The following is a 55326-nucleotide window of genomic DNA, read 5'->3' on the forward strand; positions in this document are numbered from 1 at the left end:
GAGCATCGGACCATCTCGCGTCGAACCCTTGCTCCGTTCCGTGCCGACCTGGGTGCGAGGAACGTCGGCCAAGGCCGTCAAAGACCGCGCCCACGCGCACATGCAGGTCAGGGTCGAGCAGCAGCGGGCGGTAGGGCCACTGCGGGCTAGTTCTATTACTTGCCGACCGCGTCGGTCCCGCACGCGCACGCCCGGCTGATCGTCGAGTGTTGAGGCCTCCGGAGCGAGTACAGGTCAGTTCCTCTGAGTGCTTCCGATTCCGGAAGTTGCGCAAAGCGGAACCATCTTCCCACTTTTTCGACATCGCGGGGAGCGGCAGAGTGATCACGGAACATCAATTGTACCCGGACGCGCTGAAACGGCCGCCTGTCGCATCAGAAGCAAGGAAGAGGTTCGATTCTCTTGATCACCTGGCCGCGCACGTACTACACGAGCCATAAACACTTCGACAGGGAGCGGGAAAAGATATTCGAGAATTCCTGGATGTGTGTGGCTCGCTCATCCGAATTACCGAAACCGGGTTCTTTCCTTCGGGTCCAGGTCGGTGGGGAAAGTGTACTCCTCGTTCGAAACCGTGACGGCGAGCTGCGCGCTCATATTAACCTCTGCCGTCATCGCGGTGTCGTCCTCTGCTCCGAGGACAGTGGGCAGTTCAACACGTCGATTCGTTGCCCCTATCATGGCTGGACCTTCGACCTGAACGGCCAGCTCGTTGCGGCACCGTTCATGAACGAGCTTCCGCCCGAAACCAAGGAACGTCACCTGTATTCCGCCTTGGTGAGCGAATGGCTGGGCTACGTATGGGTGAACCTTGACTCTAACGCTGCTCCGCTCCATGAGCAGCTCGCACCCATGTTGCACAACCGCTTCGGCGACGTCGATGTCCCGGCCCGCTATGGCTGCGATGAGCTCGAAGTGGCGAAGAGGGAAACATACGAGGTCGAAGCCAACTGGAAAATCCTCTACGAAAATTTCTGCGAGTGCTATCACTGTCCGACAATGCATCCTGAGGTGTGCAACATACTTCCCGAGTGGCGAACGGGATATGGAACGGTGAGCGGCCCCACTGGCCCAAAAATAGAGGGATCCAAAATCAACGAAAAGGCACAGGGCTTCTCGCTGTCCGGACGGGCAACTTCGACGCCTCTGCCTGGTGTGCCCGAATACGACCATCGCACGTTCCATGGCCTCTTGCTGTGGCCGAATGTGCACCTCATGTTCATTCCAGACCATGTTATGTGCATGCGCTTCGAACCCGTCGGGCCGACGAAGACTCGCGTCATTGTGGACTGGCTTTTCCACCCTACGGCGATCTCCGAGCCGGGTTTCGACCCGTCGGACGCTGCGGCCTTGGTGGATGTCACCGCGCGTCAGGATTTCGAGGCGTGCGAAGGAGTGCAGGCAGGTGCGGAGTCCGCCTATTTCGAGGAGTTCCACACCCCGCACGAGAGCATGATCACTGACTTTCGTCGATGGGTTTGTGCGCAGCTTGGAGATGGCATAGAGACCTCGCATGTCGCGACGCCAGCCGAGGCAGATGCGCTGCCAGCCTGATGCATCAGCCGCTGTGCTCGGCGGCCCACCTGGAGGCCGTCGAGCGCAGTGCAGCAAGTCCGCGGCCAATTGAGCCTTGGTCGTTGCTGCCCCGGCGTACGCAGGCCACGATCTGACGGGTGGGTCGCGTTTCACCTCGCAGGGCTACTCGGGTCACCGCGAGTCCCTCCGAGATCGGCGCCAGTCTTGGGATGAGACAGATACCCAGACCGCTTGCAACGAGGGCCGAAACGGCAGACCAATCCACGGCATTGTGGGTCACACGGGGCACAAAGCCGGCCGCGGCGCACGCCGTCAGGAGCAGTTGGTGCTGATCGCGTGGGTCCCCTGCACGCAGCCAGCGAGCTTCCGCGAGTTCGGTCAGCTCAGCGAATCCTTTCCTCGCGATGGGATGCCCCTGCGGCACGAGGAGGTCCTGCGGTTCTTCAAGGAGAGCGTGCTGTTCGAAGCGTTCGTCATCGGGTGATGGTGTTCCGGTTGCCGGAATGGTGACAGCTACATCGATCTCTCTGGCCAACAGGAGCTGGAACCGATCCTCCTCAGGATCCTCTCCGACGTGGAGAGTCATGTGCGGGTACTGCTGCGCGAGTTCGGTGACTGCCGGAGCCACCAGGGCGGCCAGCGCGCTGGCTACTGCCGAGATTCGTAGGTGGCCAGCGAGCCCTTCACGGTGCGCAGCCAGGTCAGACATCGCGCGTTCCCACTGGGTGAAGAGGCGGTCGCCGTGGTCGAGCAGCGTGTACGCGGCGGGCGTCAGTTTCACCTTGCGGCCCACTGGCTCCAGGAGCGTGATGTCAAGGTCGGCTGACAACTGGCGGAGTTGCTGAGAAACGGTGGACGGAGTCAGGTGAAGGGACTCAGCTGCGGCGGTGATCGTGCCTGTCTCTCTCAATGCGCGGAGCGTCCGCAGACGACCGTCAATCATGCGCACCATCCGAACGATACTGTTCAATATTCTTCGATGGACCCACATGAACGTAGCACGGAGACTGATCACATGATGATCACTCGACTTCACCCTGCCACTTCCCACCACACGGATATCGGCTGGGAGCCTGCCAAGACCAACCGTCAGAACTCGCGCCGGACCTCCGCAGCGGCATGATCGACTCGATTCTCTCCGGCCTGTGGGCGGGCTATGGCCTCGCCGTACCTGTCGGCGCAGTCGCCGTCCTGATGATCAACATGACCGCCCGGACATCTTTCAGGAACGGAGCTGCTGCGGCGATTGGTGCGACTACTGCGGACGCTCTGTATGCGGTTGCAGCAGTAGTCGGCGGTAGTGCTGTGGCATCCGCTCTCGCTCCTGTTTCCACCCCCTTGCGGTGGGCTGCCTCGGTGATCCTCGTCGGCATGGCTATTCGGATAGCGGTACAGGCCATGAGGCAGCAGAGGACGGGTGTAAGCGAGGAAACTCAAAGCAACGAATCCGATCTCCGTCCGTTCCGTGCATATCTCACGTTTCTCGGGCTCACGGCACTCAACCCTTGGCCAGCCATCTACTTCGTTGCGCTGGTCTTGGGGCGGCAGGCCCAAGGCGACCAGACACCTTGGCAGGCGTGTGTCTACGTAACCGCCATTGTGGTGGCATCCGCAAGCTGGCAGTTACTGCTGGCCGGCGGGGGTGCTGTGCTCGGCCGTTTCCTAACCAGCCAGCGTGGTCGCTTCATCACAGCCGTATTTTCTAGCCTGCTTATCGCGGGCCTTGCGATAAGTGTCGTCGTAACCGACTGAACGAATGAGGCTCCTACTTTGCTTCCCTTCCCAGGATGTATCCGAGCTGAAATCGATTCTCTGCACCAAAATCCTTCTTCATCTGCGATATGTGAGATTGAAGTGCCCGCTGACTGATTGCCAAACGGCGAGAAATCTCTTTGTCCGTTCTTCCATCGACCAAGAGGCTCTTTATGGTCTCCCGAATCGATGGAATCACCTCCGAGGCGGCTTGGGCGGCAAATGACGGGCTAAAAGGGTAGGGTTTAGCTAAACTCCAGGCTCGCTCAAACACATCGACCAAGAAACTAACGACGGCCGGCTCTTCTACCTTTACTGCAGCAGTCCGCTCAGCATTGGCGGGAATAAATGCCGTTGCCCTGTCGACGATTATGATCCGCTCGAAGAATTCAGGAAGGGTGCGTACCTGCGCACCGTAGCCGATGACTATGCGCACGTAATCCTTGGTCGCCGCGTCGAACCTGGCGCTATGGTGGTAAAGGGTTCGCATGGATACGCCTCGCTCAAGGTGCTCACGCATCACGTCCATTGATTCGTTCAGAACGTCCCTTGGGCGAGGCCCGTCCGGCTGGGCAGTTAAAACCTCGCCGCTTACCGAGCGAACAGAAGCTTGGATGGATCGACTTATCTCGCGCACGTCTTCGACATATATCAGGCGTTCGCTATGGGCGTTACTTCTGGTGGAGCTCTCTGCGGGAAGTGTGGCTGCAATCTTCTGCACACGCTCCGCCTCTTCTTTGAGGCGAGTGGAAATGTCGATGAGTTCCCTTGCGGTGCAGGGGGAAGGGGGCTCCCCCTCTACCTCGCAAATGCTGTCGTCCATGCATGCCCCCGCATTAGGAGATATTTCGACTAGGCGACCGTACTCGGCGTTTGCGCCCACTTGGCAACCTAATTTCTTATAGAAGCATATGTGGCAGTTGGTGAAATTGGCCCACAAGTGACATTTCTAACTTTGGTTCATTTTTATAGCTTTCCGTGCTTCTGTCGCATACTCGAAATGGGGGAATATGTCTACCGTCTGCCGCCCAAGCCTCAGCCTGCCAGACCATGTAGTGAGCCTCGACGATGTGGTCTTCCACATGGAGCAACAGCACTCTGAGCATGATCGTCTGGGTACGGCACTAAACCTTATGCGCAGTACTTCGGTGGAGACACGCCATCTCGTCGATCCGCTGGAAATCGTGACGAGTCCTCGCACCTTCGGCCAGCGCATGCGCCGGTATGCCGAAGAGGGAACCCGTCTGGGTGTCATGGCTGCGAAACAGGCTCTCGATGAAGCCGATACCGAGTGCGCCGAGATAGACAATCTAATAGTGGTGTCATGTACGGGGTATCTACTTCCTGGGCTCGATGCATACATCGCAAATCAACTGGGTCTAGAGTCCCAGGTGCGCCGTCTATCCTTTGCGCAAGTCGGGTGCGCCGGCGGTGCCTATGCCCTGGCGAGGGCACGAGAGCTGCATAGGGCTAGCCCGGGTGCAGTCACGCTGATCGTCGCAGTCGAATTATGCTCTCTCTCCTACCAGGCAGGCGACTCCAGTATTGCATCGTTCGTCTCAACAGCCCTTTTCGGAGATGCGGCCGCGGCAGCGGTGGTTCGCGACAATCGACCGGGATTTCTTCTCGAAGATACCTACGAGGAGCTGGCCCCTGATTCGATTGGGCACATCTCCTACGTGGTGGATGAATTGGGTTTCCACTTCGATACTAATCCGCGCATCTCAAGGGTTGTGGCGAACGCCATGCCGCAACTCAGGAATTGGCTTCGCGAAGTTGGTGAAATCACTGAGCCGGAGTTCCTTGTGAGTCACACCGGCGGGCCTCGCATTATGTACGAGGTTAGCAAAGGGCTGCGGATTCCGGCGGAAATGTTTGACCTGAGCGAGAAATCCCTTAAGGGGCGCGGCAATACGGCCAGTGTCGTGGTTTTTGATGTCCTGCGGCAAACCTTCGAGAACCCTCCCAATTCGAGGGACTCGGGCCTCATTATTGCTTTCGGCCCAGGCGTAACAACCGTCGCCGTTACCGGGACCTGGGTCAGCTAACGCGTCGCATGAACTGAAAATGGGTCTCGAAGTCGCCGCTGAGTAGCACCACCCTGCAAGGAACAGCGGCCCCGCTCGGGAGACCCGGGCGGGGCCGCTTTCGTTTGTTCGCAGGTCAGGAGTCCGTTGCGAGAGGGAGTGGTGGAACTGTTTCGGACCGGTGAAGCGGCGATGCAGCGGGCGGTAGGACTGGTGCACTGTTCGGCCTCAGCCACAGAAAGCCAGCCACGATGCGCCCACGCTGTGGTGATTATCCGTCACGTGTGCCACCCGGACCCATCCAGCCTGTGCCACGCTGCCAAGCTTTTGGATTGGGTCATGGGATGCGGGGTACCACCGCGGATTCAGCCTGGCCTGCCTCCTGAGTGCGTGCGCCTGGCCGCGGTGCCTGCGAGCCGCTGTCGTGGTGCCGGCCTGGTAGCGCTGCTTCGAGGTAGACGGGTTGCTTCCTGGGCTCCGTCGGAGCGCTTGCTCTCGTTGCGGGCTGAGCTACTGGGGGCTGCCGAGAGCGGGGCGGCAGACAGGAGCGTCGGCGGCCGTCGGCCGCCAGCGCGCGCGGCCCGCGTAGCGGGCCGCCTTGAGTAAGTGAAGACAGTTTTCGACAGTTGGCCGGCGCGGCGCCTCAGGCGGCGTGGAGTGTGCGGGGGCTGTCGGCGGTGATGCGGTAGGTGAGTTGGGTGCGGTCGGCGCCGGCGCGGAGTTCTTCGAGGAGTAGCAGGCGTTGGTCGGTGCCGCGGGTGATGCGGGTGGCGTGGACGATCGGGGTCGCGTCGGGGATTCGGAGCGTGGCGCGTTCGTCGGGCAGGGGCATGCGGGCGCTGACGGTTTCGTCCCAGGTGAGTTTGTGACCGGCTGCGGTGAGGACGGCGTAGAACTGCCCCGGAGCTGTGTCCAGGCCTTTGACCGAACTCTTCAGCCGCGTTCGCCGCATGCGGCGAACCGGACGAGCACGCGGTGCAGCGTGCGGGTCTCAGTGTGGGGGTCTGCCAGCAGCCAGTCGACGGCGAACAGGACTTCGCTCTCGGGGGGCCGGGGATCCGAATAGCGGGTCGGCGGCCCGCGCGAAGCGTCTGTGCCGCCGGCAGCCCCTCACTCGCCCCCAATATCCTCCCGCCACAGCTCCGGTCGCGCCTCGATGAAGTCGCGCATCAGCGCTGCGCACTCCGGGTCGTCCAGGAGGACGATGCGGATGCCGTTCTGGGCCAGCCAGTCGTGGCCGCCGTGGAAGGTGCGGGCCTCGCCGATGACGACGCGGGAGATGCCGAACTGGCGGACCAGGCCGCTGCAGTACCAGCAGGGGGAGAGGGTCGTGACCATCGTCGTGCCGTGGTAGCCGGGGCGGCGGCCGGCGGCGCGGAAGGCGGCGGTCTCGGCGTGCAGGGTCGGGTCGTCGTCCTGGACGCGGCGGTTGTGGCCGCGGCCGAGCAGGGAGCCGTCCGGGCCGTAGAGCGCCGCGCCGATCGGGATGCCGCCCTCGGCGAGGCCGGTACGGGCCTCGGCGAGCGCCGTGGCGAGCATGGCGCGGGCCTGTTCCTGGACGTGGGCGGGGTGGCCGCTCGGGTCGCCGGCGCCGTCGACGTGACCGTGCAGCCGGAACGCGTCGCGGCCCTGGTCCCAGTCCTGCGTACGACGGTCCATGCGCTCACCGTACGCCGGGGGGACGGCCCGGGGCCCGCCCGGCGCGGACGGGCGGGTGACGGACAAGCGGCAGACGGCAGACGGCAGGCGGCAGGCGGGTGGCGGCAGACGGGTGGCGGGCCCAGGCCCCGCGAACCCGCCAGGATCCGGACGGTGTGCCCTACCCCCGCGCAGGCGGCGGGGTGCCCTCGGGTCCGCCGTCCTCGCCCCCGCGGCCCTTCCGCCGCAGTTCCTCCTCGCGGCGGCGGAGGTCGGCCTCCCAGTCCTTGAGCAGCGCCTCGTCCTTGGCGTTCTCCTTCTTGAGGGACGCGAGGAACTCGGGGTTGTCGTCGGGCGCGACGAACGTGGTGCGGTGGTTGCGGTGCCACGCGGAGGGGGTGGAGCCGCCGCCGGCCGCCGGCTGCCGCTGCTTGCCGGCCACCAGCCAGGCGACCGGCCCGACCAGCACCTCGCCGAACAGCAGGATGATGATCACCCAGATCACCTTGGGCAGCCCGCGCACCTGCGATTCGGGGGTGTTGAGGCAGTCGATGAACGCGTAGATCCACAGCGCCAGCACCAGGAGGAACGGCAGATACCTGAGCATTGCGGAACGAGCCCCCAGCACACGACGGCGGGCCCTCGCCGGGGCCCGGTGACCCGTCCAGGGTAGTGCGTACCCGATACTGGAAGGCATGGCTTACGACGATCTTCGCTCGTTCCTGCGTGCACTGGAGCGGGAAGGCGACCTCAAGCGCATCAAGGCCGAGGTCGACCCGTATCTGGAAGTCGGCGAGATCGTGGACCGGGTGCAGAAGTCCGGTGGCCCGGCGCTGCTCTTCGAGAACGTCAAGGGCTCGGCGATGCCGCTCGCCATGAACGTCTACGGCACCGACCGCCGCCTGCTGAAGGCGCTGGACCTCAAGGCGTACGAGGACATCAGCGCCAAGATCGGCGGGCTGCTCAAGCCGGAACTGCCGCAGGGCTTCGTCGGCGTGCGCGAGGCGTTCGGGAAGCTCGCGGGGATGACGCACGTACCGCCCAAGAAGATCAAGGACGCGCCCGTCCAGGAGGTCGTGCTCCGGGGCGACGACGTCGATCTCGACCAGCTCCCGGCGCTGTTCACCTGGCCCGAGGACGGCGGCTCCTTCTTCAACCTGGGCCTCACGCACACCAAGCACCCCGAGACCGGCGTCCGCAACCTGGGCCTCTACCGCCTCCAGCGCCACGACAAGCGCACCATCGGGATGCACTGGCAGATCCACAAGGACAGCCGCAACCACTACCAGGTCGCCGCCAAGCGCGGGGAGAAGCTGCCCGTCGCCATCGCCTTCGGCTGCCCGCCGGCCGTCACGTACGCCTCCACCGCGCCGCTGCCCGGCGACATCGACGAGTACCTCTTCGCGGGCTTCCTCCAGGGCAAGCGGATCGAGATGGTCGACTGCAAGACCGTCCCGCTGCAGGTCCCGGCGCACGCCGAGGTCGTCATCGAGGGCTGGCTGGAGCCCGGCGAGATGCTGCCCGAGGGGCCGTTCGGCGACCACACCGGCTTCTACACACCGCAGGAGCCGTTCCCGGCGCTGACCATCGACTGTGTGACGATGCGTAAGCGGCCGCTGCTCCAGTCGATCGTGGTGGGCCGCCCGCCGACGGAGGACGGGCCGCTGGGCCGCGCGACGGAGCGGTTCTTCCTGCCGCTGCTGAAGATCATCGTCCCGGACATCGTGGACTACCACCTGCCGGAGTCCGGCGGCTTCCACAACTGCGCGATCGTCTCGATCGACAAGAAGTACCCCAAGCACGCGCAGAAGGTCATGCACGCCATCTGGGGCGCGCACATGATGTCGCTGACCAAACTGATCGTGGTCGTGGACGCGGACTGCGATGTGCACAACCTCCACGAGGTCTCCTGGCGGGCGCTGGGCAACACCGACTACGCCCGCGACCTCACCGTCGTCGAAGGCCCCGTCGACCACCTCGACCACGCCTCCTACCAGCAGTTCTGGGGCGGCAAGGCGGGGATCGACGCGACCGAGAAGTGGCCCGAGGAGGGCTACACCCGCGACGGCGGCTGGCCCCACATGGTCGAGTCCGACCCGCGGACGGCGGCGATGGTCGACCGCCGCTGGAAGGAGTACGGCCTCTCATGACCAGCGCATCCGCGGCGGTCCCGCAGCCGGGCCGCACCAAGGCGTTCCTGCGCCTGGTGATGATCGAGCACTCGGTCTTCGCGCTGCCCTTCGCCTACATCGCGTCGCTGACCGCGATGTACGAGTGGGACCGGCACGTCCACTGGGCGCGGCTCCTCCTCGTCACCGTCGCCATGGTCGGCCTGCGCACGTTCGCGATGGCCGCGAACCGGATCATCGACCGCGAGATCGACGCCCGTAACCCGCGCACCGCGCACCGCGAACTGGTCACCGGCGCGGTGTCGGTGAAGTCGGCCTGGACGGGCGCGGTGATCGCGCTCGTCGTTTTCCTGGGCGCGGCGGCGCTGCTGAACTTCCTGTGCCTGGCGCTGGCACCGCTCGCGGTGGTGCCGATGGTGGTCTATCCGTACGGCAAGCGGTTCACCAACTTCCCGCAGGCGATCCTCGGCCTCGCCCAGGCGATGGGCCCGATCGGCGCCTGGCTCGCGATCACCGGTTCCTGGTCCTGGGAGGCGGTGATCCTCGGTCTCGCGGTGGGGATCTGGATCGGCGGCTTCGACCTGATCTACGCCTGCCAGGACGTGGAGACGGACCGTGAGGTCGGCGTGAAGTCGGTGCCGGCCCGCTTCGGCATCCCGGCCGCGATCTGGGGCGCGCGCGGCTGCCACCTCGTCACCACGGCGCTCTTCGCCTGGTACGCGGTGGCGACCGGCGCCGGTGTGTTCTTCTGGCTGGGCCTGGTGATAGTCGCGGCGGCCTTCCTGTACGAGCACACGATCGTGAAGCCGCACGACCTCACCCGGCTGAACCGGGCCTTCTTCCAGGTCAACGGCTTCATCGGCATCGCGCTCTTCGTCTGCGCGCTGCTGGATCTGCTGATGCGCGGGCTGACGGTCTGAGGACCTGACGGTCAGAGGGGCCGGGGGGCCTGGGCCCGGTTCAGCCGACCGGGCCGACCCCCGCCCCCGACAGCCGGTCGCGGTACGGGCGCTCGCGGAAGGCGAAGGCCGCCACGACGCCGCCTATCAGGCCGAAGAGGTGGCCCTGCCAGCTGATGCCGTTGTCGGCGGGGAGGGCGCCCCAGAGGATGGAGCCGTAGAGGGCGCCGATGACCAGGCCGATGCCGATGTCGAGGGGGCTGCGCTCGGTGAAGCCGCGCACCAGGAGGTAGCCGAAGAGGCCGAAGACGACGCCGGAGGCGCCCGCGGTGTTGCTGTCCGGCGCGGCGGTGAACCACACGCCCAGCCCACTGGCGAGGATGATCAGCAGGACGACCGCGAGCAGGCGGCCGATCCCGGCGCGCAGGGCGGCGACGAAGCCGAGCACCAGCAGCGGGAGGGTGTTCGCGGCGAGGTGGGCGAAGCCGAAGTGCAGGAAGGCGGCGGGCACCACGTCGAGGAGTTCGGCGGGTTCGCGCGGCTGGATGCCGAAGGTGTCCAGTGCCCCGCCGGTGACGGTGTCGACGCCCTCCAGCAGCCAGAGCAGTGCGACCCAGCCCAGCATCAGGCAGAGCGCGGGCATCGCGCGTGATCTCATCTCCGGCCGTCCCTTCTCGTCCCCCGGCGGGGCGGCCCCCGGCGGGCTCGCGCGTGGGGCGCACAGGTAAGAACGGCCATGGTGGGGTCCGTGGTTCCGCCGGATAGGCTCGATGCGTGGAGCCGCCGCACATCGACACCAGCAAGCAGGGCCCCGGCCGACGCCGTCCGTGGGTCGTGGGGATCTCCGGCGCGTCCGGGACGCCGTATGCCGCGTCCGTGGTGCGCGGGCTGCTCGCCGCCGGGGAGGCGGTGGATCTGATCGTCAGCCGGGCGTCGCGGCTGACCCTGCTGGACGAGACCGGCATCGCGTTCCGGGACGCTCATTGGCGCGCCGACCTGCGGGAATGGCTGGCGCGCGGGGCCGATGGGAAGCCGTCGACGTTCCCGGTGACCGAGGCGGACCTGGCGGATGTGCGGTACTGGCCGGCCGGGGATCTGGCGGCCGGGCCGTCGTCGGGTTCGTATCCGGTGAAGGGGATGCTGATCGTTCCGGCGAGCACGGCGTGTGTGGCCGGGGTGGCGCTCGGACTCTCGAAGGATCTGCTGCAGCGGGTGGCGAGCGTGACGCTCAAGGAGCGGCGGCGGCTGGTGGTCACGGTGCGCGAGACCCCGCTGAACGGGCCGACGCTGAAGCATCTGGTGACGCTGGACGAGGCGGGCGCCGTGGTGCTGCCCGCCTCGCCGGCGTTCTACGCGGGGGCGACGCACATCCAGGATCTGGTGGACTTCGTCGCCGGCCGGGTGCTCGATGCGGCCGAGGTGCCGCACGGTCTGTACCGGCGTTGGGAGGGGGAGTTGCGGGGCGGCTCCAAGGAAGCGGAGGAGGCCCCGGACGCTCGCTAGCGCTTCTTGGCCGCGGCGGCGCGGCCGAAGAGGCGGCGGGTCCGCGGTGCGGCGGCCCGGTGGGCACGTGAACGATTGGCCTGGTCCTGCAGCTCGCGCATGCGGGCGTAGGCCATCTCGATCGAGTACACGGTGACAGCTCCTGTGGGATCGTCTGTGATCGTCTGAAAGATTCACAGGGTGAAGGCCCTGTATGCCTTAAATTCTACATGCAGAACTCGAAAATGCTTAAAGATTGGAAGGCTTGAGGGCATGGACGCGGTGGATAGGCAGCTCATCCAGGCACTTCGCGAGAACGGGCGCGCCTCGTACGCGGAGCTCGGCCGGCTCGTCGGCCTCTCCGGGCCCAGCGTCACGGACCGGATCAACCGCCTCGAAGCGGCCGGCGTGATCACCGGCTACCGCGCGACGGTCGACGCCGCCTCGCTCGGCCTCGGCGTCACGGCGCTGGTGGGCATCTCGCTGTCGGACGCCACCGACCACGAGGACGTCGCGCAGCGGCTGCGCGACCTGGAGGAGATCGAGGACTGCTGGTTCATCGCCGGCGACGACTCGTACATGCTCAAGGTGCGGGTGGGCGACGTCGACGGGCTGGAGCGCACCATCCGGCGGCTGTCCGGCACCAAGGGCGTCTCCCGTACGCGCACCACCATCGTGCTCTCCACCAAGTGGGAGAACCGCGTCGGCGAGCTGCCCGAAGAGGCCGAATAGGCCACCGGGCGCCGGCGGGACGCACCGGGGCGGACGGGCGCGCCAGGGGGCTCCGTCCGCCTCCGATACGGGGGAGTACGCTCGGTGAAGCCCGTTTCCGGCTCCGATGGAACGGCACCGAGTAGGCAGAGACTGGGAGGCGACCGGATGGCTGCGTCGATGGATGTGGGCCTCAAGCGCGAGCTGGAGGCGAAGGTCCACGCCGGGGAGCGGCTGACCCGCGAGGACGGCATCGCCCTCTACGAGTCCGACGACCTGGCCTGGCTGGGCGGGCTCGCCCACGAGGTGCGTACGCGCAAGAACGGCGACGTCGTCCACTTCAACGTCAACCGCCACCTCAACATGACGAACGTGTGCACCGCGTCGTGCGCCTACTGCTCCTTCCAGCGCAAGCCGGGCGAGAAGGACGCGTACACGATGCGCATCGAGGAGGCCGTCCGCCTCGCCAAGGCGATGGAGAACGACAACCTCACCGAGCTGCACATCGTCAACGGCCTGCACCCCAACCTGCCGTGGCGCTACTACCCGCGCTCGCTCAGCGAGCTGAAGAAGGCCCTGCCGAACGTCTCCCTCAAGGCGTTCACCGCCACCGAGATCCACCACTTCGAGACCATCTCGGGGCTGTCCGCCTCCGAGATCCTCGACGAGCTGATCGACGCCGGTCTGGAGTCGCTGACCGGCGGCGGCGCGGAGATCTTCGACTGGGAGGTCCGGCAGCACATCGTCGACCACCGCACCCACTGGGAGGACTGGTCGCGCATCCACCGCCTCGCGCACGAGAAGGGGCTCAAGACCCCCTCGACGATGCTCTACGGGCACATCGAGGAGCCCCGCCACCGCGTGGACCACGTGCTGCGGCTGCGGGAGCTCCAGGACGAGACCGGCGGCTTCCAGGTCTTCATCCCGCTGCGCTACCAGCACGACTTCGTCGACATGCAGGACGGCAAGGTCCGCAACAAGCTCCAGGCGCGCACGACGATGGCGACCGGCGCCGAGGCCCTGAAGACCTTCGCGGTCTCCCGCCTCCTCTTCGACAACGTCCCGCACATCAAGTGCTTCTGGGTGATGCACGGCCTGCAGACCACCCAGCTCGCCCTGCAGCACGGCGCGGACGACATGGACGGCTCGGTCGTCGAGTACAAGATCACGCACGACGCGGACAACTACGGCACGCCCAACAAGCTGACCCGTGAGGACCTGCTCGACCTGATCCGCGACGCCGGCTTCCGCCCCGTCGAGCGCAACACCCGCTACGAGGCCATCCGCGAGTACCCGGGCCCCGACCCGGACCGCCGCGAGGCGCCGCAGCCGATGCGGGTCTGACCTGCGCGGGAGCACCGCCGACGGCGGGCGTTAGGGTCCGGGTCATGGACGTGCGTTTCGACCTGGACCCTTCCGTCGCCCCCGGACTCCGTGACGGGATATGCGCGTTGTGGGCCGATGTGTCCAACGCCGGCGGCGCGGTCGGCTTCCTCCCGCCGGTGTCGCCCGCCGAGATCCGTCCCGATCTGCTCACCCATCTCACGGCGATGGCCGAGGGCCGTACCCGCCTGGTCGTCGGCCGGGACGCGGACGGCCGGGTGCTGGCCACGGCGTTCCTCACCTTCAACGGCCACCGGCTGATGACGCACTGGGTGTGGGTCTACACGGTCATGGTCCACCCCTCCCTCCAGGGCCGGGGCACCGGCCGCCGGCTGATGGCCGCGGTCGCCGGGGCCGCCCGCACCTTCGAGGGCGTCTCCGCGCTCCGTCTCACCTGCCGCGGCGGCACGGGCGTCCACCGCTTCTACGAGTCCTGCGGCTACCGGGAGGTCGGCCGCGTCCCCGGCGCGATCAAGCTGGCCGACGACGACTTCCGCGACGACATCACCATGTGGCGGGAACTGGACTGACCCGAGGCTATCGGCCGGCGGCCCCGCTCTGCCCCGTGTGCCGTCCCGCGTGCTGCTCCACGGCAGGGGCCACGAAGATCGCCCGAAGCGCTGTGCTTGACTGGATGCAGACCCTTTAGGTTGCCGTTGAGGAGAAGGTCCCATCCGTGAGTAGCCACCACTTCGCCACGCTCCGCTACACCGCCCTTCGCATCGGCCTCTTCGTCGCCTCGTTCGCCGTGGTGTGGGCGCTGTCGTACGTCCACGTCATCCCGCTCGCGGTGGGCGCCTCCAACACGGTGTGGATGCTGCTGCTCGCCATCGTGATCTCCGCGCCGCTCAGCTTCGTGCTGCTGCGCAAGCAGCGGGACGCGATGTCCGAGCAGATCGTCGCCAAGGTCGACCGGCAGCGCGAGCGTCTCGCGGCCAGCGCCGGCCAGGAGGACGGGGTGCAGTGACCAAGGCCCGGACCTTTATGTAAGACGCCTCACAGCCGCTTCGTCACGACGGGCGCCCGGCGCCATGGACTTTGCTCCATGGCCGGGCGCCCGTCGTGTTTCTGACGGATCGTCCGGTGCGCCGGCCCCTCCGCAACCCAAAGATTTTCTTTGGGTACCTCAAAGTTCAAGTGTTAATGTACGTGTCATGAAGACAGCAGCCGCGCCCTCGTCCCCCATGAGCACTCCGCTCGTGGCGCGCCTGCACGTCGATCTCTGCCGCTGTATGTCCGCGGCCTGTTGCCGCCGCTGACCCCATCTCCTCAGCGGCCGGAGATCTTCTCCCCGACCCCTCCGGGCGGGAGAGGCCCCTTCGCGTCTGCCGCGCAGCCGCTCATCTTCCCGGCGCTTCTTTTCGCCGTCCCCGATGTCTCACCTGTCCCCGGAGTGTGTCCGTTGTCCACGTCTGCCGAGTCCGCCGAGTCCGCACCGGCTCCCCGGACCCCCAAGTCCTCCCGCATACCGAAGGTCCCGTTCTGGGCGCAGATCCTGGCCGGCCTCGCCCTGGGCGTGCTGCTCGGCTGGCTCGCCAAGAGCGGTGACCTCGGCTGGCTCACCACCACGCTCCAGCACATCGGCGACCTCTTCGTCCAGCTGCTGAAGCTCGCCGTGGCCCCGCTGGTCTTCTTCGCGATCCTGGTGTCGATCACCAATCTGCGGCAGGTCAACAACGCCGCCCGGCTCGCCAGTCGCACCCTGCTGTGGTTCATGGCCACCTCGCTGATCGCCGTCGCGATCGGCCTGGCGATCGGCCTGCTCACCAACCCGGGCGCCGGCACCGGCCTCACCCCCAAGGACGGCAAGCTCCCCGACCACGCGGGCTCCTGGATCGACTTCCTGACCGGCATCGTCCCCACCGACATCATCACGCCGTTCACCGAGCTGAACGTCCTGCAGATCGTCTTCATGGCGGCCGTGGCCGGTATCGCGGCCCTCCAGCTCGGCGAGAAGGCCGAGCCGGTCCTCGCGATCAGCCGCTCGGTCCTCGAACTGCTCCAGAAGGCCCTGTGGTGGGTCATCCGCCTCGCCCCGATCGGCACCGTCGGCCTCATCGGCAATGCCATCGCGACGTACGGCTGGAACCTGATCGGCAAGTACGCGACCTTCACCGTCGACATCTACGTCGGCTGCGCGCTGGTCCTCTTCGGCGTCTACCCGCTGCTGCTGTCGACCGTCGCCAAGGTCAACCCGCTGCAGTTCTTCCGCGGGGCCTGGCCCGCCATCCAGCTGGCCTTCGTCTCCCGCTCGTCGGTCGGCACCATGCCGGTCACCCAGCAGGTCACCGAGCGCCTCGGCGTCCCGCGCGAGTACGCCTCCTTCGCGGTGCCGTTCGGCTCGACGACCAAGATGGACGGCTGCGCCTCGATCTACCCGGCGATCGCCGCGATCTTCATCGCCCAGATCTTCGACGTCCCGCTCGGCATCGGCGACTACGTCCTGATCGCCTTCGTCTCGGTCATCGGCTCCGCCGCCACCGCGGGCCTGACCGGCGCGACCGTGATGCTGACCCTGACCCTCTCCACCCTGGGCCTGCCCCTGGAGGGCGTCGGCCTGCTGATGGCCATCGACCCGATCCTCGACATGATGCGCACGGCAACCAACGTCGCCGGCCAGTCCGTCATCCCGATCCTGGTGTCCGCCCGCGAGAAGATCCTGGACCGCGACGCGTACGACGCCGCCACCAGCATCACGCTCGACGGGACCGCCATCGAGAGCGCGGACGAGCAGGGTGCCGCCGTGCCGGCGCCGGCCGCCGCCTGAGACCCGCGCACGCCTGGGAGGTGCCCCGTCCTTGTTCGCAAGGGCGGGGCACCTCCGCGTCCGCGCTCTTGTTGTCGGTCTTCCGTCCCTTTCGGCCCTCGTCCCCTCAGCCCGTCGCGGCTCCCGTATGCCGCAGGATCGCCGTGGCCAGCGGATCCAGTACGGCGGGTGGCAGGGCGTGTCCCATTCCCGGGATTTCGACGAGGGAGGCGCCGCGGACGCACTGGGCGAGGTGCTGGGGGTGCGGCGGGGGGAAGACCGGGTCGGCGGGGGCGCAGATGACGAGTGCCGGGACCGCGTTCCTGGCGAGGCGGTCCGTGCGGAGCATGCCGTCGTGGTTGGCGCGGCCGTGCGCGGTGCTCGTCCGGTGGTGGCCCGTGTGCTCGATGACGCGCTGTTCCAGAGCGCGGAAAAACCCGGTGTCGAAGGGGAGCCGGTCACCGGCGAGTACCCGCCAGTGTTCGACCTGGCGCGCCGCCTCGGCCGCCGGGCCGTGCTCCCCGGCCGGCCGGGCCCACAGCTCCAGGACCTCGGGTGCGATGCCGGGCAGTTCCGCGACGGGCACCGTGCTGCCGTCGGGGCGGGTGTACGGGGTGCTGCTGAGGGCGCTGGTGCTGATGAGAGTGGCGCTGAGCAGTCGGTCGGGGTGGTCGGCGAGCAGCAACTGGGCCAGCATGCCGCCCAATGACATGCCGACGACATGAGCGCGGTCGATGCCCAGGTGGTCGAGGACCGCGATCGCGTCATCGGCGAGATCGGGGATCCGGTACGGCCGCTCCTCGAACGGCCAGGTCGAGCGGCCGGTGTCGCGGTGGTCGTAGCGGATGACCCGGTGGTGCGCGGCGAGCGCGTCGACCAGCGGCTCCGGCCAGGCGACGCCGCTCGCCCGGGCGCCCATGATCAGCAGCAAGGGGGCTGCGTCACGGGCGCCGCGCTGCTCGGTCCACAGGCGGATGCCGGGGGCGGCGTCGATGAACTGCTGCATGGGGCTGTCCTCCGAGGAGAGCGGGCGTACGGACTTCGCGCCACAGCGCAGCGCGACGAGACGTATCGTCTCGCTATGAATGTGAACGCGTCAAGGGAGGCGGGGCGGGGAGCGAAGATCGTAAACTTACTTTGCAGTAAAGGGGCGGGACGGAGGGACATTCAGGGTGGGAGCTGTGAAGAGCAAGCGGGTGCCGCGTGCTGTCCGGGAGCAGCAGATGCTGGACGCCGCGGTGCTGACGTTCGCACGGCGTGGTTACTCGGCGGCGTCGATGGACGAGATCGCCGAGGCGGCCGGAGTCTCCAAACCGCTGGTCTATCTCTACCTGAATTCGAAGGAAGACCTGTTCAGCACGGTGATCCGGCGGGAGTCGGAGGCGCTGGTGGCGGCCGTGGCCGCGGCCGTCGAGCCGGGGGCGACGGCCGACCGGCAGCTGTGGAGCGGCCTGAAGGGCTTCTTCGCGCACACCGCCGCGCACCCGCACGGCTGGGCCGTGCTCCATCAGCAGGCGCGGACGCACGGGGAGCCGTTCACGCGCGAAGTGGCCGCGATGCGGGCCGAGATCATCGCTTTTGTGACGAAGCTGATCGGTGCGGCCGCAAAGGAGACGGGCTGCGTCGGCGAACTCGCCGAACGGGAGGTCGCCGGGCTCGCCCACGCCCTGGTCGGCGCGGCGGAGTCGCTGGCCGAGTGGGTCAACGTCCGCGCGGACGAGGGAACTTCGGGCGAGCGCGAGCACCCGTCGGCGAAGGACACCGCGGCCACGATGATGAACTTCGTCTGGGCGGGCCTCGGCCGGCTGACGGAGGGCGGCCGCTGGGCGCCGGACGGGCTCGCCGGGCAGGAGAGCGCGTCGGGCGTCAGGAGGTGACGCGGCGACAGGGGTGCGCCCCCGAGTGACGGGCGCGGCCCGACGGAGGCACTCCGGCCCCGGGTGCCCGGCAATTGCGGGCGATCAGTCGTAGCGAGTGCCCGGCAGCAGTGGGTGCCCGGCGGGCGGCCGGTCCTGGCCGTGGCGCGCGGAGGCTGGACGGGTCCGAACGGGACGATGGGGGAGGAGCCGGACGAACGGGTGGGCCGAGGGGAGGTCGGGCACGGAATCGCCACGAGGAAGGGCGTGAACGGGCATTGGCCAACTCCCGCTCCTCGCGTAGCTTTACCTCGAAGTAAGGTTACTGTCCGGTCAGGAGCTGGGTCGAGGATGTGTTCCACGGATTCCCCCGCCGGGGGCGGGCCTTCCCTCATCGTTCGCCCGCGCCACCCCCGCGCCGCCTTAACTCCCCCTGTCTCAGCGGGTGTTCGACTCCGCCGACGCCGACGCCGCGATGACGGCAGCTAGTTCGGCCCCACGGATCGTCCGCGCACGGGCATCGCCCGCCGCCCGGCGGAGGCCCGCGCCTCTACGGTCCCCGCGTACCGCCGCGCGCCGCCCGGGGCGCTGACGCCCCGCGAGCCCGCCGTTGCCGCGGCCCTTGGGCGCGGCCACACCCCGCCACCTTCCCCTCCCCGCTCACTCCCTCGCCGCCGCCTTTTCCTTCCCCACGCACACACAGCGCGGACGGCCGGGGAGACGGCGAGTCACACGCGCACCCCGTACCCCCCGGGGCCCACCCGGGCTCCCGCCTTCCTCCCCCTCCCGCACTCCCGCGCTCCACAGGAGAAACGAGGCCCCGCTCGTGTCCCACCAGGAAAGTGCAGCCACCGCCTCACCCGCCGCCCCGGGCGACGCCCCCGGCACCCTCGCCGCCCCCGTCCTCGTGGAGCCGCAGAAGACCCTGGTCGACGGCGAGGTCCGCGAGGTCTACGTGCCGCCGCTGGCCCCGCCCGTGCTCCGCGGCTCGCTCGGCGACCTCCCTTTCCACAACGCCGCCGAGGCCCCCGCCGACATCGTCCTGGCGCGCAAACAGCCCAGCGGTACCTGGCGCGACATCACCGCGGCCGAATTCGCCGTCGAGGTGCGCGCGGTCGCCAAGGGCCTGATCGCGGCCGGCCTCCGCCCCGGCGACCGGCTCGCGATCATGGCCGCTACGACCTACGAGTGGACCCTCGTCGATTTCGCCGCCTGGGCGGCGGGCCTGGTCACCGTCCCGATCTACCCCACCTCCTCCGCCCGCCAGGCGCAGTGGATCCTGTACGACTCCGGCGCCCGCGCCTGCGTCGTGGAGAACGTCGAGGAGACCCGCCTGATCAGCGGCGTGCGCGCCGAGCTTCCGGGCCTCGACCACCTCTGGCAGTTCAACACCGGCGCCGTCGCCCAACTCGTCGCCGAGGGCCGCGCCCTGCCCGACGCGGCGGTGGACGAGCGCCGGGCCGCCACCGGCCCCTACGACCTCGCCACCCTCATCTACACCTCCGGCACCACGGGTCGCCCCAAGGGCTGCGCCCTCACCCACGCCAACTTCTTCGCCGAGGTCGACAACGCCGTCGAACTCCTCCACCCCGTCTTCAAGTCGGTCAGCGAGGAGCCCGCCGCCACCCTCCTCTTCCTGCCGCTCTCGCACGTCTTCGGCCGGATGGTCGCCGTCGGCTGCCTGCGCGCCCGGGTCCGCCTCGGCCACGCCCCCAGCATCAAGACCGACGACCTGCTCGCCGACCTGGCCGGCTTCCGCCCGACGTTCCTCCTCGGCATCCCCTACGTCCTGGAGAAGGTCTACAACACCGGCCGCGCCACCGCGGAGAAGATGGGCCGCGCCGCCTCCTTCGACCGCGCGGCCCGCATCGCCCGCTCCTACGGCGAGGCCGTGGAGGCCAGGGAACACGGGAAGGGCCCCGGCCCCGGCGTCGCCCTCAAAGCCGCCCGCAAGCTCTACGACCCGCTGGTCTACCGCCGTATCCGCGCCGCCCTCGGCGGCCGGGTCCGCTACATCCTCAGCGGCGGCTCGCCCCTCGGCCACCGCCTCGCCGCGTTCTACACCGGCGCCGGCATCGAGATCTTCGAGGGCTACGGCCTGACGGAGACGACGGCCGCGACGACCGTCACCCCGCCCCTGCGCCCCCGCATCGGCACGGTCGGCTGGCCGCTGCCCGGCACCGCCGTCCGCATCGCCGACGACGGCGAGATCTGGGTCCACGGCGGCCATGTCTTCTCCGGCTACTGGGACGCCGCCGTCGGCGCGGCCCGTCCCGTCACCGACCAGGGCTGGCTGGCCACCGGCGACCTCGGCGCCCTCGACGCCGACGGCTACCTCACCATCACCGGCCGCAAGAAGGAGATCATCGTGACCACGGGCGGCAAGAACGTCGCCCCCGCCCCCCTGGAGGACCGCCTCCGCTCGCACCCCCTCGTAGGACAGTGCCTGGTCGTCGGCGACAATCGCCCCTACGTCACCGCCCTGATCACGCTGGAGCCGGACGGCCTCGCCCACTGGTGCCAGATGCACAAGAAGCAGAACCTGCCGCTGGAGCGACTCGTCCACGACGAGCGCCTGCTCGCCGACCTCCAGCGCGCCGTCGACGACGCCAACGAACTCGTCTCCCGCGCCGAATCCATCCGCCGGTTCGCCGTCCTCCCGGTGGACTTCACCGCGGAGACGGGCCATCTCACCCCGTCCCTGAAGCTCCGCCGCGCCGCGGTCACCCGTGACTTCGCCAAAGAGATAGCGGGCCTTTACGAAAGCAGGTGACCCCCGCTCTGGAGCCGGAGCCCGCGGCGCGTCAGACTGGAACCCCGTGTCACCTCTGTGGGGGAGGTGGCACGGGGTCCGACGCGTGCGCGCGCGGCGCTATGCCCCGCCGAGATCGCACCAGACGGTCTTGCGGCCCTCTTCCTGCCGTACGCCCCACCGCAGCGACACGGCATCCAGCAGCGCCAGGCCCCGCCCGTATTCGTCGTCGCCGCCCGCCCGCACCAGTACGGGCAGCGCCCGCGCGCCGGAATCGGTGACCTCCACCCGGACGCGGCCGCCGGCCCCGCCGCTGACCCGGACGACGACCGGGGTGCCCTCCCCGACATGCCGGATCACATTGCCGAGCATCTCGCTGACACAGAGCTGGACGTCGGCACACGGCCCGCCCAGATGCTCGCGCACGGTGCGCCGGAGCAGGGGCACTTCCTTGGGCAGGGCCATCAGCTCCAGGGTGAGCGGCGCGGGTGGTGTCACCGCGTCGCCGCCCTGCGGAGCACCTCGGCCAGCTTGCGGGCGGTCGCCGTATTGCAGTTACCGAGCGCGACGAGCGGCGTCGCATACGTCCCGGCGAAGCTCGGCAGATCCACCCCGAGTGACGGCAGCGTGATCCCGTTGTCCCTGAGCGCGCCGCGCAGCAGCTCGGTGCAGTCGTGCACCTCGTCGTGGAGATGGCTGTGCATGGTTCGTACGCCTTCCTGTGCGCATGGTGACGAAGTGCTCACAGCGTGCCGTCACACGGCGTAGCGTGGAAGGCAATCGGGTTGCGCAGAGCAACCGGCAATCAACGGTGGTGAGTTATGCCTCCTCGTAAGGATCCGGACGCCTCGGCGAACGTGCCCTCCTTCTACGGTGCCGAGCTGCGCTACAAGCGGGAAGCCGCGGGCCTCACGCTTGAGCAACTGGCGGAAGGAAGCTATCGAGGCATCCCGTTCCTCAGTCAGATCGAACGCGGTGAGCGCCGGATGCCACTGGACCTGGCCCGGCATGCCGACGTGAAGCTCGGGACGGACGGCTTTTTCGAGCGGCGTTGTGAAGATGCGCGCAAGGCCCGTCAGGGAGGGCATGCGGAGTACTTCGCGGATGCTGCGGAGATGGAGCAGTACGCGGAGACGATCGAGGACTGGGCGCCGATGTTCGTGCCGGGGCTCTTGCAGACGGGACCGTACGCGAGGGCGCTCACGCGAGCGGCGATGCCTCGGACCTCGGACGGCGAAGTCGAGCAGAAGGTGGCCGCGAGGCTGAAGCGGGCGCAGCTCTTCAACCGGGAGCGGCCTCCCGCGTTCTGGGCGATCCTGGACGAGAACGTGATCCGTCGTCGGGTTCTCCCGCCGGAGCCGATGGCAGAGCTGCTGGAGCACATCGTGGACGTGGTCACGTCCACGCGATCCATTCTGCAGATCGTGCCGGAAACGCCGGCGGCTCACCCCTACATGATGGGCATGACCCGGACCATGACCTTTCCGGATGCTCCACCTGTGATCTACACGGAGGGGCTGCACAGCAGCCAACTCATCGACTACCCGGCGCTCGTGCAGCAGTACAGGCAGTCGTACGATCTGCTCAGGGCCGCCGCATTGCCGCCTGAGGCGTCCCTGGCCATGGTCGAGGCAGCGGCAGAGGACTACCGAAATGGCAAACAGAGAGCCTGACTTGAGCGCGGCACGCTGGCGCAAGAGCAGCTACAGCAACGGCACCGGCGGCGAATGCATCGAGGTCGCCGACGGCGTTCCCGGCCTCGTCCCCGTCCGGGACTCCAAGGCCCCCAAGGGCCCCGCGCTCTTGATCGGCGTCGACGCCTGGGGCGGATTCCTCACCGCCGTGAAGGGCGGCTCGCTCGGCAGCTGACGTACGGGGCGAGGACGTCGCCCGTCCTGCCGCCTTCGGGGTGGTTCACCGCGGCGGCAGGGCCACCGCCGTCTGCATCTCGCAGGAGTTGCACCAGAACGCCCACCCGTTGGCGTCCACGGACCGCGACCCGCACGCCAGGCACGGGTCGCCCACGAAACTGGCCGCCACCCACGCGCCGGCCGTCGCCGCCCGCCGGCCCGCGGTGGCGCACTCGTCCGCGTAGCACGGGATGCACAGCCCGCCCTGCCGGCCGGGGAGTTTCATCGACCGTATGCCGCAGGTGGAGCACGGCAGCCGGCCGACGTACTGCGCGTCCAGGCCGACCGGCTTACCGTTCCTGTTGAAGGCCGCCATGCCTGCCTCCGCCTCCTCTACGCCAGGACGGTTCCGGTGCCGCCGCACCCGGAACACTGCGTGGTGACCGCATCGCCCATCGGCGTCTCCCACTCCACGGTGCCCCGGCCGCCGCAGTCGGGGCAGGGCTTCTGCGGGGGCATGTCATCGCTCATCTTGCCCAAGATAGGCCGCTGCATGTTGTCATGTGAGCACTTTCCGTGATCACTTCGTCAGGGGGCTGCCGCCCGCCGGTGCGGCACGGGCCCGGCCCCGCGGGCGTGGCCGGCGCGGCCTGCCGCCGGCATTCCTCGCCGCCGGTGCGGCGGAGAAATTTCCCGGGCGCGGACACGCGGAGCCGCGCGCCGAATGCCGCAGGAATTCCGTATTGCGCCCGCCATTCGGGTGGGCCGGCCGGGCGATGGTGAAAATTCATGTAGTCGTCATTTGAATCGCCGGAATCAAAAGGCAGGAGCCCCGCTCGCCACCGAAGTGGCGGAGCGGGGCTCCTTGGGTACTGCTTAGGGGCGACCTGGAAGAAATTCCGGGCCGGGCAACTTAGACCGGCGTGACGTTCTCCGCCTGCGGACCCTTCGGGCCCTGCGTGACGTCGAAGTTCACCTGCTGGTTCTCCTCCAGGGAGCGGAAGCCAGAGGCGTTGATCGCCGAGTAGTGGACGAAGACATCCGGGCCGCCGCCGTCCTGGGCGATGAAGCCGAAGCCCTTTTCAGCGTTGAACCACTTGACGGTTCCGGTAGCCATAAGCCCTCCTTGGGCCAAAGGGTTGCCCTGCTCCAGAACCTGCAAAGAAGTCTGAAACTACAAGAGCCTGCGGGGTCACATGCTCCGCAGGCTCTGTACTGCAAGGGAAACCAAACTGCAACTTGCGCTGAGCGTAGCATGTGCTGCTCCTGAGGCGGAAGAGCCAAAGATCACGTTTAACCGTCCGCACTAACGTCCGGACCCCGCCCCGCCGCGCTGCGCCAAGGGAGACAGGTCTAGCCTCCGCATGTGGACAATTCAACCTTCGGAGACGCACCCGCGGAAGCCGGCGCCGAGCGGCGTCGCAGCCGGCCGCGAGTGGGCCACATCCAGTTCCTGAACTGCATGCCCCTTTACTGGGGCCTGGCCCGTACGGGCACCCTGCTCGATCTGGATCTCACCAAGGACACGCCGGAGAAGCTCAGCGAGCAGCTGGTCCGCGGGGAGCTCGACATCGCGCCGATCACCCTCGTCGAGTTCCTGCGCGCCGCCGACGACCTCGTCGCCTTCCCCGACCTCGCCGTCGGCTGCGACGGCCCGGTGATGTCGTGCGTGATCGTCTCGCAGAAGCCGCTGGACCAGCTCGACGGTGCCCGGGTCGCCCTCGGCTCGACCTCGCGCACCTCCGTACGGCTGGCCCAGCTGCTGCTGGCCGAGAAGATCGGCGTGCGGCCGGACTACTACACGTGTCCCCCGGACCTCGGCGTGATGATGCAGGAGGCGGACGCGGCGGTGCTGATCGGCGACGCCGCGCTGCGCGCCAACCTGCACGACGGCCCGCGGCTGGGCCTGGAGGTGCACGACCTCGGCCAGATGTGGAAGGACTGGACGGGCCTGCCGTTCGTCTTCGCCGTCTGGGCGACCCGGCGCGCGTACCTGGAGCGCGAGCCGGAGGTGGTGCAGAAGGTGCACGAGGCGTTCCTCGCCTCGCGCGACCTGTCGCTGGAGGAGGTCACCAAGGTCGCCGAGCAGGCCGCCCGCTGGGAGACCTTCGACGAGCCGGTCCTGGAGCGGTACTTCACCACGCTCGACTTCCGCTTCGGCCCGCAGCAGCTCGGCGGCGTCGCGGAGTTCGCCCGGCGGGTCGGCCCGACGACCGGTTTCCCGGCCGATGTGCGGGTGTCGCTGCTGGAGCGGCCGGCCGGCTAGCCGGGAAAGGCGCCGGAGCACCGGCGCCTTCCTGCCGCAGTGCCGCCGCCCGTCCGGCGCGAGGGCGGAACCGCGGGTCAGATGGCTGCCAGCAGGAAATCCTCGCCGCTGGACGGACGGAGGCCGTCGGTGCGGTCGGCGAAATAGCGCTCGGCGAGCACGCTCCCCGGAATGTGCCGGACGTCCTCCAGGCCGGCTTCGCGGGCCAGCGCCAGCATGTCCTGCGGGGCGTAGAAGCTGACGAACGGTGTCCCGGACGCTTGCGCTCCTTCCGTGCTCGCCCGGAGGCCGGGCCGGTCGGATGCGTCGACGAGGCCGGCCGGCAGCAGGAAGGTCATGGCGAGTGTCGAGCCCGGCGCGAGGGCGGCGACCTGGCGCAGGGTGGCCGCGGTCGCCTCCTCGGTGAGGTACATGCTGACGCCGGTGGAGACGATGACCGCCGGACGGCGCGGATCGAAGCCGGCGGCGGCGAGTTGCTCCCACCACGACTCGCCCGCCTCGAAGTCGACCGGAACCAGATGGAGCCACTCGGGGATGCCGTAGCCGAGTTCCACCAGGCGCCGGCGCTTGAAAGCCTGGGTCCGCGGCTCGTCGACCTCGAAGAGCCGCAGGCGGGAGGCGGTCTCCGGCCTGCGCTGGGCGAAGGTGTCCAGGCCGGCCCCCAGGATGACGTACTGGGCGACGCCGTGGTCGGCCTGCTGGACGACCAGGTCCTCGATGAAGCGAGCGCGGGCCACCATGGCCGCCCGGAACGCGCTGGTGGCCTCAGGGGCCATGTCCGGGCGGCGCGGCCAGTCTGCGTCGGGAGCCACCAGCCGCAGGCCGACCTCGTCCTCCAGCACGTGGGGCGCCGCGTCGACCCGGACGTGCAACGCCCGCCAGAGCGCGCAGCGTACGGCGGTGTTGTCCGGGGCCCCGGTGGTCTCGTCCCTCATGGTTCCGCCTTCCCTGGATTCAGTTCCCGGAGGGGGCCTGGAGGCTCCACAGGCGCCCATCGGGGTCACGGACGGTCGCTTGCCTGGTCCCGAAGTGGGTGTCCTCGAACGGCGTGACCACCTCGACGTCCGGACCGGGGCGGAACGCCTCCGCGTCCGGCACCTTCAGCACGGCCTGCATCTCGGGTTTCCGGTCCGCGGGAACCTCGGCGATGAAGACGTAGGCGCCCTCGCCGTTGCGGAGCAGGCCGGAGTTGTGGTCGGTCGCGAAGTCCAGTTCGAAGCCGAGGGCCTGGAAGAACCTCGCCGACTTCCCCCAGTTGTGGGTCTCCAGGAAGACGGCCTCGATGCCTTCAGTCGACATTTCCACTCTCCTTTCCGGTCGTCCGGTCTTGCCCGCCGGGCTCGTCGAGGTAGGCGCGCAGCGCGTCGGCGACCAAGGCCGACAGGGACCTGCCCGAGTCGATGGCGTGGTACTTGACCTGCTTGATCAGTGCGACCGGCAGATAGACGTTGAACTGCTTGACTTCCTCATCACCCACGAGAAGGAAGCTAGCATGCTAGCAATCTAGTGTCGAGGGGTCGGCGCCAGGAGAGGGCAGGGGCAGTACGGCGCGGGGGCGCGTCCCCGGCGGGAGGTGCGAGGGGCGGGTCCCTGGTGCGGGGGTGCCGGGCGGTCGGTGGTGTGGGCGCGGGTGCGCTGACGTGGGGTGCTCGCTGACCGGCGGCGTGGCTGTCGGACCCCTGACGTACGCTGGTTCAGTTCGTGATGCCCGCCTGCGAAAGGGACGCCCCGGTGACCGAGAACGCCGACCTCCAGTCCGTACTCGACCGCGCCGCGCAGGGCGGCCGCATCACGCCGGAGGAAGCGCTCGACCTGTACCGCTCCGCGCCGCTGCACGCGCTGGGCCAGGCGGCCGACGCGATCCGCCGCCGTCGCTACGCGGGTACCGAGCACATCGCGACGTACATCATCGAGCGCAACATCAACTACACCAACGTCTGCGTGACGGCCTGCCGGTTCTGCGCCTTCTACGCCGCGCCGAAGGACACCGCGAAGGGCTGGACCCGCGACCTCGACGACATCCTGCGCCGCTGCGCGGAGACCGTCGAACTGGGCGGCACCCAGATCATGTTCCAGGGCGGCCACCACCCGGACTACGGCGTCGAGTACTACGAGGAGCACTTCGCCGCGATCAAGAAGGCGTTCCCGCAGCTGGTCATCCACTCCCTCGGTGCCTCCGAGGTCGAGCACATGGCGCGGATCTCCAAGGTGTCCGTCGAGGAGGCGATCCAGCGCATCCACGCCGCGGGCCTGGACTCCTTCGCGGGCGCCGGCGCCGAGCTGCTGCCGGCCCGGCCGCGCAAGGCGATCGCGCCGCTGAAGGAGTCCGGCGAACGCTGGCTGGAGATCATGGAGGCGGCCCACAAGCTGGGTGTCGAGTCCACTTCCACCATGCTGATGGGCACCGGCGAGACGAACGCCGAGCGGATCGAGCACCTGCGGATGATCCGCGACGTCCAGGACCGTACGGGCGGCTTCCGCGCCTTCATCCCGTACACCTACCAGCCGGAGAACAACCACCTGAAGGGCCAGACGCAGGCCACCCTCTTCGAGTACCTGCGCATGATCGCCATCGGCCGGATCTTCCTCGACAACGTCGCGCACATCCAGGGCTCGTGGCTGACCACCGGCAAGGAGATCGGCCAGCTGTCGCTGCACTACGGCGCGGACGACCTGGGCTCGATCATGCTGGAGGAGAACGTCGTCTCCTCCGCGGGCGCCAAGCACCGCTCCAACCGCATGGAGATCATCGACCTGATCCGCAAGGCGGGCCGGGTCCCGGCGCAGCGCGCCACCACCTACGAGCACCTGCTCGTGCACGACGACCCGGCCAACGACCCGGTGGACGACAAGGTCGTCTCGCACTTCTCGTCCACGGCGATCGAGGGCGGCACGGCGCATCCCGAGCTGAAGCTCGTCGAGGCCAACTGAGCCGCCTGCGCGCGGCGTCGGAAGCGAGCTGAGCGGCCGTGCTGACGATTCACCGGGTGCGGGCGGTCCGCCTGGTCGTGGACGATCCGGAGCACGACGGTCCCGTGCCCGGCGGCCCGGAAGGCGGCGGTGAAGGCGCCCGCCCGGAGCCCGGCAGCGGTCCGGACGAAGCCGGGTACGCGGTCGTCGTCGACGGCGGTCGCATCGCCGCCGTCGGTCCTTACGACGCGCTGTTCGCGGAGTTCGGGGCGCGGGCCCGGGTCCGGGAGTGGGACGGCGTGCTGACGCCCGGCCGCTACGAACCCGACGGCGCCGCCCTGCTGGAGGCCGCCTACCACCCCGACCCGCGCGAGGCGGACGCCCTCGGCAGTGAGCCGCTCACCGGCGAGGCGCTCGCCGCCCTCGACATGACCGGGACCCGCTGGGGCGGCAGCGCCCGGCGGGGCCTGCAACGGCTGATGGCCGGCGGCACCACGGCGCTGACCGGGCCGTTCCACCGCCCCGCGGTCCGTACGGCCGTGGAACGCTCCGGCCTCCAGGAGCAGGCGGGGCGCGTCCGCCGCACCCTGGCGCCGGGCGGCGCCGCCCACTTCGCGGTCTTCGCCGGGGACGGCAGCTGCCTGGCCACCGTCCTGCACGGCCGGCTCGTCTTCCGCCGCCGCTGACGCCGCCCGGCGCCCGCCCGGCGCCCCGGCCGTGCCCGGTGCGGGCACCGGCCCCGGCACGGTGGACAATGGCCGGGTGACCCGAGCATCCCTGGACAAGCAGCCGCACGAAGTCGCCGCGATGTTCGACGACGTGGCGGCGCGGTACGACCTCACCAACGACGTGCTCTCCCTGGGGCAGGCCCGGCTGTGGCGCAAGGAGGTGGACCGCGCGGTGGCCGCCCGGCCCGCCGAGCGGGTGCTCGACCTCGCGGCCGGTACGGGCACCTCGTCGCTGCCGTTCGCGCGCACCGGTGCCTACGTCGTGCCGTGCGACTTCTCCGTCGGCATGCTGCGGGAGGGCAAGAAGCGGCACCCGTGGCTGCCCTTCACGGCCGGCGACGGCACCCGGCTGCCGTTCGCGGACGGGGTGTTCGACGCCGTCACCATCTCCTTCGGGCTGCGCAACATCCAGGACACCGATGCCGCGCTGGCCGAGCTGTACCGGGTCACCAAGCCCGGCGGCCGGGTCGTGATCTGCGAGTTCAGCGAGCCGACCTGGGCGCCGTTCCGGACCGTCTACACCGAGTACCTGATGCGCGCGCTGCCGCCGGTCGCCCGCGCGGTCAGCAGCAACCCGGACGCCTACGTCTACCTCGCCGAGTCCATCCGCACCTGGCCGAACCAGCCCGAACTCGCCGCCCGGATGCAGGGCGTCGGCTGGACCGGGGTGGCCTGGCGCAACCTGACCGGCGGCATCGTCGCCCTGCACCGCGGACGCAAGCCGGCCGGGGGCTGACGGGCGGCGGGACGGCCGACGGCTCTCCCGGACGGGTGGGCCGTCCGGCCGCGGTGACCGGATGGCGGGAGCGGCCGGTGCGCGACGCCGCGCGCCCCGGCCCCTCCGTACGGCGGGCCGCTCACACGTCCAGCCGGTGGCAGTACGCGGTCCGCTTCCCCTTCGGCGTGATCACCGTCTCCGCCCGCCGCATCCCCAGCCGCCGGGTCACCGCGAGCGACCGCTCGTTGCGCGCGTCCACCATCGCGACCACCTGGCGGACGCCGGCCGCGCGGACGGACTCCAGCGCCGCCTGCGCCGCCGCCGTGGCGTAGCCCTTGCCCCAGGAGGCGCGGCCGAGCCGCCAGCCGATCTCGATCTCGCCCGCCGGGCCCCAGTCCCACGGCCACGGCTGGGCGCCGGTGAAGCCGAGGACCGAGCCGTCCGCCGGATCCACCAGCGTGTACAGGCAAAAGCCCCGCTCCGCGTGGTGCCTGCGCTGGCGCGCGGTGAGTTCCTCGTAGACGGAGAGCTCGGCCGGTGCGCCGCCGTGGAACTCCATGACGTCCGGGTCGTCGAAGACCCGGTGCCAGTTCAGCGCGTCCTCCTCGGTGGGCACGCGGAGTTCGACGGCGGGGAGCGGCCGGCGGGCGGGCGGGGTGTTCACAGACTTCACGGCACAACCCTTCAGGTTCTGATCACCACAGCCCCCATAGACTGCACGTGCCCGGTGCCGGTCGGCACCCAGAATTCCCTTTATCGACTTCCGGGAGACAGCACCGTGACCGAGTCCGCGTCCGTGACCGATTCCGTGACCAGCGCCCGCTCGGAGCACAGCGCGGATGTGATCGTCGTCGGTGCCGGGCCCGCCGGCTCGGCGACCGCCTACCACCTCGCCAAGTCCGGTCTGGACGTGCTCCTTCTGGAGAAGACCGCCTTCCCGCGCGAGAAGGTCTGCGGCGACGGGCTGACCCCGCGCGCCACCAAGCAGCTGGTCGCGATGGGCATCGACATCTCCGAGGAAGCGGGCTGGCTGCGCAACAAGGGCCTGCGGATCATCGGCGGCGGCTCCCGCCTCCAGCTCGACTGGCCGGAACTGGCCTCCTACCCCGACTACGGACTGGTCCGTAAGCGCGACGACTTCGACGAGCAGCTGGCCCGGCAGGCGCAGAAGGCCGGCGCCCGGCTGTACGAGCGCTGCAACGTGGGCGCGCCGATCGTCCACGAGCTGACCGGCCACATCACCGGTGTGCACGCCAAGCTCGGCGAGGAGAAGACCCCGGTCACCTTCCACGCCCCGCTGGTCGTCGCCGCCGACGGCAACTCCACCCGGCTCTCGCTGGCCATGGGCCTGCACCGGCGCGAGGACCGCCCCATGGGCGTGGCCGTCCGTACGTACTTCACCTCGCCCCGGCACGACGACGACTACCTGGAGTCCTGGCTGGAGCTGTGGGACCGCCGCGGCGCCGAGGACCGGCTGCTGCCCGGCTACGGCTGGATCTTCGGCATGGGCGACGGGACCAGCAACGTCGGCCTGGGCATCCTCAACTCCAGCTCCGCCTTCAAGGAGCTGGACTGGCGGGAGATCCTCAAGGCGTGGTGCGCCTCGATGCCCGCCGACTGGGGCTACACCCCGGAGAACATGACCGGCCCGATCCGCGGCGCCGCGCTCCCCATGGCCTTCAACCGCCAGCCGCACTACACCAAGGGCCTGCTGCTGGTCGGCGACGCGGGCGGCCTGGTCAACCCGTTCAACGGCGAGGGCATCGCCTACGCCATGGAGTCCGGCGCGATCGCCGCCGAGGTCATCGTGCAGGCGCACGCCCGCGCCACGTACGCACAGCGCGAACTGGCCCTGCAGCGCTACCCGAAGATCCTCAAGGACACCTACGGCGGCTACTACTCCCTGGGCCGCGCCTTCGTGAAGCTCATCGGCAACCCCAAGGTCATGAAGATCGCCACCCAGCGCGGCCTGACCCACCCGCTGCTGATGCGCTTCACCCTCAAGATGCTCGCCAACCTCACCGACCCCACGGGCGGCGACGCGATGGACCGCATCATCAACGGCCTGAGCAAGGTCGCGCCGAAGGCCTGACGCGCGCGGCCGGCACGGGTCAGGGGCCCGGCGCCGGGCGTCGACGAGTGCTCTGCGGGGCGGTCCGGGAAATGTCCCGGGCCGCCCCGTCACATTCTCCGGCCGGGATCCGTCAGTGCGGTGACGACGAGATTCCCGAGGAGACAGTGATGAACGCACGGATGAAGAACCCCGCGGTGGTCCTCCCCGAGGCCATGCGGCCCCTGCTGGACGTGGTCGAAGCGACCCGCCGGGGCGGGGTGCCCGAGGAGACGCTGGAGCTGGTGCATCTGCGCGCGAGCCAGATCAACGGCTGCAGCTTCTGTGTCGACGGGGGAGTGAAGAGCGCCCGGAAGGCGGGCGTGGGCGACGAGAAGCTGTTCGCCGTCGCGGCCTGGCGGGAGGCGCCGTACTTCTCGGACGCCGAGCGGGCCGCGCTGGCCCTCACCGAGGCGGTCACCCGGCTCGCCGACAGCTCCGACCCGGTGCCGGACCCCGTCTGGGACGCCGCCGCCGGCCACTTCGACGAGCGGCAGCTGTCGGCGCTCGTCCTGGCGGTCGGGGTCACCAACCTCTTCAACCGGCTCAACGCGACCATCAGGCAGCCGGCGGGGGCGGGCTGGTAACCGGCGTCCTGTTACGGCCCGTTGCGGCCCGGTACTGACGGTTGGGCCGGGTTGCGGCTTATGGGCGGTGATGGGGCGTGAGGGCCGCGAGGAGGCCCGTGAGAGGGCCTGTGCGGGCCCCGGGGGTCCTCGGCGGCCCGGAGGGCCTCCGGCGACCTGTCGGCGCGTCCGGGGGCCGTCGTCGCCGCCCTCCCGTGGGGCGCCATCCGCACCGGGCGCTCCATGGGCGGGCGACGGGACCGCCCGCCCATGGGCCTGCCGGTCAGCCTGCCGGGTGGGAGGCCGGGACGGGGAGGCGGCGCGCCGGGTCGGGGGACGGCAGCCGGCGGGCCGGACGGCCTCCGGGTCCGTACCTGGCTTGATCGTGGCGCTGTACGGCGTGAATCGGCCGCCGCCCCGCGCGGACGGCCGGCCCGCATGCCGAAGGACCGCCTCTCCCGAGCGGTAGGAGAGACGGTCCTCGTGGGGTACCAGGAGTGCGGCGGTCCTAGAGGACGCGCACCGCACCGGTCGGCATGTCGTAGTCGAGCGGGCGCTCGACGATGCCGGTGCTGGAGTTCTGGGCGCCGATGAACTTGCCGCCGCCGACGTAGACGCCGACGTGGTAGGCGCTGCCCGCGCTGCCCCAGTACAGGATGTCGCCGACCTGGAGGTTGTCCAGGCCGACCTGCTTGCCGGCGGTGGACTGGTCCTGGGAGACGCGCGGCAGGTCGATGCCGATCTGGCTGAACGCCGCCTGGGTCAGGCCGGAGCAGTCGTACGACGAGGGGCCGCTGGAGCCCAGCACGTACGCCTTGCCCAGCTGTGCCTTCAGGAAGGACACCAGGGTGGCCGTGCTGCCGGTGGCGCTGGACGACGACGGAGCGGACAGGGTCGAACGCTCGGAGGAGCGCGAGGCACGGGCCTGCGCGGCCTCCTTGGCCTTGCGGGCTTCCTCGGCCTTCTTCTTCGCCTCGGCCTTGGCCTTCTTCACGGCCTCGGCCTTGTGCTTCTCGGCGGCCTTGGCGGCCTTGGAGAAGGCACTGTCCTGGAGCGCCTGACGCTCGTAGTTGAACGCGACCTGCTCGGCGCTGTCGGCGCTCTTCGCGGCGCTGGTGGCCAGCGCCGTCGTGATGGTCGGCATCTCCTGGGTTTCGGAGACGGGCTTCTGCGCGGCATTGGCCGGCACGGTGGCGCCGGTCACCGCGAGGGTGAGGAAGCCACCGGTCACGCCCGCACGCAGGGCCCGCGAGGACGCGGAACGGCGGGGCTTCCGGTGGCTGGGTATGAGTGCGTTCGGGGACATGGCAATAACGGCTATCAGGAGCCACAGGTTGCTGCCAAGAAAGGTGCAGTGCGCCACACTTGACGTGTACGCGGCGAATAAACCGGACTTTTGGGTCGCCCAACGAGTCGGCGACGGGATGTCCGAATTTCGCGATCATGTTCCTACGCATGGCATTTGCTGCTCGGCGTGGGGGTGGCGGGGGCCTATCACTTCCCCATCCGCCACGCCAAGGCTTCCCGGACGTCAAGGTCTTAGTGCTGGAAATAGCGTGGGATAGGTCACTCTTGATTGCCCGTTATGTTCCTGTGACCTGATGCCCGGCGAGGTGCTCGTGAACCGATGCACGTACCGATGATCACGGCGAGGTCACGAGCGGGTCACGCCGACGGGGCGACGTCTTATAGCAGTTGACGCCGTCCAGCGCCAATTTGCCCGCGACGGCACTCACTTGATAGTGAACACCCCGCCCTGACCAGCGGTAACCCGCGTGAATGTCACCTCTCGTGATCACTCGCGCGCTTCGCGTATGAAGATCACCGCTCATCCGACTTCATGATCCTTCGCCGGGTGGTGGAGATCACAAAGGCGTTGTTCACTCCCGTGTCGCAGATCACAGACCGGCGGGCATAAGATGCTGGCGGTTCGGGCTTGTGAACTGCCTCACATGTGCACGATCTCCATGAGGCGGCCGGAGAGCCCGAGCGGACCGCCATCCAGTCATCGTCGACTGAAGGGAGCGAGGACGGTGAACGCATACGCGCCCATCCTCGTACTGGGAGCCCTCGGGGCAGGCTTTGCGATCTTCTCCGTCGTGATGGCCACCCTCGTCGGGCCCAGGCGCTACAACCGGGCCAAGCTCGAGGCGTACGAGTGCGGAATCGAGCCGACGCCACATCCGTCCGGTGGCGGTCGCTTCCCGATCAAGTACTACCTGACGGCGATGCTCTTCATCGTCTTCGACATCGAGATCGTCTTCCTCTACCCCTGGGCCGTCACCTTCGACGCCCTGGGGCTGTTCGGGCTCGTCGAGATGCTCCTCTTCGCGCTCACCGTCTTCGTCGCCTACGCCTATGTCTGGCGTCGTGGCGGCCTGGAATGGGACTAGGGGTCACACATGGGACTTGAGGAGAAGCTGCCGAGCGGCTTTTTGCTGACCACTGTCGAACAGGCCGCGGGATGGGTGCGCAAGTCATCGGTCTTCCCCGCGACCTTCGGGCTGGCCTGCTGTGCCATCGAGATGATGACGACCGGCGCCGGGCGCTACGACCTGGCCCGCTTCGGCATGGAGGTCTTCCGCGGCTCGCCGCGGCAGGCCGACCTGATGATCGTCGCCGGCCGGGTGAGCCAGAAGATGGCGCCCGTCCTGCGGCAGGTCTACGACCAGATGCCGAACCCGAAGTGGGTGATCTCCATGGGGGTTTGCGCCTCCTCGGGTGGCATGTTCAACAACTACGCGATCGTGCAGGGCGTCGACCACATCGTGCCCGTCGACATCTACCTGCCGGGCTGCCCGCCGCGTCCCGAGATGCTGATGGACGCCATTCTCAAGCTGCACCAGAAGATCCAGGACACCAAGCTCGGGGTCAATCAGCAGCAGGCCGCCCGCGAGGCGGAGGAGGCGGCGCTCAAGGCACTCCCGCTGATCGAGATGAAGGGGCTGCTGCGGTGAGCGAGCAGAAGAACCCCGGCGCGCCGGACGAGCCCGACGGCACGGACGAGGCCGTCCCCGCGCAGCGCGACGACGCCGGCGAGGCGATCGCCACCCGCCGCGGCATGTTCGGCGCCGACAACGGCGGCGACACCAGCGGCTACGGCGGCCTCGTACGGACCGTCCGGCTGCCCGGCGCGAGCAGCCGGCCCTACGGCGGGCCCCGCGGCGGCGCCGGGGGACACGGGGAGTTCGACGAGATCGCCGACGAGCTGGAGGGCGCCCTCGACGAACAGGGCCTGGTCCCCGAGAACGTCATCGAGAAGACGGTCGTCGACCGCGCCGAGCTGACCTTCCACATCGAGCGCGGCCACCTGCCGACGGTCGCCCGCATCCTGCGCGACGACCCGGCGCTGCGCTTCGAGCTGTGCACGGGCGTGAGCGGAGTGCACTTCCCCGGCGACCAGGGCCGCGAGCTGCACGCCGTCTACCACCTGCGCTCGATCACCCACAACCGGCTGATCCGGCTGGAGGTCTCCGCCCCGGACACCGACCCGCACGTGCCCTCGCTGGTGGAGGTCTATCCGACCAACGACTGGCACGAGCGCGAGACCTACGACTTCTTCGGAATCGTTTTCGACGGCCATCCGGCGCTGACGCGGATCATGATGCCCGACGACTGGCAGGGCTTCCCGCAGCGCAAGGACTACCCGCTCGGCGGCATCCCCGTCGAGTACAAGGGCGCCAAGATTCCGGCTCCCGACCAGCGGAGGTCGTACAGCTGATGACTACTGCACCGCACTCCGGCCCCTCGAACGGCCACCGCACCTCCAGCGACTTCGACACGGCGGAGTCCCTGGCCCGGGAGACCACCGAGGGCACGGTCTACAACGTCTCCGGCGGCGACTGGGACGAGATCGCGGCCGCCGCCGTGAAGTCCGACGACGAGCGGATCATCGTCAACATGGGGCCGCAGCACCCCTCCACCCACGGCGTGCTCCGGCTGATCCTGGAGATCGACGGCGAGACCGTCACCGAGGCCCGCTGCGGCATCGGATACCTGCACACCGGCATCGAGAAGAACCTCGAATTCCGGACCTGGACGCAGGGCACCACCTTCGTCACGCGCATGGACTACCTCACCCCCTTCTTCAACGAGACGGCCTACTGCCTGGCCGTGGAGAAGCTGCTCGGGATCACCGACCAGGTCCCCGACCGGGCCTCCGTCATCCGCGTGCTGCTGATGGAGCTCAACCGGATGAGCTCGCACCTCGTGGCCATCGCCACCGGCGGCATGGAGCTGGGCGCCACCACGATCATGATCTACGGCTTCCGCGACCGCGAGCTCATCCTCGACCTCTACGAGCTGATCACCGGCCTGCGGATGAACCACGCCTACATCCGGCCCGGCGGCCTCGCCCAGGACCTGCCGCCCGGGGCGGTCGACCAGGTGCGCGAGTTCGTCAAGAAGATGCGGAAGAACATCGGCGAGTACGACAAGCTCGCCACCGGCAATCCGGTCTTCAAGGGCCGGATGGAGGGCATCGGCTACCTCGACCTGGCCGGCTGCATGGCCACCGGCGCCACGGGTCCCATCGTGCGCTCCGCCGGACTGCCGCACGACCTGCGCAAGACGCAGCCGTACTGCGGTTACGAGACCTACGACTTCGAGGTGCCGACCGCCGACACCTGCGACTCCTACGGCCGGTTCCTCATCCGGCTGGAGGAGATGCGCCAGTCGCTGCGGATCGTCGAGCAGTGCCTGGACCGGCTGGCGCCCGGCCCGGTGATGGTCGCGGACAAGAAGATCGCCTGGCCCGCCCAGCTGGCCCTCGGTCCGGACGGCCTGGGCAACTCCCTCGACCACATCAAGAAGATCATGGGCACCTCGATGGAGGCCCTGATCCACCACTTCAAGCTGGTGACCGAGGGCTTCCGGGTCCCGCCGGGACAGGCGTACGCGGCCGTCGAGTCGCCCAAGGGCGAGCTGGGCGTGCACGCCGTCAGCGACGGCGGCACCCGCCCCTACCGGGTGCACTTCCGCGACCCGTCCTTCACCAACCTGCAGGCCATGGCGGCGATGTGCGAGGGCGGCCAGGTCGCCGACGTCATCGTCGCCGTCGCGTCCATCGACCCCGTGATGGGAGGCGTCGACCGGTGAGCGCCACCGAGCCGAACCAAGACGTGCAGCTGGGGATGCCCGCGCTCCCCGCCCCCGACTACCCGGTGGACGTACGGGCCCGGCTGGAGGCGGACGCCAAGGAGGTGATCGCCCGCTACCCCGGCGCGCGCTCGGCGCTGCTGCCGCTGCTGCACCTCGTCCAGGCCGAGGAAGGGCACGTCACCCGCACCGGCATCCGCTTCTGCGCCGAGATGCTGGACCTCACCACCGCCGAGGTCACCGCGGTCTCGACCTTCTACTCCATGTACCGCCGCAAGGCGAGCGGTGACTTTCAGGTCGGGGTCTGCACCAACACGCTGTGCGCGGTGATGGGCGGCGACGCCATCTTCGAGGACCTCAAGGAGCACCTCGGCGTCGGCAACGGCGAGACCACCGAGGACGGCGCCGTCACCCTCGAACACATCGAGTGCAACGCGGCCTGCGACTTCGCCCCGGTCGTGATGGTCAACTGGGAGTTCTTCGACAACCAGACGCCGCAGTCCGCCCGGCAGCTCGTCGACGACCTGCGGGCCGGCCGGGCCGTGCGGCCCACCCGGGGCGCGCCGCTGTGCACCTTCAAGGAGACGGCGCGGATGCTCGCCGGCTTCCCGGACGAGCGGCCGGGCGCCGTCGAGGCCACCGGCGGCGCCGGCCCCGCCTCGCTGACCGGCCTGCGGCTCGCCAAGGGCGAGGCCGCCCCCGGCCGCGGCGCCGACCACGTCATCGCGCCGCGCACGGCCGAGACCACCGACGCGGCCGGCGGCGAACCCCCGTCCGGCCACCCCGCCGAGGAGCCGCCCGCCGGGCACCCCAGCTCCCACGACGCACCGCAGCAGACCTCGGCGTCCGATGACCAGCACCCGGCCGGACCCGCAGCAGAGGAGGGGGAGTGATGACAGTGGCAGCCGAACACGGGGGCGCCTCCCGGCCGGAGGCCGGCGGGGAGACCAACCCCGAGAAGCTCCTGACGCCCGTCCTGTCCGCCTTCTGGGACCAGCCCGAATCCTGGACGCTGGAGACCTACCGCCGGCACGAGGGCTACGAGGGCCTGCGCAAGGCGCTCGCCATGCCCCCGGACGACGTCATCGCGTACATCAAGGACTCCGGGCTGCGCGGCCGCGGCGGCGCCGGCTTCCCGACCGGGATGAAGTGGCAGTTCATCCCGCAGGGCGACGGCAAACCGCACTACCTCGTCGTCAACGCCGACGAGTCCGAGCCCGGGACCTGCAAGGACATCCCCCTCCTCTTCGCCAACCCGCACTCCCTCATCGAGGGGATCGTGATCGCCTGCCACGCGATCCGCTCGCGCCACGCCTTCATCTATCTGCGCGGCGAGGTCGTGCCCGTCCTGCGGCGGCTGCACGAGGCCGTGCGCGAGGCCTACGCGGCGGGCTTCCTCGGCAGGAACATCCTCGGCTCGGGGCTCGACCTGGACGTGATCGTGCACGCGGGCGCCGGGGCGTACATCTGCGGTGAGGAGACCGCGCTGCTGGACTCGCTGGAGGGGCGCCGCGGACAGCCCCGGCTGCGTCCCCCCTTCCCCGCGGTGGCGGGCCTGTACGCCTGCCCCACCGTGGTGAACAACGTCGAGTCCATCGCCTCGGTTCCCGCCATCATGAACCGCGGCAAGGACTGGTTCCGGTCCATGGGCAGCGAGAAGTCCCCGGGCTTCACCCTCTACTCGCTCAGCGGGCATGTCGCGGGCCCCGGCCAGTACGAGGCCCCGCTGGGCGTCACCCTGCGCCAGCTGCTGGACATGAGCGGCGGGATGCGCCGCGGCCACCGGCTGAAGTTCTGGACGCCGGGCGGCTCCTCGACGCCGATGTTCACCGACGAGCACCTCGACGTCCCCCTCGACTACGAGGGCGTCGGCGCGGTCGGATCGATGCTCGGCACCAAGGCGCTGCAGTGCTTCGACGAGACCACCTGCGTGGTGCGGGCGGTCACCCGCTGGACCGAGTTCTACGCGCACGAGTCCTGCGGCAAGTGCACGCCCTGCCGCGAAGGCACGTACTGGCTGGTGCAGTTGCTGCGCGACATCGAGGCCGGCAAGGGCCGTATGGACGACCTCGACAAGCTGAACGACATCGCCGACAACATCAACGGCAAGTCGTTCTGCGCCCTCGGCGACGGCGCCGCCTCGCCGATCTTCTCCTCGCTGAAGTACTTCCGCGAGGAGTACGAGCAGCACATCACCGGCAAGGGCTGCCCCTTCGACCCGGCCAAGTCGACCCTCTGGGCCGACAACGACGCTCACCTGGGGGTGAACGCATGACCGTCACCACAAGCGCTCCCTCGGGGGGCGGCGAGGCGGCGATCCCGCCGGAGGACCTCGTCACCCTGACGATCGACGGCATCGAGATCTCCGTCCCCAAGGGGACGCTGGTCATCCGTGCCGCCGAACTCCTCGGCATCGAGATCCCGCGCTTCTGCGACCACCCGCTGCTGGACCCGGCGGGCGCCTGCCGGCAGTGCATCGTCGAGGTCGAGGGCCAGCGCAAGCCGATGGCCTCCTGCACCATCACCTGCACCGACGGCATGGTCGTCAAGTCGCAGCTCACCTCGCCGGTGGCCGAGAAGGCGCAGCGCGGCGTGATGGAGCTGCTGCTGATCAACCACCCGCTGGACTGCCCGGTCTGCGACAAGGGCGGCGAGTGCCCGCTGCAGAACCAGGCGATGCAGGTCGGCGACCCGGAGTCGCGCTTCGAGGGCAAGAAGCGCACCTTCGCCAAGCCGGTGCCGATCTCCACCCAGGTGCTGCTGGACCGCGAGCGGTGCGTGCTGTGCGCGCGCTGCACCCGCTTCAGCAACCAGATCGCCGGCGACCCGATGATCGAGCTGCTCGAGCGCGGCGCCCTCCAGCAGGTCGGCACCGGCGAGGGCGACCCCTTCGAGTCGTACTTCTCCGGCAACACCATCCAGATCTGCCCGGTCGGCGCGCTCACCTCCGCCGCGTACCGCTTCCGCTCCCGCCCCTTCGACCTGGTCTCCTCGCCGTCGGTGTGCGAGCACTGCGCGGGCGGCTGCGCGACGCGCACCGACCACCGGCGCGGCAAGGTCATGCGGCGGCTGGCGGCCAACGACCCCGAGGTCAACGAGGAGTGGATCTGCGACAAGGGGCGGTTCGCCTTCCGCTACGCGCAGCAGCGCGACCGGCTGGAGCAGCCCCTCGTGCGCGACCCGGAGTCCGGTGAGCTGGAGCCGGCGAGCTGGCCCGAGGCCCTGGCGGCCGCGGCCCGCGGGCTGTCCGCCGCCCGGGGACGCACCGGCGTCCTCACCGGCGGCCGGCTGACCGTCGAGGACGCCTACGCCTACGCCAAGTTCGCCCGGATCGCGCTGGACACCAACGACATCGACTTCCGGGCGCGGGTGCACAGCGCCGAGGAGGCCGACTTCCTGGCGTCCCGGGTCGCCGGCCGCGGCCGCGATCTGGACGGCACCGGAGTCACGTACACCGCGCTGGAGCAGGCACCGGCCGTCCTGCTGGCCGGGATCGAGGCCGAGGAGGAGGCGCCCGGCGTCTTCCTGCGGCTGCGCAAGGCGCACCGCAGGAGCGGCCAGCGCACCTTCGGGCTGGCCGGTCACGCCTCGCGCGGACTGATCAAGGCCGGCGGCACGCTGCTGCCGGCCGCGCCCGGCACCGAGACCGAATGGCTGGACGCGCTCGCGGGCGGCGTCGGCCTGGACGGTGAGGGGCAGGCCGCGGCCGAGGCGCTGCGGGCCGAGGGCGCGGTGATCGTCGTCGGCGAGCGGCTGGCGGCGGTGCCCGGGGCCCTGACCTCCGCCGTGCGCGCCGCCCGTGCCACCGGCGCCCGGCTGGTGTGGATCCCGCGCCGGGCGGGCGAACGCGGCGCCCTCGAAGCGGGCGCCCTGCCCGGCCTGCTGCCCGGCGGCCGGCCGGCCACCGACCCGCGGGCCCGCGACGAGGTCGCGGCCGCCTGGGGCGTGGCCGCGCTGCCGCAGCGGCACGGCCGGGACACCGGCCAGATCATCGAGGCCGCGGCGACCGGCGAGCTCGGCGCCCTGCTGGTGGCGGGCGTCGAGGTGGCCGACCTGCCGGACCCGGCCCGTGCGCTGGCCGCCCTGGACGAGGTCGGCTTCCTGGTCAGCCTGGAGCTGCGGCCCTCGCAGGTCACCGAGCGGGCGGACGTGGTGCTGCCGGTGGCGGCCGTGGTGGAGAAGGCCGGCACCTTCCTCAACTGGGAGGGCCGGGCGCGGCTGTTCGAGGCCGCGCTCAAACCGGACCAGATGACCCGCCGGCACCTGCTGCCGGACTCCCGGGTGCTGCACATGCTCGCCGACGCCCTCGACGTCCATCTGGCGCTGCCGGACATCGGCGCCGTACGCCGCGAACTGGACCGGCTCGGCGGCTGGGACGGCCCCCGCGCGGGCGAGCCCCTGGAGACCGGGCGCCCGCTGCCCCGCCCCGAACCGGGCGAGGCCGTGCTCGCCGGACACCGGCTCCTGCTGGACCAGGGTCTGCTCCAGGAGGGCGACGAGGCGCTGGCCGGCACCCGGCACGCCGCCCTCGCCCGGCTGTCGCGGACCACCGCGCAGGAGACCGGGGTCGAGGACGGCGACCTGCTGGCGGTCACCGGACCGGCCGGCGCGGTCCGCCTGCCGCTGCGGGTCACGCCGATGCCCGACCGGGTGGTGTGGCTGCCGCTCAACTCCACGGGCGGCGGAGTCGCCGCCGACACCGGGGCGCGACCCGGTGACCTGGTGAAGATCTCCGCCGTCCCGGGCACGCCGGAGCCGGCCGAGGAGGTGGACGCATGATGCAGCTCTCCCAACTCGCTGCCGCCGGCGGTGCGCTGGCGCAGGAGGACCTGTCGATGTTCGGCCGCGACCCGTGGTGGCTGGTCGTCATCAAGGCGGTCTTCTGCTTCGCGTTCCTGATGCTGACGGTGCTGTTCTCCATCGTCTGGGAGCGCAAGGTCGTCGCCTGGATGCAGCTGCGCATCGGCCCCAACCGGCACGGCCCCTGGGGGATGCTGCAGTCCCTCGCCGACGGCATCAAGCTGATGCTGAAGGAGGACCTGGTCGTCAAGCGGGCCGACAAGGTGGTCTACGTCCTCGCGCCGGTCGTCGCCGCCATCCCGGCCTTCATGGCGATCGCGGTGATCCCCTTCGGGCCGGCCGGCAACGAGATCTCGATCTTCGGGGTCCGCACCCCGATGCAGCTCACCGACCTGCCGATCGGCATCCTCTACATCCTGGCCACGGCCTCCGTCGGCATCTACGGGATCGTGCTGGCGGGCTGGTCGTCCGGCTCCACCTATCCGCTGCTCGGCGGGCTGCGCTCGTGCGCGCAGATGATCTCGTACGAGATCGCGATGGGCATGTCGTTCGCGGCGGTGTTCCTCTACTCCGGGTCGATGTCGACGTCGACCATCGTGGAGTCGCAGCAGAACAGGTGGTACGTCCTGCTGCTGCCGGTGTCCTTCATCATCTACATCGTCGCGATGGTGGGCGAGACCAACCGGGCGCCGTTCGACATGCCGGAGTCCGAGGGCGACCTCGTCGGCGGCTTCAACACCGAGTACTCGTCCATCAAGTTCGCGATGTTCATGCTCGCCGAGTACATCAACATGGTCACCGTCTCGGCGGTCGCGATCACGCTCTTCCTGGGCGGGTGGAAGGCGCCCTGGCCGGTCTCCACGTTCTGGGCGGGCGCGAACCACGGCTGGTGGCCGCTGCTCTGGTTCACGATCAAGGTGCAGCTGCTGCTGTTCTTCTTCATCTGGCTGCGCGGCACCCTGCCCCGGGTGCGCTACGACCAGTTCATGAAGCTGGGCTGGAAGGTCCTCATCCCGGTCTCGCTGGTCTGGCTGATGCTGGTCGCCACCGTCCGGGCGCTGAAGAACGAGGGCTACGACTTCTCGCAGATCGTGCTCTACGTCGCCGGCGGCGCCGTCGCGCTGCTGCTGGTCTCCCTCCTCGTGGACTTCTTCCGGCGCGGCGAGCGGGAGGAGGAGACGGACGGCGACGGGGCCTTCGACCCGATGGCCGGCGGCTTCCCCGTGCCGCCGCTGCCCGGACAGAACCTGCCACCGGTGCCGCGGCGCCGGCCGCGCCGGGAGCGCGAGCTGATTGTCAGTGGCGGGGCGGACACTGTCGGTGACGGAATCGGAAACGACGGAAAGGGGGGCGACGGTGCCTGAGTTCCAGAACCCCGTGGCCGGCTTCGGCGTGACCTTCAAGGCCATGTTCAAGAAGCGGCTGACCGAGCAGTACCCGGAGGAGAAGAAGCCGACGGCGCCGCGTTTCCACGGCCGCCACCAGCTCAACCGCCATCCGGACGGGCTGGAGAAGTGCATCGGCTGCGAGCTGTGCGCCTGGGCCTGCCCGGCGGACGCGATCTATGTCGAGGGCGCGGACAACACCCCCGAGGAGCGCTACTCCCCCGGGGAGCGCTACGGCCGCGTCTACCAGATCAACTATCTGCGCTGCATCCTGTGCGGCCTGTGCGTGGAGGCGTGCCCCACCCGCGCGCTGACGATGACCAACGAGTACGAACTCGCCGACCGGTCCCGCGAATCGCTCATCTACACCAAGGAGGAGCTGCTCGCGGGCCTGTCGGAGACGATGGTCGACTCGCCGCACGCGATCTACCCCGGCATGACGGAGAAGGACTACTACCAGGGCCTGGTGACCGAGGCCGCTCCGGGGACCGTCCGTCAGGTCGCGGTCTCCAAGGGCGAGAAGGCCGACGGGACCGCCCCGGAGAAGGGGGCGCACGCATGACCGGCCTCGCCGCCGCGGCCTCCACGACCTCCACCGGAGAGGCCGTGCAGTTCTGGATCCTGGGCATCGTCGCCGTCAGCGGCGCGCTGTGCACGATCCTGATGAAGCGGGCCGTGCACAGCGCCCTCTCGCTCGCCGGGACCATGATCGTCCTGGCGGTCTTCTACCTGGCCAACGGCGCGTACTTCCTCGGCGTCGTCCAGATCGTCGTCTACACGGGCGCGATCATGATGCTCTTCCTGTTCGTCGTGATGCTGGTGGGCGTCACCGCGGCGGACTCCCTCAAGGAGACACTCAAGGGCCAGCGCTGGCTCGCCGCCGGGCTGGGCCTCGGCTTCGGCGTCCTGCTGATCGCCGGCATCGGCAACGCCTCGCTCAAGGAGTTCGACGGCCTGGGCGAGGCCAACGCCGGCGGCAACGTGCAGGGCCTGGCCGCGCTCATCTTCACCAAGTACGTCTTCGCCTTCGAGATCACCGGCGCCCTGCTGATCACGGCGGCCGTCGGCGCGATGGTGCTTACCCACCGGGAGCGCACCGAGCGCGCCAAGTCCCAGCGCGAGCAGTCCGAGGCCCGCGTCCGCGAGGGCAAGCAGGTGCCGCCGCTGCCCGCCCCGGGCGTCTACGCCCGGCACAACGCCGTCGACATCCCGGGCCTGCTGCCCGATGGCACCACGTCCGACCTCAGCGTCAGCCCGACGCTGCGGGAGCGCGGCCAGGTCCGCGACGTCTCCGGCGAGTCGCTCGCCGAGCTGAAGGCGCTGGAGGAGCGCTCCGAGAACTGGCTGGGCCGGGGTTCCGACGAGCCCCGGCCCTCGTCGTCCGGGGGCGTGGCGCCGAAGGAGCACAAGGAGGGGGCCAAGAAATGAACCCGGTCTACTACCTCTATCTCGCCGCCCTGTTGTTCACCATCGGCGCGGCCGGGGTGCTGATCAGGCGGAACGCCATCGTGGTGTTCATGTGCATCGAGCTGATGCTCAACGCCTGCAATCTCGCCTTCGTCACCTTCTCGCGGATGCACGGGAATCTGGACGGCCAGATCATCGCCTTCTTCACGATGGTCGTCGCCGCGGCCGAGGTCGTGGTGGGCCTGGCGATCATCGTGTCGATCTTCCGCACCCGTCATACGGCCTCGGTCGACGACGCCAGCCTGATGAAGCTGTAAGGGGTCGCACAAAGTGGAGAACTTGATCGCGCTGCTCGTCGCGGCACCGCTGGTCGGTGCGGCCCTGCTGCTGTGCGGCGGCACCCGACTCGACCGCACCGGCCACCTGATCGGCACGCTGTTCTCGGTGGCGTCGTTCGCCGTCGGGGTGGCGCTCTTCGCCGACATGCTCGGCCGGGGCGCCGAGGACCGTGCCCTGCACCAGCACCTGTTCACCTGGATTCCGGTCGGCGGCTTCCACGCCGACATCGCCTTCCAGCTCGACCAGCTGTCGATGACCTTCGTCCTGCTGATCACCGGTGTCGGATCGCTGATCCACATCTACTCGATCGGTTATATGGAGCACGACGAGCGGCGCCGCCGCTTCTTCGGCTACCTCAACCTCTTCCTCGCGGCGATGCTGCTGCTCGTCCTCGCCGACAACTACCTCCTGCTGTACGTCGGCTGGGAGGGCGTCGGCCTCGCCTCGTACCTCCTCATCGGCTTCTGGCAGCACAAGCCGAGCGCGGCCACCGCCGCCAAGAAGGCGTTCCTGGTCAACCGGGTCGGCGACATGGGCCTGTCCATCGCGATCATGCTGATGTTCACGACGTTCGGGACCTTCGCCTTCGGCCCGGTGCTCGCCGCCACCGGCGACACCTCCGAGGGCAGGCTGACCGCCATCGGGCTGATGCTGCTGCTGGCCGCCTGCGGCAAGTCGGCGCAGGTGCCGCTGCAGTCCTGGCTCGGCGACGCGATGGAGGGCCCGACCCCGGTCTCGGCCCTGATCCACGCCGCCACGATGGTCACCGCCGGCGTGTATCTGATCACCCGCTCCGGGGCGATCTTCAACGCCGCGCCGACCGCCCAGCTGGCGGTCGTCGTGGTCGGCGCGGTCACCCTGCTCTTCGGTGCGATCGTCGGTTGCGCCAAGGACGACATCAAGAAGGCGCTGGCCGGCTCGACGATGTCGCAGATCGGCTACATGATCCTCGCGGCCGGCCTCGGCCCGATCGGCTACGCCTTCGCGATCATGCATCTGGTCACCCACGGCTTCTTCAAGGCGGGCCTCTTCCTCGGCGCCGGTTCCGTGATGCACGGCATGAACGACGAGGTGGACATGCGCCGTTACGGCGGCCTGCGCACCTACATGCCGGTCACCTTCCTCACCTTCGGCCTCGGCTATCTGGCGATCATCGGCTTCCCCGGGCTGTCCGGCTTCTTCTCCAAGGACAAGATCATCGAGGCGGCGTTCGCCAAGGGCGGCACCGAGGGCTGGATCCTCGGCGGCGCGGCCCTGCTGGGCGCGGCGATCACCGCGTTCTACATGACGCGGGTGATGCTGATGACGTTCTTCGGCGAGAAACGCTGGAACCCCGACGAGGTCCATCCGCACGAGTCGCCGAAGGTCATGACCCTCCCGATGGTCGTGCTGGCCGTCGGATCGGTCTTCGCGGGCGGGCTGTTCAGCGTCAACGAGTCCTTCGTGAAGTGGCTGGAGCCGGTCACCTCGTTCGCACACGGCCACTCCCCGGTCAGCGCCACCACGGTCACCGCCTCGACGATCGTGGTGCTGCTCCTGGGCGTCGGCGTCGCCTGGATGATGTACGGCCGCAAGCCCGTTCCGGCGCTGGCCCCGCGGGGCTCGCTGCTGACCCGGGCCGCCCGCCGCGACCTGCTCCAGGACGACTTCAACCACGTCGTCTTCGTGCGTGGCGGTGAACACCTCACCGACACGCTCGTCCAGGTCGACCGCTCCCTGGTCGACGGCGCGGTCAACGGCACCGCGGCCTCCATGGGCGGACTCTCCGGCCTGCTGCGCCGGCTGCAGACCGGGTTCGTCCGTTCGTACGCGGTCCAGATGCTGGGCGGGGCCGCCGTTCTCGTCGCCGCGACCCTGCTGATGAGGGGTGTCTGAGCCATGTCGTTTCCCCTGCTGACGGCGGTGGCCGCGGTGCCGGCGGTCGGTGCGATCGCCACCGCCGCGCTGCCCGCCGCCAAGCGCACCGCGGCCAAGTGGCTCGCGCTGCTGTTCTCGCTGGCCACCTTCGCGCTGGCGCTGGTGGTCGCGTTCCGCTTCGACCCGGGGGCCGAGGGCCCCTTCCAGCTCACCGAGTCGCACGCCTGGATCAGCGACTTCGGCGTCCGCTACGAACTCGGCGTGGACGGCATCGCCGTCGCCCTGATCGCGCTGACCACCCTGCTGATCCCGTTCGTCATCCTGGCCGGCTGGCACGACGCCGACCCCCTGGAGGAGGCCACGCCCAACCGGCGCTGGCGGCCCACCCAGGGCTTCTTCGCGCTGATCCTGGCCGTCGAGGCGATGGTGGTCCTCTCCTTCGAGGCCACCGACGTCTTCCTCTTCTACCTCTTCTTCGAAGCCATGCTGATCCCGATGTACTTCCTCATCGGCGGCTTCGGGGACCGGGCGGGCGCCGGCGGCGAGGAGCAGGCCGCGAGCCGGCGGTCGTACGCCGCGGTGAAGTTCCTGCTCTACAACCTCGTCGGCGGGCTGATCATGCTGGCCGCGGTGATCGGGCTGTACGCCGTCACCGCCGACCAGCTCGGCACCGGCACCTTCTCGCTGCAGCAGATCGTCGAGGCGCGGGCGGCCGGCAAGCTGGACATCGCCACCGGCACCGAACGGCTGCTGTTCCTCGGCTTCTTCTTCGCCTTCGCGGTGAAGGCGCCGCTGTGGCCGCTGCACACCTGGCTGCCGGGCGCCATGGGCGAGTCGACGTCGCCGGTCGCGGTGCTGATCACCGCGGTGGTCGACAAGGTCGGCACGTTCGCGATGCTCCGCTTCTGCCTCCAGCTCTTCCCCGAGGCCAGCAGCTGGGCCACCCCGGTCATCCTGGTCCTCGCGCTGATCAGCGTGCTGTACGGCGCGCTGCTGGCGGTCGCCCAGCGGGACATCAAGCGTCTGATCGCCTACGCCTCGATCTCCCACTTCGGCTTCATCATCATGGGCATCTTCGCGATGACGTCCCAGGGCCAGGGCGGCGCGACGCTCTACATGGTCAACCACGGCATCTCGACCGCCGCGCTGATGCTGGTGGCCGGCTTCCTGATCAGCCGCCGCGGCTCGCGCCTGATCGCGGACTTCGGCGGCGTCCAGAAGGTCGCCCCGGTCCTCGCCGGCACGTTCCTCGTCGGCGGTCTCGCCACCCTCTCGCTGCCCGGCCTGGCGCCGTTCGTCAGCGAGTTCCTGGTCCTGGTCGGCACCTTCAGCCGCTATCCGGTGATCGGCATCATCGCCACCCTCGGCATCGTCCTCGCCGCGCTGTACGTCCTCGTCCTCTACCAGCGGACGATGACCGGGCCGGTGAAGGCGGAGGTGAAGACCATGCCGGACCTCCGGGTGCGGGAGCTGGTGGTGGTCGCGCCGCTGATCGTGCTCCTGCTCTTCCTCGGGGTGTACCCCAAGCCGCTCACCGACCTCGTCAACCCGGCGGTCGACCACACCCTGTCCGTCGTGGACAAGAAGGACCCCAAGCCCCCTGTGCAGGTGGACGCCGTGCCCGGTGGAGGCCGGGGCGGGCATGCCGTGCACGATCAAGACGTGGAGGCCGCGAAGTGAGTTCCGTGGCAAGTGTCCACAGCCTGTGGACGGTGGCGGACGGCGCACCGGGCAAGATCCCGGCGCCGCACATCGAGTACACCCAGCTGTCGCCGACGCTGATCGTCCTCGGCGCGGCGGTGGTCGGCATCCTCATCGAGGGGTTCGTGCCGCGCCGCAGCCGCTACGTCTCCCAACTGCTGCTGACGGTGGTGGCGCTGGCCGCCGCGTTCGCCGCGGTGGTCGGCCTGGCGGCCGGCGGCTTCGGCTCGTCCAAGGCTCACATCGCCGCCATGGGTGCGCTCGCCGTCGACGGCCCGGCCCTGTTCCTGCAGGGCACGATCCTGCTGGTGTCCCTGGTCGCCGTCTTCACCTTCGCCGAGCGCCGGCTCGACCCGGCGGCGCACGGCAACCGGGTGGACTCCTTCGCGGCCCAGGCCGCGGCCGTCCCCGGCGGCGCCGCCGAACAGGCCGCGGTCAAGGCCGGGTTCACCACCACCGAGGTCTTCCCGATCCTGCTCTTCGCGGTCGGCGGGATGCTGGTCTTCCCGGCGGCCAACGACCTGCTGACGCTCTTCATCGCGCTGGAGGTCTTCTCCCTCCCGCTGTACATCCTGTGCGCGCTGGCCCGCCGCCAGCGGCTGCTGTCGCAGGAGGCCGCGGTGAAGTACTTCCTCCTCGGCGCCTTCTCGTCGGCGTTCCTGCTGTTCGGCGTGGCCCTGCTGTACGGCTACGCGGGCACGGTCGGCTACGCCGGGATCGCCGAGGTGGTCTCGGACGGCGCCAAGCAGATCGATCCCGCGCTGGCGGGCACGATGGGCAACGACGCGCTGCTGCTGATCGGCGCGGCGCTGGTGCTGATGGGGCTGCTGTTCAAGGTCGGCGCGGTCCCGTTCCACATGTGGACCCCGGACGTCTACCAGGGCGCCCCGACCCCGGTCACCGGCTTCATGGCGGCCGCCACCAAGGTCGCGGCCTTCGGCGCGCTGCTGCGGCTGCTGTACGTCGTCCTGCCGGGCCTGCGCTGGGACTGGCAGCCGGTGATGTGGGGCGTCGCGATCATCACGATGCTGGGCGGCGCGATCGTCGCCATCACCCAGACCGACATCAAGCGGCTGCTGGCCTACTCCTCCATCGCCCACGCCGGCTTCATCCTCGCCGGTGTCATCGCCACCAGCAAGGAGGGCATCTCCTCGGTGCTCTTCTACCTCGGCGCCTACTCCTTCGTGACGCTCGGCGCCTTCGCCGTGGTCACCCTGGTGCGCGACGCGGGCGGCGAGGCCACCGCGCTGTCCAAGTGGGCCGGGCTGGGACGGCGTTCGCCGCTGGTGGCCGCGGTCTTCGCGGTCTTCCTGCTGGCCTTCGCCGGCATCCCGCTGACCTCCGGGTTCGCCGGAAAGTTCGCGGTGTTCAAGGCGGCGGCGCAGAGCGGCGCGGGCTGGCTGGTGGTCGTCGGTGTGCTCTCGTCGGCCATCGCCGCGTTCTTCTACATCCGCGTCATCGTGCTGATGTTCTTCAACGAGCCCAAGGCGGACGGCCCGACCGTCGCGGTGCCCAGCCCGCTGACGACCACGGCCATCGCCATCGGCGTCACGGCCACGCTGGTGCTCGGCCTGGCGCCGCAGTACTTCCTCGACCTGGCCGGCCAGGCCGGGGTGTTCGTGCGCTGAGAACGCGCGGCGCGCCAGGACAGCGGCCGCCGTCCGGAGCCCTCGGGGGGTTCCGGACGGCGGCCGTTCGCCGTGCGGGGGCGGTCAGCTCGTGGGCACGCCGCTGGGCAGCTGCGGCATGTCGGGGATCTTCACGCTGCCGTCGCTGGACTTGGTGTACTTCTCGGTGGGGCCGTTCTTCCAGTCGACGGTGAGGGTCTTGCCGTCCGCGCCGGCCTTGAGGGTGCCCATGGTGCGGGTGGTGTCCCCGTCGGTGCACTTGAGCGCGGCCATGGTCATCCCGGCCATCTGCTGGACCTTGCCCAGACAGGCGGCCTTGTGCCCGTTGCTGAAGGCGACCGTGCCCTTGCTGATCACCAGGACCTGGGGGCTGCCGGCCGAGCCGCCCTTCCAGGCGCCCTCGACCGCACCGGCGTCCGCGGGCTTGTCGGGGGTCGCCGGCGCGTCCGGCGACTTGGTCGGCTTGCTGTCGTTGCCGCCGCCGGTGTCGCCGCCGCTTCCGCAACCGGTGAGCAGCATCGCGGCGATGGCGGCCGCCCCGGCGATCTGCGCTGCCTTGCGCACGTACGTCTCCTCCGTTGTGGGACAGGACCCGTGAGGCTAGCAGCGGCCCCGCACAGCCGTCCGAACCGTCGTCCGGATCGCCGCGGCCCCGGTACGGACTTGGTGCGGGGCTGTGACGCAGGGGGCGCCGGGGGCGACGGGCGGCGGCCCGGTCACACCGCGGGCAGGATGCGGCCGGTGACCTCGCCCAGGCCGATCCGGGCGCCGTCCGGGCCGGGCGCCCAGGCGGTGAGGGTGACCTCGTCGCCGTCCTGGAGGTAGGGGCCCTTGCCCTGGGTGAGCTCCAGCAGGCAGCCGAGCTGGTCGGGGTCGGGCCCGGAGACCGTGCCGGAGGCGAACAGGTCGCCGGTGCGCAGCGAGGCGCCGTTGACGGTCATATGGGCGAGCTGCTGGGCGGCCGTCCAGTACATCGCGGAGAACGGCGGCCGGGAGACCGTCTCGCCGTTGATGCGCACCTCGATGCGCAGGTCGATGCCGCCCGGCTCGGCGTCCGTGTCGTCGAGGTAGGGCAGCAGCGGGACGTCCCGGGCGGGCGGCGCGGTCCGGGCCGCGTCGAGGGCGTCGAGCGGGGTGATCCAGGCGGAGACGGAGGTGGCGAAGGACTTGCCCAGGAACGGGCCGAGCGGCACGTACTCCCAGGCCTGGATGTCGCGCGCGGACCAGTCGTTGAGGAGGCAGACGCCGAAGACGTGGTCGCGGAAGGCCGCCTGCGGGACGGGCCGGTGCAGCGTGGAGGGCGTACCGACGACGAAGCCGACCTCGGCCTCGATGTCGAGGCGGAGCGAGGGGCCGAAGGCCGGCGCCTCGTCCGCGGGGGCCTTGCGCTGGCCCTGCGGCCGGACGACCGGGGTGCCGCTGGCGACGACGGTGCCCGCCCGGCCGTGGTAGCCGATCGGCAGGTGCTTCCAGTTGGGGGTCAGCGCCGCGGCGTCCGGGCGGAAGATCCGGCCGACGTTGGTGGCGTGGTGCTCGCTGGCGTAGAAGTCGACGTAGTCGGCGACCTCGAAGGGGAGGTGCAGCGTGACCTCGGCGAGCGGATGGAACAGCGGTGCCACCTCGTCGCGGTGCGCCGGGTCGGTGACGGCGGTGCGCACGGCCGCCCGGATCTGCTGCCAGACGGGACGGCCGGCGGCCAGCAGCGGGTTGAGGGTCGGGGCCGCGAGCAGTTCGGCGTGCGGGTGGATGGCGGCGGGCAGCGCGCTCGGCAGTGCGCTCAGATCGAGGACCCGGTCGCCGTAGCGGACGCCGAGGCGGCGCCGGTCGGGCGCGTCGGCGGTGCTGAAGACGCCGTAGGGCAGGTTGTGCGGGCCGAAGGGGTCGCCTTCTGCCAGGTCGAACGGGCTCTGCTCGGGCATGGACAGCTCCTCGCGTTCGTCGTCGCCGGTGGGCGGCCGGGCCGGCCGGGCCTGGTGACCCGCGGGCCGGCGGTGCCGTTGATCAGCGTACGGCCGGGCGGTGGCCGACGGGGCGGTCCTGGGGGCGCGAGGGCGCGGGGGCGTACGGATTTGGACGGCGGACGCGCCGCGCGATGCGCCCCCAAGCATCGGCAATGTCCTGAAAAGCCTTGCTGCACTGCGCAATTCGGGCCTAGCTTCCTTTCCTGGCACGGGCCCGGGGGTGGGACGTTCCGTAGGGGGGACACGTGGCTCGCAGTGGCACACGGCTCGCGGTCGACCGGAGCGTTCCGGCGCTGATCGTGAAGATCGGGGCGTACCCCCTGCACCACGGCGGTGTGGGGGCGATCCGCAGCCTGGGACGGCTCGGGGTGCCCATGTACGCCGTGACGGAGGACCGCTTCACACCGGCCGCCCTCTCGCGCTACCTCCGCGGCCGCTTCGTCTGGCCGACCACCGGGCGGGAGGCGCCGGACCGGCTGGTGACGGGGCTGCTGCGGATCGGCCGGCGGATCGGGCGCCCGACGCTGCTGCTCCCCACCGACGAGGAGGCGGCCGTGCTGATAGCCGAGCACGCCGAGGCGCTCGCCGGGTCGTTCCTCTTCCCCCGGGCCGCGCCCGGCCTGCCGCGGAGGCTGGCCAGCAAACAGGGGCTGCACGAACTGTGCGCGGCCCACGGGGTGCCCTCACCGGCCGCCGTCTTCCCCGGCTCGTACGCGGACATCGAGGCGTACGCCGGGCGGGCGCGCTTCCCGGTGGTGGCCAAGAACCGCGAGGCGTTCGTACGGCGCGAGCGGCCCGCCGTCACCGGCACCACCCGCATAGGAGGGCCGGCGCAGCTGCTGGACCTGGCCCGGGACTGGGGTCCGCGGCCGGGCGTGATCCTGCAGGAGTACCTGCCGCGGGAGCAGGCCGAGGACTGGATCGTGCACGCCTGCTTCGGCGCGGACCGTGCGCCGCTGGCGCTGTTCACCGGCGTCAAGGTGCGCTCCTGGCCGCCGCACGCCGGGATGACGGCCTGTGCGTACGTGGTCGACAACCCGGAACTCGCCAAAATGTCGGCGGAGTTCGTCCGCCGCATCGGCTTCACCGGCATCGCCGATCTGGACTGGCGGTTCGACCGCCGCGACGGCCGGTACAAGCTGCTGGATTTCAACCCCCGTATGGGGGCTCAGTTTCGGCTCTTCGAGAACGCGGCCGGCGTGGACGTCGTCCGCGCCCAGCACCTGGCGCTCACCGGGCGCACCGTCCCGGAGGCGCCGCAGCGGGCCGGGCGCCGCTTCGTCGTCGAGAACGTCGATCTGCCCGCCCTGCTCGCCTACCGGCGCGGCGGACCCCGCCCCCCGCACGCGCCGCGGCGCGCCCGCGGCACCGAGCTGGCGTGGTTCGCGGGCGACGACCCGCTGCCGTTCCTCACGATGCTGGCGCGGTCCGTCGGACCGGGCGCCCGACATCTGCGGCAACTGCGGCGGGCGGGCCGCCGGGCAGGTACCGAGGCACCACTCAGGCAAGGGGAGGGACCGAAGTGAGCACTCCGGTAGCGGTCATCGGGGCCGGCCCGTACGGCGTGTCGACGGCCGCGCACCTACGGGCGCGCGGCCTGCCGGTGCGGGTCTTCGGATCGCCGATGGCGAGCTGGCGCACGCAGATGCCCGCGGGCATGCTGCTCAAGTCGACGCCCGCGGCCTCCAGCATCGACGTCCCGCAGCCCGGCCACAGCCTCGGCGACTTCTGCGCCGGGACGGGGGAGGGGCCGTACGCCTCGGACTGGGACATCGTCCCCGTCGAGGTGTTCGTCCGGTACGGGCAGTGGGTGCAGCAGCGCACGGTCCCCGACCTGGAGCAGGTCAGAGTGGTCTCGGTCGACCGGCGCGACGGCGGCTTCGAGCTGAAGCTGGACAGCGGGGAGCAGGTCGGCGCGCGGGCCGTGGTCGTGGCCACCGGCCTGAGCGGGCTGGCGCAGCTGCCCCCGGAGCTGGCCGCCGCGATTCCGGACGGACCGTCCGCCACGGGTCCGGTCTCGCACAGCTCGCAGCACCACGACCTGTCCGCGCTGGCCGGCCGCTCGGTGGTCGTGATCGGCGCCGGGCAGTCGGCGCTGGAGAGCGCGGTGCTGCTCGCCGAGGCGGGCGCGGCGTCGGTCCGGGTCGTGGCGCGCCGCCAGGGCGCCGTGGGCTTCGGTACGCCGCCGGACCGCCAGCCCCGTCTGCGGCCGCCGTCGCCGTTCGGCAACGCCTGGTCGCTGCACGCGCTGACGTACTACGCCGGCGCCTTCCGGCGGCTGCCGGTGCCCGCCCGGCGCCACCTGGTGCGCCGGGTGCTCGGCCCGCTGGGCGCGTGGTGGCTGCGGGAGCGTTTCCACGGCCGGGTGCAGGTCACGCAGGGGCGGCGGATCGTACGGGCCACGGTCCGCGACGGCCGTCCCGTGCTGGCGCTGCGCGGGGCCGACGGGCAGGGCGGGGAACTCGCCGCCGACCATGTGCTGGCCGCGACGGGCTACCGCATGGACCTGGCGGCACTGGACTTCCTGGGCCAGGGGCTGCGCACCGAGATCGTGACGCGGGCCGGCGGGCCGCTGCTGGGCGCCGGCTTCGGCTCGTCCGTACCGGGGCTGTACTTCACGGGGTTGCCGGCGGCCGCCTCGTTCGGGCCGGTGATGCGCTTCGTGTGCGGCACGGAGTTCGCCTCACCGCGGCTGGCACGGGCGGTGGCCCGGACGTACGGGTGAGGCGGGCGGGGCGGGGGCGGCGGCGAGGGGCGCCGGCCCGGTCCCCGTCCCACGGGGGAAGTCGGCTTGGCCCGGGGTGAATTCGGCGGGGCGGTGGGGGCCGGGGGCGGGTTCGTGACGGGGCGGGGCCGGGCGGTGATGGCCAGGGCCGGGGGCTCGGCTCGGCCGTCGGCCGGGGCCGCGGGCGCTCGGGTCGGCGGATTGTGGTGTTCCGCTTCTTGCCCTGAGCTGTGCGGCCCCGCGCCGCACTGACGCCGTCTCCCTCCTGCCTCCTGCGCGCCGTACCCGCGCTGTTCTCCCCGCCCGGCGCCGGACCGCACGGCCCGCCCCACACGGCCCGCTCCGGGCCGCCCGCCTGCCCGGCAGC

58 protein-coding genes (1 of these 58 cut by a window edge) are annotated in these 55326 nt (G+C 69.9%); 37 read left to right on the forward strand and 21 right to left on the reverse strand.

Translation table 11 applies throughout. The features are described from left to right. Nucleotides 1-304, reverse strand: partial view of a transposase gene (locus K7396_RS35985; protein ID WP_223660405.1) — the 5' portion only. Its footprint begins 665 nt before the window's first position; 304 of the gene's 969 nt are visible here — the first part of the coding sequence; its start codon is at nt 302-304; the stop codon falls past the left edge of the window. Nucleotides 305-402: 98 nt separating this feature from the next. On the opposite strand from K7396_RS35985, the gene K7396_RS19885 reads away from it, so the two are divergent. Then, the gene (locus tag K7396_RS19885; protein WP_086716033.1) at nt 403-1554 is read left to right on the forward strand and encodes an aromatic ring-hydroxylating oxygenase subunit alpha; all 1152 of its coding nucleotides are present in this window, start codon (nt 403-405) and stop codon (nt 1552-1554) included. Between the two features lie 4 nt (nt 1555-1558). On the opposite strand, the gene K7396_RS19890 is transcribed toward K7396_RS19885, so the two are convergent. Next, entirely contained in the window at nt 1559-2488 is a 930-nt protein-coding gene (locus tag K7396_RS19890) for a LysR substrate-binding domain-containing protein (protein WP_223660120.1), read from the reverse strand. Between the two features lie 167 nt (nt 2489-2655). On the opposite strand from K7396_RS19890, the gene K7396_RS19895 reads away from it, so the two are divergent. After that, nucleotides 2656-3288, forward strand: coding sequence for a LysE/ArgO family amino acid transporter (locus tag K7396_RS19895; protein ID WP_086716031.1), 633 nt, complete (start codon nt 2656-2658; stop codon nt 3286-3288). Between the two features lie 13 nt (nt 3289-3301). Here K7396_RS19895 and K7396_RS19900 read toward each other — a convergent pair whose 3' ends face one another. Next, nucleotides 3302-4111, reverse strand: coding sequence for a LuxR C-terminal-related transcriptional regulator (locus K7396_RS19900; RefSeq protein ID WP_107421144.1), 810 nt, complete (start codon nt 4109-4111; stop codon nt 3302-3304). A gap of 187 nt (nt 4112-4298) precedes the next feature. On the opposite strand from K7396_RS19900, the gene K7396_RS19905 reads away from it, so the two are divergent. Continuing rightward, a complete protein-coding gene (locus K7396_RS19905; RefSeq protein WP_086716029.1) occupies nt 4299-5336 on the forward strand; it encodes a type III polyketide synthase in 1038 nt (345 codons plus the stop codon). A gap of 622 nt (nt 5337-5958) precedes the next feature. Here K7396_RS19905 and K7396_RS19910 read toward each other — a convergent pair. The 3 genes from K7396_RS19910 to K7396_RS19920 all read right to left on the reverse strand — a co-directional run bounded on the left by K7396_RS19910 (nt 5959) and on the right by K7396_RS19920 (nt 7560). Beyond that, nucleotides 5959-6267 carry a UTRA domain-containing protein gene (locus K7396_RS19910; RefSeq protein WP_086716027.1) on the reverse strand — a complete coding sequence of 103 codons (309 nt, stop codon included), beginning with the start codon at nt 6265-6267 and terminating at the stop codon, nt 5959-5961. A gap of 158 nt (nt 6268-6425) precedes the next feature. Beyond that, a complete protein-coding gene (locus K7396_RS19915) occupies nt 6426-6974 on the reverse strand; it encodes a nucleoside deaminase (RefSeq protein WP_086716025.1) in 549 nt (182 codons plus the stop codon). A 160-nt stretch (nt 6975-7134) separates the two neighbouring features. Next, nucleotides 7135-7560 (reverse strand): PLD nuclease N-terminal domain-containing protein, encoded by a 426-nt coding sequence (locus tag K7396_RS19920; protein WP_086716023.1) that lies wholly within the window; start codon nt 7558-7560, stop codon nt 7135-7137. A gap of 88 nt (nt 7561-7648) precedes the next feature. Between K7396_RS19920 and K7396_RS19925 the strand changes: the two genes are divergently transcribed. Both K7396_RS19925 and mqnP read left to right on the forward strand, forming a co-directional pair. Continuing rightward, nucleotides 7649-9103: a menaquinone biosynthesis decarboxylase gene (locus K7396_RS19925; RefSeq protein ID WP_086716021.1), complete on the forward strand. Its 1455-nt coding sequence runs from the start codon at nt 7649-7651 to the stop codon at nt 9101-9103. After that, entirely contained in the window at nt 9100-10002 is a 903-nt protein-coding gene (gene mqnP / locus K7396_RS19930; protein ID WP_086716019.1) for a menaquinone biosynthesis prenyltransferase MqnP, read from the forward strand. The genes K7396_RS19925 and mqnP overlap by 4 nt, the downstream gene beginning before the upstream one ends. 40 nt (nt 10003-10042) lie before the next feature. Here the strand turns inward: mqnP and K7396_RS19935 are convergent, their stop codons facing one another. Further along, entirely contained in the window at nt 10043-10639 is a 597-nt protein-coding gene (locus K7396_RS19935; protein ID WP_086716018.1) for a rhomboid family intramembrane serine protease, read from the reverse strand. 116 nt (nt 10640-10755) lie between these two features. Between K7396_RS19935 and K7396_RS19940 the strand changes: the two genes are divergently transcribed. Next, on the forward strand, nt 10756-11484 hold the full coding sequence (locus K7396_RS19940) for a UbiX family flavin prenyltransferase (protein WP_086716015.1): 729 nt from the start codon (nt 10756-10758) through the stop codon (nt 11482-11484). On the opposite strand, the gene K7396_RS35700 is transcribed toward K7396_RS19940, so the two are convergent. Continuing rightward, the gene (locus K7396_RS35700; RefSeq protein WP_260639410.1) at nt 11481-11615 is read right to left on the reverse strand and encodes a hypothetical protein; all 135 of its coding nucleotides are present in this window, start codon (nt 11613-11615) and stop codon (nt 11481-11483) included. The two genes, K7396_RS19940 and K7396_RS35700, sit on opposite strands and share 4 nt — an antisense overlap. Nucleotides 11616-11736: 121 nt before the next feature. Here K7396_RS35700 and K7396_RS19945 point away from each other — a divergent pair, with 121 nt between their 5' ends. The 5 genes from K7396_RS19945 (at nt 11737) to K7396_RS19965 (ending at nt 16324) form a co-directional block, all read left to right on the forward strand. Next, nucleotides 11737-12195 carry an Lrp/AsnC family transcriptional regulator gene (locus K7396_RS19945; RefSeq protein ID WP_086716013.1) on the forward strand — a complete coding sequence of 153 codons (459 nt, stop codon included), beginning with the start codon at nt 11737-11739 and terminating at the stop codon, nt 12193-12195. A gap of 159 nt (nt 12196-12354) precedes the next feature. After that, a complete protein-coding gene (gene mqnE, locus K7396_RS19950; protein WP_086716011.1) occupies nt 12355-13518 on the forward strand; it encodes an aminofutalosine synthase MqnE in 1164 nt (387 codons plus the stop codon). A 44-nt stretch (nt 13519-13562) separates the two neighbouring features. After that, nucleotides 13563-14087, forward strand: a complete 525-nt coding sequence (locus K7396_RS19955) for a GNAT family N-acetyltransferase (RefSeq protein WP_086716009.1) — start codon at nt 13563-13565, stop codon at nt 14085-14087. A gap of 146 nt (nt 14088-14233) precedes the next feature. After that, nucleotides 14234-14524 carry a DUF4229 domain-containing protein gene (locus K7396_RS19960; RefSeq protein ID WP_086716007.1) on the forward strand — a complete coding sequence of 97 codons (291 nt, stop codon included), beginning with the start codon at nt 14234-14236 and terminating at the stop codon, nt 14522-14524. A gap of 435 nt (nt 14525-14959) precedes the next feature. Next, nucleotides 14960-16324 carry a dicarboxylate/amino acid:cation symporter gene (locus tag K7396_RS19965; RefSeq protein ID WP_086716005.1) on the forward strand — a complete coding sequence of 455 codons (1365 nt, stop codon included), beginning with the start codon at nt 14960-14962 and terminating at the stop codon, nt 16322-16324. 106 nt (nt 16325-16430) lie between these two features. Here K7396_RS19965 and K7396_RS19970 read toward each other — a convergent pair whose 3' ends face one another. Next, nucleotides 16431-17309 carry an alpha/beta fold hydrolase gene (locus K7396_RS19970; protein WP_152105006.1) on the reverse strand — a complete coding sequence of 293 codons (879 nt, stop codon included), beginning with the start codon at nt 17307-17309 and terminating at the stop codon, nt 16431-16433. A 166-nt stretch (nt 17310-17475) separates the two neighbouring features. Here K7396_RS19970 and K7396_RS19975 point away from each other — a divergent pair, with 166 nt between their 5' ends. Both K7396_RS19975 and K7396_RS19985 read left to right on the forward strand, forming a co-directional pair. Beyond that, nucleotides 17476-18180 (forward strand): TetR/AcrR family transcriptional regulator, encoded by a 705-nt coding sequence (locus tag K7396_RS19975; RefSeq protein ID WP_167392845.1) that lies wholly within the window; start codon nt 17476-17478, stop codon nt 18178-18180. A gap of 805 nt (nt 18181-18985) precedes the next feature. Beyond that, the gene (locus K7396_RS19985) at nt 18986-20932 is read left to right on the forward strand and encodes an AMP-dependent synthetase/ligase (protein WP_152105005.1); all 1947 of its coding nucleotides are present in this window, start codon (nt 18986-18988) and stop codon (nt 20930-20932) included. A gap of 99 nt (nt 20933-21031) precedes the next feature. Here the strand turns inward: K7396_RS19985 and K7396_RS19990 are convergent, their stop codons facing one another. After that, nucleotides 21032-21409, reverse strand: a complete 378-nt coding sequence (locus K7396_RS19990; protein ID WP_223660121.1) for an ATP-binding protein — start codon at nt 21407-21409, stop codon at nt 21032-21034. Beyond that, on the reverse strand, nt 21406-21615 hold the full coding sequence (locus K7396_RS19995; protein WP_086717395.1) for a hypothetical protein: 210 nt from the start codon (nt 21613-21615) through the stop codon (nt 21406-21408). The genes K7396_RS19990 and K7396_RS19995 overlap by 4 nt, the downstream gene beginning before the upstream one ends. A 117-nt stretch (nt 21616-21732) precedes the next feature. Between K7396_RS19995 and K7396_RS20000 the strand changes: the two genes are divergently transcribed. Then, nucleotides 21733-22584, forward strand: a complete 852-nt coding sequence (locus tag K7396_RS20000; RefSeq protein WP_086717396.1) for a helix-turn-helix domain-containing protein — start codon at nt 21733-21735, stop codon at nt 22582-22584. Further along, nucleotides 22565-22780, forward strand: coding sequence for a DUF397 domain-containing protein (locus K7396_RS20005; protein ID WP_086717397.1), 216 nt, complete (start codon nt 22565-22567; stop codon nt 22778-22780). The genes K7396_RS20000 and K7396_RS20005 overlap by 20 nt, the downstream gene beginning before the upstream one ends. A 45-nt stretch (nt 22781-22825) precedes the next feature. Here the strand turns inward: K7396_RS20005 and K7396_RS20010 are convergent, their stop codons facing one another. The 3 genes from K7396_RS20010 to K7396_RS20020 all read right to left on the reverse strand — a co-directional run bounded on the left by K7396_RS20010 (nt 22826) and on the right by K7396_RS20020 (nt 23878). Beyond that, complete coding sequence (locus K7396_RS20010) at nt 22826-23137, reverse strand: hypothetical protein (protein WP_086717398.1); 312 nt, start codon at nt 23135-23137, stop codon at nt 22826-22828. Between the two features lie 17 nt (nt 23138-23154). Continuing rightward, nucleotides 23155-23292: a hypothetical protein gene (locus K7396_RS20015; protein ID WP_158101114.1), complete on the reverse strand. Its 138-nt coding sequence runs from the start codon at nt 23290-23292 to the stop codon at nt 23155-23157. 382 nt (nt 23293-23674) lie between these two features. Continuing rightward, nucleotides 23675-23878 (reverse strand): cold-shock protein, encoded by a 204-nt coding sequence (locus K7396_RS20020; RefSeq protein WP_003984261.1) that lies wholly within the window; start codon nt 23876-23878, stop codon nt 23675-23677. A 249-nt stretch (nt 23879-24127) separates the two neighbouring features. On the opposite strand from K7396_RS20020, the gene K7396_RS20025 reads away from it, so the two are divergent. After that, complete coding sequence (locus tag K7396_RS20025; RefSeq protein WP_086717399.1) at nt 24128-25027, forward strand: menaquinone biosynthetic enzyme MqnA/MqnD family protein; 900 nt, start codon at nt 24128-24130, stop codon at nt 25025-25027. Nucleotides 25028-25104: 77 nt separating this feature from the next. On the opposite strand, the gene K7396_RS20030 is transcribed toward K7396_RS20025, so the two are convergent. From K7396_RS20030 to K7396_RS20040, 3 genes are read right to left on the reverse strand one after another with little or no spacing between them, the layout of a single operon-like run. Continuing rightward, nucleotides 25105-25962 (reverse strand): class I SAM-dependent methyltransferase, encoded by an 858-nt coding sequence (locus K7396_RS20030; protein WP_152105004.1) that lies wholly within the window; start codon nt 25960-25962, stop codon nt 25105-25107. Nucleotides 25963-25981: 19 nt separating this feature from the next. Continuing rightward, nucleotides 25982-26326 carry a VOC family protein gene (locus K7396_RS20035; RefSeq protein ID WP_152105003.1) on the reverse strand — a complete coding sequence of 115 codons (345 nt, stop codon included), beginning with the start codon at nt 26324-26326 and terminating at the stop codon, nt 25982-25984. Beyond that, nucleotides 26316-26504: a ribbon-helix-helix domain-containing protein gene (locus K7396_RS20040; protein ID WP_152105002.1), complete on the reverse strand. Its 189-nt coding sequence runs from the start codon at nt 26502-26504 to the stop codon at nt 26316-26318. Before K7396_RS20040 ends, K7396_RS20035 begins: the two co-directional genes overlap by 11 nt. Before the next feature lie 254 nt (nt 26505-26758). Between K7396_RS20040 and mqnC the strand changes: the two genes are divergently transcribed. The 3 genes from mqnC (at nt 26759) to K7396_RS20055 (ending at nt 29401) form a co-directional block, all read left to right on the forward strand. After that, a complete protein-coding gene (gene mqnC / locus K7396_RS20045) occupies nt 26759-27958 on the forward strand; it encodes a cyclic dehypoxanthinyl futalosine synthase (RefSeq protein ID WP_152105001.1) in 1200 nt (399 codons plus the stop codon). Between the two features lie 38 nt (nt 27959-27996). Beyond that, nucleotides 27997-28623: an imidazolonepropionase-like domain-containing protein gene (locus K7396_RS20050; protein ID WP_086715193.1), complete on the forward strand. Its 627-nt coding sequence runs from the start codon at nt 27997-27999 to the stop codon at nt 28621-28623. A 76-nt stretch (nt 28624-28699) separates the two neighbouring features. Continuing rightward, nucleotides 28700-29401, forward strand: a complete 702-nt coding sequence (locus K7396_RS20055) for a demethylmenaquinone methyltransferase (protein ID WP_086715202.1) — start codon at nt 28700-28702, stop codon at nt 29399-29401. A 121-nt stretch (nt 29402-29522) separates the two neighbouring features. Here the strand turns inward: K7396_RS20055 and K7396_RS20060 are convergent, their stop codons facing one another. Next, nucleotides 29523-30056 carry a GNAT family N-acetyltransferase gene (locus K7396_RS20060; RefSeq protein ID WP_086715191.1) on the reverse strand — a complete coding sequence of 178 codons (534 nt, stop codon included), beginning with the start codon at nt 30054-30056 and terminating at the stop codon, nt 29523-29525. A gap of 54 nt (nt 30057-30110) precedes the next feature. Between K7396_RS20060 and K7396_RS20065 the strand changes: the two genes are divergently transcribed. Then, complete coding sequence (locus K7396_RS20065; RefSeq protein ID WP_107421131.1) at nt 30111-31475, forward strand: geranylgeranyl reductase family protein; 1365 nt, start codon at nt 30111-30113, stop codon at nt 31473-31475. Between the two features lie 149 nt (nt 31476-31624). Continuing rightward, complete coding sequence (locus K7396_RS20070) at nt 31625-32080, forward strand: carboxymuconolactone decarboxylase family protein (RefSeq protein WP_086715189.1); 456 nt, start codon at nt 31625-31627, stop codon at nt 32078-32080. A gap of 487 nt (nt 32081-32567) precedes the next feature. Here K7396_RS20070 and K7396_RS20075 read toward each other — a convergent pair whose 3' ends face one another. Further along, nucleotides 32568-33365, reverse strand: coding sequence for a C40 family peptidase (locus tag K7396_RS20075; protein ID WP_086715187.1), 798 nt, complete (start codon nt 33363-33365; stop codon nt 32568-32570). A 727-nt stretch (nt 33366-34092) separates the two neighbouring features. On the opposite strand from K7396_RS20075, the gene K7396_RS20080 reads away from it, so the two are divergent. From K7396_RS20080 to nuoN, 14 genes are read left to right on the forward strand one after another with little or no spacing between them, the layout of a single operon-like run. After that, nucleotides 34093-34452, forward strand: coding sequence for an NADH-quinone oxidoreductase subunit A (locus tag K7396_RS20080; RefSeq protein ID WP_006604811.1), 360 nt, complete (start codon nt 34093-34095; stop codon nt 34450-34452). Nucleotides 34453-34461: 9 nt separating this feature from the next. Continuing rightward, nucleotides 34462-35016 carry a NuoB/complex I 20 kDa subunit family protein gene (locus tag K7396_RS20085; RefSeq protein ID WP_086715185.1) on the forward strand — a complete coding sequence of 185 codons (555 nt, stop codon included), beginning with the start codon at nt 34462-34464 and terminating at the stop codon, nt 35014-35016. Beyond that, nucleotides 35013-35780 (forward strand): NADH-quinone oxidoreductase subunit C, encoded by a 768-nt coding sequence (locus tag K7396_RS20090; protein ID WP_086715183.1) that lies wholly within the window; start codon nt 35013-35015, stop codon nt 35778-35780. The genes K7396_RS20085 and K7396_RS20090 overlap by 4 nt, the downstream gene beginning before the upstream one ends. Continuing rightward, on the forward strand, nt 35780-37156 hold the full coding sequence (locus K7396_RS20095; RefSeq protein ID WP_174886999.1) for an NADH-quinone oxidoreductase subunit D: 1377 nt from the start codon (nt 35780-35782) through the stop codon (nt 37154-37156). Before K7396_RS20090 ends, K7396_RS20095 begins: the two co-directional genes overlap by 1 nt. Before the next feature lie 35 nt (nt 37157-37191). Further along, nucleotides 37192-38049, forward strand: a complete 858-nt coding sequence (gene nuoE / locus K7396_RS20100) for an NADH-quinone oxidoreductase subunit NuoE (RefSeq protein ID WP_086715197.1) — start codon at nt 37192-37194, stop codon at nt 38047-38049. Beyond that, nucleotides 38049-39431, forward strand: coding sequence for an NADH-quinone oxidoreductase subunit NuoF (gene nuoF / locus K7396_RS20105; protein ID WP_086715181.1), 1383 nt, complete (start codon nt 38049-38051; stop codon nt 39429-39431). The genes nuoE and nuoF overlap by 1 nt, the downstream gene beginning before the upstream one ends. After that, nucleotides 39428-41935 (forward strand): NADH-quinone oxidoreductase subunit G, encoded by a 2508-nt coding sequence (locus K7396_RS20110; protein WP_086715180.1) that lies wholly within the window; start codon nt 39428-39430, stop codon nt 41933-41935. Before nuoF ends, K7396_RS20110 begins: the two co-directional genes overlap by 4 nt. Continuing rightward, nucleotides 41932-43320, forward strand: a complete 1389-nt coding sequence (gene nuoH, locus K7396_RS20115) for an NADH-quinone oxidoreductase subunit NuoH (RefSeq protein ID WP_086715177.1) — start codon at nt 41932-41934, stop codon at nt 43318-43320. Before K7396_RS20110 ends, nuoH begins: the two co-directional genes overlap by 4 nt. After that, a complete protein-coding gene (nuoI, locus tag K7396_RS20120; protein WP_233476832.1) occupies nt 43313-43903 on the forward strand; it encodes an NADH-quinone oxidoreductase subunit NuoI in 591 nt (196 codons plus the stop codon). Before nuoH ends, nuoI begins: the two co-directional genes overlap by 8 nt. Then, a complete protein-coding gene (locus K7396_RS20125; protein WP_086715172.1) occupies nt 43900-44769 on the forward strand; it encodes an NADH-quinone oxidoreductase subunit J in 870 nt (289 codons plus the stop codon). The genes nuoI and K7396_RS20125 overlap by 4 nt, the downstream gene beginning before the upstream one ends. Next, complete coding sequence (nuoK, locus tag K7396_RS20130; RefSeq protein WP_018090964.1) at nt 44766-45065, forward strand: NADH-quinone oxidoreductase subunit NuoK; 300 nt, start codon at nt 44766-44768, stop codon at nt 45063-45065. Before K7396_RS20125 ends, nuoK begins: the two co-directional genes overlap by 4 nt. 13 nt (nt 45066-45078) lie before the next feature. Continuing rightward, on the forward strand, nt 45079-46962 hold the full coding sequence (gene nuoL, locus K7396_RS20135; protein ID WP_086715170.1) for an NADH-quinone oxidoreductase subunit L: 1884 nt from the start codon (nt 45079-45081) through the stop codon (nt 46960-46962). Nucleotides 46963-46965: 3 nt separating this feature from the next. Continuing rightward, nucleotides 46966-48624 carry an NADH-quinone oxidoreductase subunit M gene (locus tag K7396_RS20140; RefSeq protein ID WP_086715168.1) on the forward strand — a complete coding sequence of 553 codons (1659 nt, stop codon included), beginning with the start codon at nt 46966-46968 and terminating at the stop codon, nt 48622-48624. Then, nucleotides 48621-50273, forward strand: a complete 1653-nt coding sequence (nuoN, locus tag K7396_RS20145; protein ID WP_086715166.1) for an NADH-quinone oxidoreductase subunit NuoN — start codon at nt 48621-48623, stop codon at nt 50271-50273. Before K7396_RS20140 ends, nuoN begins: the two co-directional genes overlap by 4 nt. Before the next feature lie 84 nt (nt 50274-50357). Here nuoN and K7396_RS20150 read toward each other — a convergent pair whose 3' ends face one another. Both K7396_RS20150 and fahA read right to left on the reverse strand, forming a co-directional pair. Next, nucleotides 50358-50837 (reverse strand): hypothetical protein, encoded by a 480-nt coding sequence (locus tag K7396_RS20150; protein ID WP_086715164.1) that lies wholly within the window; start codon nt 50835-50837, stop codon nt 50358-50360. A gap of 152 nt (nt 50838-50989) precedes the next feature. Beyond that, complete coding sequence (gene fahA, locus K7396_RS20155) at nt 50990-52192, reverse strand: fumarylacetoacetase (RefSeq protein WP_086715162.1); 1203 nt, start codon at nt 52190-52192, stop codon at nt 50990-50992. A 287-nt stretch (nt 52193-52479) separates the two neighbouring features. Between fahA and K7396_RS20160 the strand changes: the two genes are divergently transcribed. Together K7396_RS20160 and K7396_RS20165 are read left to right on the forward strand one after the other, a co-directional pair. Beyond that, nucleotides 52480-53760 (forward strand): carboxylate--amine ligase, encoded by a 1281-nt coding sequence (locus K7396_RS20160; RefSeq protein WP_086715160.1) that lies wholly within the window; start codon nt 52480-52482, stop codon nt 53758-53760. Then, entirely contained in the window at nt 53757-54959 is a 1203-nt protein-coding gene (locus K7396_RS20165; protein ID WP_152105000.1) for an FAD-dependent oxidoreductase, read from the forward strand. Before K7396_RS20160 ends, K7396_RS20165 begins: the two co-directional genes overlap by 4 nt. Nucleotides 54960-55326 lie beyond the last annotated feature (367 nt).

The sequence above is a fragment of the Streptomyces angustmyceticus genome (genome assembly GCF_019933235.1).
GTDB lineage: Bacteria > Actinomycetota > Actinomycetes > Streptomycetales > Streptomycetaceae > Streptomyces > Streptomyces angustmyceticus.

What these genes read in the sequence shown, in the direction of transcription:
- K7396_RS19890 (WP_223660120.1), bottom strand. Translation starts at nt 2,488, where the DNA reads ATGGTGCGCATGATTGACGGTCGTCTGCGGACGCTCCGCGCATTGAGA.
- K7396_RS19895 (WP_086716031.1), top strand. Translation starts at nt 2,656, where the DNA reads ATGATCGACTCGATTCTCTCCGGCCTGTGGGCGGGCTATGGCCTCGCC.
- K7396_RS19900 (WP_107421144.1), bottom strand. Translation starts at nt 4,111, where the DNA reads ATGGACGACAGCATTTGCGAGGTAGAGGGGGAGCCCCCTTCCCCCTGC.
- K7396_RS19905 (WP_086716029.1), top strand. Translation starts at nt 4,299, where the DNA reads ATGTCTACCGTCTGCCGCCCAAGCCTCAGCCTGCCAGACCATGTAGTG.
- K7396_RS19910 (WP_086716027.1), bottom strand. Translation starts at nt 6,267, where the DNA reads ATGCGGCGAACGCGGCTGAAGAGTTCGGTCAAAGGCCTGGACACAGCT.
- K7396_RS19915 (WP_086716025.1), bottom strand. Translation starts at nt 6,974, where the DNA reads ATGGACCGTCGTACGCAGGACTGGGACCAGGGCCGCGACGCGTTCCGG.
- K7396_RS19920 (WP_086716023.1), bottom strand. Translation starts at nt 7,560, where the DNA reads ATGCTCAGGTATCTGCCGTTCCTCCTGGTGCTGGCGCTGTGGATCTAC.
- K7396_RS19925 (WP_086716021.1), top strand. Translation starts at nt 7,649, where the DNA reads ATGGCTTACGACGATCTTCGCTCGTTCCTGCGTGCACTGGAGCGGGAA.
- mqnP (WP_086716019.1), top strand. Translation starts at nt 9,100, where the DNA reads ATGACCAGCGCATCCGCGGCGGTCCCGCAGCCGGGCCGCACCAAGGCG.
- K7396_RS19935 (WP_086716018.1), bottom strand. Translation starts at nt 10,639, where the DNA reads ATGAGATCACGCGCGATGCCCGCGCTCTGCCTGATGCTGGGCTGGGTC.
- K7396_RS19945 (WP_086716013.1), top strand. Translation starts at nt 11,737, where the DNA reads ATGGACGCGGTGGATAGGCAGCTCATCCAGGCACTTCGCGAGAACGGG.
- mqnE (WP_086716011.1), top strand. Translation starts at nt 12,355, where the DNA reads ATGGATGTGGGCCTCAAGCGCGAGCTGGAGGCGAAGGTCCACGCCGGG.
- K7396_RS19955 (WP_086716009.1), top strand. Translation starts at nt 13,563, where the DNA reads ATGGACGTGCGTTTCGACCTGGACCCTTCCGTCGCCCCCGGACTCCGT.
- K7396_RS19970 (WP_152105006.1), bottom strand. Translation starts at nt 17,309, where the DNA reads ATGCAGCAGTTCATCGACGCCGCCCCCGGCATCCGCCTGTGGACCGAG.
- K7396_RS19995 (WP_086717395.1), bottom strand. Translation starts at nt 21,615, where the DNA reads ATGCACAGCCATCTCCACGACGAGGTGCACGACTGCACCGAGCTGCTG.
- K7396_RS20000 (WP_086717396.1), top strand. Translation starts at nt 21,733, where the DNA reads ATGCCTCCTCGTAAGGATCCGGACGCCTCGGCGAACGTGCCCTCCTTC.
- K7396_RS20005 (WP_086717397.1), top strand. Translation starts at nt 22,565, where the DNA reads ATGGCAAACAGAGAGCCTGACTTGAGCGCGGCACGCTGGCGCAAGAGC.
- K7396_RS20010 (WP_086717398.1), bottom strand. Translation starts at nt 23,137, where the DNA reads ATGGCGGCCTTCAACAGGAACGGTAAGCCGGTCGGCCTGGACGCGCAG.
- K7396_RS20015 (WP_158101114.1), bottom strand. Translation starts at nt 23,292, where the DNA reads ATGAGCGATGACATGCCCCCGCAGAAGCCCTGCCCCGACTGCGGCGGC.
- K7396_RS20020 (WP_003984261.1), bottom strand. Translation starts at nt 23,878, where the DNA reads ATGGCTACCGGAACCGTCAAGTGGTTCAACGCTGAAAAGGGCTTCGGC.
- K7396_RS20030 (WP_152105004.1), bottom strand. Translation starts at nt 25,962, where the DNA reads ATGAGGGACGAGACCACCGGGGCCCCGGACAACACCGCCGTACGCTGC.
- K7396_RS20035 (WP_152105003.1), bottom strand. Translation starts at nt 26,326, where the DNA reads ATGTCGACTGAAGGCATCGAGGCCGTCTTCCTGGAGACCCACAACTGG.
- K7396_RS20070 (WP_086715189.1), top strand. Translation starts at nt 31,625, where the DNA reads ATGAACGCACGGATGAAGAACCCCGCGGTGGTCCTCCCCGAGGCCATG.
- K7396_RS20075 (WP_086715187.1), bottom strand. Translation starts at nt 33,365, where the DNA reads ATGTCCCCGAACGCACTCATACCCAGCCACCGGAAGCCCCGCCGTTCC.
- K7396_RS20085 (WP_086715185.1), top strand. Translation starts at nt 34,462, where the DNA reads ATGGGACTTGAGGAGAAGCTGCCGAGCGGCTTTTTGCTGACCACTGTC.
- K7396_RS20095 (WP_174886999.1), top strand. Translation starts at nt 35,780, where the DNA reads ATGACTACTGCACCGCACTCCGGCCCCTCGAACGGCCACCGCACCTCC.
- nuoE (WP_086715197.1), top strand. Translation starts at nt 37,192, where the DNA reads ATGCCCGCGCTCCCCGCCCCCGACTACCCGGTGGACGTACGGGCCCGG.
- nuoF (WP_086715181.1), top strand. Translation starts at nt 38,049, where the DNA reads ATGACAGTGGCAGCCGAACACGGGGGCGCCTCCCGGCCGGAGGCCGGC.
- K7396_RS20110 (WP_086715180.1), top strand. Translation starts at nt 39,428, where the DNA reads ATGACCGTCACCACAAGCGCTCCCTCGGGGGGCGGCGAGGCGGCGATC.
- nuoH (WP_086715177.1), top strand. Translation starts at nt 41,932, where the DNA reads ATGATGCAGCTCTCCCAACTCGCTGCCGCCGGCGGTGCGCTGGCGCAG.
- K7396_RS20125 (WP_086715172.1), top strand. Translation starts at nt 43,900, where the DNA reads ATGACCGGCCTCGCCGCCGCGGCCTCCACGACCTCCACCGGAGAGGCC.
- nuoK (WP_018090964.1), top strand. Translation starts at nt 44,766, where the DNA reads ATGAACCCGGTCTACTACCTCTATCTCGCCGCCCTGTTGTTCACCATC.
- K7396_RS20140 (WP_086715168.1), top strand. Translation starts at nt 46,966, where the DNA reads ATGTCGTTTCCCCTGCTGACGGCGGTGGCCGCGGTGCCGGCGGTCGGT.
- fahA (WP_086715162.1), bottom strand. Translation starts at nt 52,192, where the DNA reads ATGCCCGAGCAGAGCCCGTTCGACCTGGCAGAAGGCGACCCCTTCGGC.